The organism is Paractinoplanes ovalisporus (assembly GCF_016834655.1).
Lineage (GTDB): Bacteria > Actinomycetota > Actinomycetes > Mycobacteriales > Micromonosporaceae > Actinoplanes > Actinoplanes ovalisporus.
Map to the genome: position 1 here is coordinate 1 of NZ_JAENHP010000027.1, position 56,213 is coordinate 56,213.

Consider the following 56,213-nt stretch of genomic DNA (forward strand, 5'->3'; position numbering starts at 1 on the left):
GCAGGCGGAACTGGCCGTGGACGAGGCCGAGGCGGCGGTCGCGGGCACGGTGCTCAAGGCGCCGATGGCGGGCACGGTCACCGCGGTCAACGGCACGCTCGGGAGCAGCAGCAGCAGCAGCAGCAGCAGCGGTTCGTCGAGCAGCAGCGGGAGCCAGGCCGGGGGTGGCCAGACCGGCGGAGGCCAGAGCAGCAGCTCCAGCAGCACAAGCAGCAGCAGCGGCTTCATGGAGATCCAGGACCTGACGAAGATGCAGGTCACCGCCGCCTTCGCCGAGGCCGACGCGACCAAGCTCAAGGAGAAGCAGACCGCGACGGTGACGTGGAACGCGCTGAGCGGCACCACGGCGACGGCCAAGGTGGCGGCGGTCGACCCCTCGGCGACGACGTCCAACAACGTGGTGACGTACGGGGTGACGCTCTCGCTGGACAAGGTGCCGACCGGCGCCAAGGCGGGGCAGACGGTCAGCGTCGCCGTGACCACGGGCAGCGTCGAGAACGCGGTCATGGTCAACGCGGCCGCGATCACCACGGTCGGCAACCGGCACTCGGTCACGGTCGTGGCGAACGGGGCCCAGGAGGTACGCCAGGTCGAGATCGGTCTCGAGGGCGACAGCGCCACCCAGATCACCTCCGGGGTCGAGGCGGGCGAACAGGTCCAGCTCACCGCCACGTCGAGCACCACCACCGGCGGCGGCACCCAGGGCGGCTTCCCGGGCGGCGGGGCCGGCTTCCCGGGCGGCGGCAACCTCGGTGGCGGCGGCGCTCCGGGCGGCGGCAACTTCGGCGGGGGCGGGCGATGAGCCGGCCGGTCCTCGACGTCCGCGACCTCAAGAAGATCTACGGCGAGGGCGAGGCCACCGTGCACGCGCTGCGCGGGGTGTCGCTGACCGTCGAGCGCGGCGACTACCTGGCCATCATGGGTTCGTCCGGCTCCGGCAAGTCGACCCTGATGAACATCCTGGGCGCGCTCGACATCCCCACCTCGGGCACCTACCGGCTCGACGGCGTCGACGTCAGCAAGCTCGCCGATCGGCAGCTCGCGCTGGCCCGCAACCGGCTCATCGGGTTCATCTTCCAGGCCTTCAACCTCATTCCCCGTACGTCGGCCGTGGCGAACGTGGAGCTTCCGCTGGCCTACGCCGGGGTGAAACCCAAGGAGCGCCGCCGCCGGGCGATGGCCGCGCTCGAGGTGGTCGGGCTGGCCGACCGCGCCCGGCACGAGCCCAACCAGCTCTCCGGCGGGCAGCAGCAGCGGGTCGCCGTGGCCCGCGCGCTGGTCACCGAGCCGGCCCTGCTGCTGGCCGACGAACCCACCGGCAACCTGGACAGCCGCTCGACCGCGGACGTGCTCAGCGTGTTCGACGAGCTCAACGCGGCCGGCCGGACCATCGTGCTGATCACGCACGAGACCGAGGTCGGCGACCGCGCCAAGCGGCTGATCCGGCTGGTCGACGGTCAGATCGTCCACGACGTCCGTCAGGCCCCGGTCGGGGCTCTCGCCGGAAGGCATGCCCGGTGACTTTCTACGAGGTGGTCCGGTTCGCCCTGCGCGGGCTGTCGGCCAACAAACTGCGCTCGTCGCTCACCATGCTCGGCATCCTCATCGGGGTGGCCGCGGTGATCCTGCTGGTCGCGGTCGGCAACGGCTCGGCCCAGGCGATCAGCGACCGGATCGAGGCGCTGGGCACCAACACGATCACGGTGATGAGCACCGGCCGCGGCGGCTCGAGCAGCACGGCGCTGACCAAGGACATGGCCGACGCGCTGGTCGACCCCGTTCTGGCGCCGGACGTGAAGTCGGTGTCGCCGGTGGTGAGCTCGTCGGCCACGGTCACGTACGAGGGCACCGACCACGACGTCAGCTCGTTCGTCGGCACCACGCCCGGCTGGTTCACCGCCTCGAACACCCCGGTCGGCAGCGGCTCGGCGTTCACCGCGGACGACGAGGCCCAGGGCCGGCGGGTGGTGGTGATCGGGCAGACCGTGGCCGAGGAGCTGTTCCCCGGCGTCGACCCGATCGACAAGCAGGTCACTGTCGGCGGCGCGTTGTTCACCGTGATCGGGGTGCTCGACGAGAAGAGCTCCACCGGCTTCCAGGACGCCAACGACACCGCGGTGGCGCCGCTGAGCGCCGTCCGGCAGGTGCTCACCGGCTACGGCTCGCTCAACTCGATCCTGGTCGAGGCGGTCACGCCCGACAAGGTCGACGCCGTGCAGTCCGAGGTGTCGGCCGTGCTGAACCAGAAGATGGACGTCGCCGACGGCGCGACCAGCACCCCGTACCGGATCCAGAACGCGTCCCAGCTGCTCGAGACGCAGACCGAGACCGCCGACACCTTCACCACGCTGCTGGGCGCGGTGGCCGCGATCAGCCTGCTCGTCGGCGGCATCGGCATCACCAACATCATGCTGGTCACGGTCACCGAGCGGACCCGCGAGATCGGTATCCGCAAGGCCCTCGGCGCGCCCCGCCGCACGATCCTGACCCAGTTCCTGATCGAGGCCACGCTGCTCAGCGTGATCGGCGGCGCCCTCGGGGTCGCGGCCGCGCTGATCGGCAGCAGTTTCGAGATCGTCGGGGTCAAACCGGTGATCGTGCCCAGCTCGGTCGGGCTCGCCCTGGGCGTGTCCATCGCGATCGGACTGTTCTTCGGCGGCCTGCCCGCCAGCCGCGCCGCCCGCCTGCGTCCCATCGACGCGCTGCGCTACGAGTGAGGACCCCGCTGTGACCCGAATGAACGACGACACCGCCGTGATCGAGACCGTGCCCGCCGACGGCCGGCCCGCCGACGACCAGCGCGACGACGGTCTCGCCGCCGAGCTGGCCCGGGCGGCGCCCCGGCGCTGGTGGAACAAGGGCACGGTGGTGCTCGGCGCGATCGTGCTGCTGGTCGGCGGTTTCGCCGGCGGCCTGCAGGCGCAGAAACAGTGGGGGACGGCCGACACGCCGGCCGGCGCCGGGGCCCGAGCGTTCGGCGGCGGCGGGCAGAACCGGGCCGGCTACGGCGCCGCGGGCGGCATGCCGAACTTCGGCGGGCAGGCTCCGGGCGCGGCCACCACCAGCGCGGCGGCGGCCGCCACGACCGGCAAGGTCAAGCTGGTCAACGGCACGACGATCTATGTGGAGACATCGGACGGCTCGGTGGTGACGGTCAAGACCGACGGCAAGACGTCGGTGTCGACGGCCACCAAGGGCAAGGTCTCCGACGTCAAGGCCGGCCAGTCGGTGACGATCCAGGGCAGCACCGGCGCGGACGGCACGGTCACCGCGACTTCGGTGACAGCGGCGAAGTAGCCGGGACGGTCACTGCTGCGTCGGTGGCGGCGGAGAAGTAGCCGGGACGGTCACTGCTGCGTCGGTGGCGGTGGCGAAGTAGTCGGGACGGTCACTGCTGCGTCGGTGGCGGTGGCGAAGTAGCCGGGACGGTCACTGCTGCGTCGGTGGCGGTGGCGAAGTAGTCGGGACGGTCACTGCTGCGTCGGTGGCGGTGGCGAAGTAGTCGGGACGGTTATCGCTGCGTCGGTGGCGGCGGCGTGAGGCGGACGGGGGACGCGGAAGCGAGGCCGCGTCCCCCGTTCCGGGCTCACTGCGGGACGGCGGCCAGGGCGGCCTTCATCTGCGCGACCGAGGAGGCGACCCGGCCCATGCCGTCGGCGAGGTCGGGGACCTGGCGGTTGGCCAGGGTGCCGGCCCGCACGTTGGCGGTGATCAGGGCGCCCTGCGCGCTGAGGTCGGCGCCGCCGGTGGCGCGGCCGATGTTGTGCTCCCAGATGTCGTTGACGCAGCCCCGCACCTGCTTGGCGATCTCGGCGGAGAGCCACTTCTTGTCGTCGTCGGTCAGTGCCACGGGAATGTCCTCCAGGTGCCAGGAGGCCGTCGAGGCCTCGAGTTCGGTCTTGTAGGAAGCGGAGAAGTGCGCGTGGTTGGTGTGCGGGTCGTCGCCGTCGTAGTCGGCGCGCTTCCAGTCGTTCGACGCCTCCCAGATGCGCTCGTTGAAGATGATGTAGCGCAGCCGCCGCTCGGCGCCGGAGCGGCAGCGGCCCAGCAGGAACTGCACGACGGTCTCCATGCTCACGGCGGGCAGCCGTAGCTCGCTGTCGACGTCGAGGGCGTGCACCTCGTTGACGTCGTCGGCGTCGCGGTGCCGCAGGAACTTGGAGTCCTCGTCCGGGGTGTGGTCCGACGTCGAGTCGTGGTTCTCGTCGCCGATCGTTCCTTCCGCGCCCTTCCGCCGCCGCGGCGCGAGCTCGTTGAACTCGGCGCGCAGCCGGAGCAGACAGGGCACCACGATCCATTCCGACATGGTCACCTCGCGTGTGTGTCTGTTGCGGTCTGCGCGGAAGGGCGGTGACAGACCTCCCCGGATACGTCGGCTCGCTGACACAATGCGGGGCATGGACGAAGCGACTCGTGAACGGGACGACACCGGCGGGGCCGGGATCAACCGGCGTGCCTTCTTCGGCCGGGCGCTGCTGCTGGCGGGCGGCGCGGCCACCGTGCTGACTCTCTCGGGCTGCCCGGGCGGGGACGGCGACGACGATGACGACGACGGTGACGACGACGACTGAGCCGGCACGCCGGTCGCGGTGAGGCGACGTGGGTGACGACGACTGACCCGCCGCGCCTGCCGCGGTGACGCGACGACGACGAGGGTGACGACGACTGATCCGTGCGCCTATCGCGGTGATAGGTGACGACTGATATGGCGTTGTCATATGTGAATCCATTGATGCATCGCCCCGCCGCTTCTTAGTCTGAGTCGGGCTCGGACCTGGGGAGGGGCAAGCGTGCAGTCCGACGTGAGTGCCCTGCGAGGCCGAGGCGAGATTCTCGCGACGATCGAGAACCGCCTCGGCGTGGGCGGTGGGGTCGCCCTGCACGGACCGGCCGGGATCGGCCGGACGGCGCTGCTCGACGCGGTCGCCACGGCGGCCGGCGCCCGGGGTGAGCTGGTCGTCCGCTTGCGCCCGGTGCGTTCCGAGCGCCGCATTCCGTACGCGGGAATCGCCGACCTGATGGCGCAGCTCCCGCAGTCGGCGGGATTCGATCTGCCACCCGCCCAACGGGCCGCGCTCGCCGCCCTGAGGCAGGGTCTGCCGCCGCGCGCCGGTGCCGCCGCGCTCGCCCGGCGCCTCGTCCTGCCGCTGCTGCTGGCCCGCTGCGCCCGCAGCCGGCCGGTTCTGATCGTGGTCGACGACTGCCAGTGGCTTGACGCCGAGTCGGCCGAGCTGATCGCGTTCGCCATGCGCCGCCGTCCCGGCCCCCGCGTCCGGGTGATCGCCGCCGAGCGCCGCCCCGAGCCGTACGAAGGCCGCCCCGAGCCGTACAAAGCCCGCACCGAGCCATACGAAGGCCGCACCGAGCCATACGACGGCCGCCCCGAGCCGTACAAAGCCCGCACCGAGCCATACGAAGGCCGCCCCGAGCTGCACAAAGGCCACCCCGAGCCGTACGAACGCCACCCCGAGCCGTACAAAGGCCGCACCGGACCGTCCGAGCGCCGCACCGGACCGTCCGGGCATCGCCCCGAGTCGACCGGGCGCCGCCGTGCCGTCCGGCTCTGCCCGGCGCCTGCCCTCGAACTGGCCGTGCCCCCGCTCGACGCCGACGACCTGACCGAACTGCTGGAGGCCCACGGCCTGGGCTGCCGCACGGCGAGCCGCCTGCACGAGGCCAGCGCGGGCAACCCGTTCCTGGCCCTCGCCCTCGCCGCGGCCCAGCCGTCGGGCGAGGCATGGCGCCCGGCGCCGCTGCCCGAGGCCGTCCGTGACCTGCTGCGCGACCGGCTTGCGGCCCTGCCCGCCGAGGCCCTGCGCACCCTGCTGGTGGCCGCGCTCGCGACCGACCCCACGGTCACCGTGCTGCTGCGGGCGGGCTGCGAGGACGCCGTACGGGACCTGCGCCTGGCCACCGCGGCCGGAGTCGTCGCCGTCGACCGTGAGTCCGTCCGTTTCACCCCGCCCCTGCTCGCCACCGTGATCGCCGAGGACGCCCCGGCCGGGCTGCGCACCGAGGCCCACACCGCGCTCGCGGCCGGCGCCGTCGACCCCGTCCAGGCCCTGCGGCACCGGGCGATGCGCAGCTCGGTGCCGGACGCGTCGGTCGCCCGCTCGCTGGCCGAGGCGGCCGCCCGCGCCCCCGGCCGCCGGGCCGCCGAGCTCTATCTGCTCGCCGCCGACCGGTGCCCGCACACCCATGCCGCCCGCCGCGTCGACTGGCTGGTCGAGGCCGCCCGCAGCGGGCTCGCCGGCGGAGCGGCCGACCTGGCCGGCCGGGCCGCCGAGGCGGTGCTGGCCGCCGACGCCCCGGCCCGGCACCGGGTGTGCGCCCGGCTGGTGCTGATCGACCTGGCCGGGCAGGGGCTGGCCGAGATGGGGGAGATGTTCGCGGCCGCGCAGGCCGAGGCCGGGGACGACCCGGCCCTGCGCGCCCCGGTGCTGCTGCGGCTCACCTGGGCCTCGCTGCTGCGCGGCGACCCGGACCGCGCCGCCGACGAGGCCGCCCGCACAGCCCTGGCCGCCCGCCGGGCCGGCGACCCGACCACCGAGGCCATGGCGCTGAGTGTGCTGGCCCAGATCGAACGTCTGCGCGGCGAGCCCGGCTGGTCCGACACCCTCACCCAGGCCCTCGTGCTGCCGGCCAACCCGGCGCCGGACTGGCTGCACTACGGCCCGCGCTATGTGGCGGCCCGGTTCGCCATGATGGACGACCGGCTCGACGAGGCCCGGGCCGCCCTGCTCGGCCTGCTGGCGGTGGCCGAGCGCGACCGCATCGGCGAGGCCCGGGTCGAGGTGCTGCGCAGCCTGTCCGAGGTGGCCACCCGGGCCGGGCGCTGCCGGGAGGCGTTGAACTACGCCCACCGCGCCGTCCGGGCCGCCCAGCGGGCCGGTCTGAGCCCCGGTCCGACCTGGTTCACGGCCGCCATCGCCGAGCTGGCGGGCGGCAGCCTGGCCGCGGCCACCGGTTTCGCCCGCCGGGGGGTGCGCGCCTCCGAACAGGAGGGCGACACCCTCTATCTGCGCCGCAACCTGCACGCCCTGGGCCAGGCCGAACTGAGGGCGGGGGAGACCCGGGCCGGGGTGGCGGCGCTGCGCCGGCTGCGTGACCTCGAGGCCGGTTCCGGCGGGGCCGACCCGATGATCGTGCGCTGGCACGCCGACCTGGCCGGTGGCCTGGCCGCGCTCGGCGAGCACGACGAGGCGGTGGCGACGCTGGCCGCGGCGAGGGCGGCGGCCGACCGGCTGGGCGACAACCCGGGGCTGGCCAGCTATCTGGACCGGGCCGCGGCGGTGGTGCTCAGCGAGAGCGGGCAGGTCGACTCGGCCGTGCTGCTGTCGGCCTCGGCGGCCCAGCATTTCGAGCAGCTGCACCAGCCGCTCGAACAGGCCCATTCGCTGCTCGTGCAGGGCAGCGCCGAGCGGCGGCGCCGCCGGTACGCGGCCGCCCGCCTCGCGATCGGGGCCGCGCTGACCATCTTCCTGGCCGCCGACGCCAAGCCGTGGGCCGAGCAGACCGAGCGGGCCCTGGCCGGCACCTCGGCCGCGGGCACGCCGATCGATCTCGGACTGACCTCGACCGAGCTGCGCATCGCCGGGCTGGTGCGCGACGGCGCGAGCAACCGGGAGATCGCCGGGCGGCTCTATCTGAGCGTGAAGACGGTGGAGGCGACGCTGACCCGCATCTACCGCAAACTGGGCGTGCGGTCGCGGACCCAGCTGTCGTCCCGTCTGCCCACAGTGGTGGCCGAAGTCACCACGAGTGTCTGACCAGCCACTTCGGCACTCAGAGTGACCCCGGCAACAGGATTTCCGTGGCCGCCATCACTTCCGTCTTCCAAGTTTTACCTGCTCGATTTGGGTATGAAGCGCCGCCCGCGGATCGTTGTACAGGAAGGCGACGAGGCCTATCGCCATCACTATCCGTTAAGGAGACGGCCATGCAGTTCACGACCACGCTTCGCGACGCGCGTACGGCGTTGGCGAACCGGCGCACGATGCGCGTCGCTCACCGCCGGCTCGCCGAGGAGCTGGCGTCGTTCCGTACCACCGCCGAGCGCGCCGAGATCGACGAGCTCCTCAGCCGGCACAGCGCCGAGGAGACCGAGCAGATCCGCGCGATCCTCTACCGCCAGGACGTCGAGCGTCAGCAGAGCAGCGGACGCCAGACCGCCGGTCTGGGCGGCTACCGGGGCTGACCCAGCCCACCGGGCCGGTTCGCCGGCCCGCCAGACTTCGACGCGGCCCCCGGGGGAAATCCCTCCGGGGGCCGTTCGCTGCCTCAGCGGTGTTCTTGCCGTGCGCTCTGACGTCGGGCCGGCTGTGAAGCCGTCAGTGGCGTTCCCTTGGCGTGCGCCCTGACGTCGGCCGGCCGGCGCGAAGCCGTCAGTGGCGTTCCTTGTCGTGGGCGCGCAGGCTGCCCGCGTGGGCCTTGACGTCGGGGTCCTTGCGCGACTTCATCAGGCTGGCCACCGTGGTGACGGCCAGGACGCCGATGATGACGATGAGCGACAGCGACGTCGGGATCTCGGGCGCCGACTTGGTGATGTCTTCGTGCAGCCAGTGCAGGATCAGCTTGACGCCGATGAAGGCCAGGATGACCGACAGGCCCGCCGAGAGGTAGACCAGGCGGTCGAGCAGCCCCTTGACGAGGAAGAACAGGGCGCGCAGGCCGAGCAGGGCGAACGCGTTGGCGACGAAGACGATGAACGCCTCGTTGGTCACGCCGAACACGGCCGGGATCGAGTCGAGCGCGAACAGCAGGTCGGAGCTGCCGATCGCGATCAGCACGATGAACATCGGGGTGACGACCCGGCGGCCGTCGACCCGGGTGATCATCTTGCCGCCGATGTAGTCGTCGGTGACCGGCAGGAACCGCTTGCTGGCCTTGACCAGGGCGTTGTCCTCGACGTCGGGGTCTTCGTCGCGGTGCCGGAACAGCTGGACCGCGGTGAAGATCAGCAGCAGGCCGAAGAGCAGGAACATGAACGAGAACGCGTTGAGCAGCGTCGCGCCGAGGGCGATGAAGATGACCCGCAGGATCAGCGCGATGATGATGCCGAAGGTCAGCACCTCCTGCTGATACTTCTCGGGCACCGCGAACGTGGTCATGATGATCACGAAGACGAAGAGGTTGTCGACCGACAGGCTCTTCTCGACGATGTAGCCCGCGAAATACTGCGCGCCGAAGTCCCAGCCGGCGATCGAGCCGAAGACGACACCGAACGCGACTGCGACCGCGATGTAGAAGACGGACCAGGCGGCCGCCTCGCGGAAGCCGACGGCGTGCGGCCTGAGCACACCGAGTGTCAGGTCGAGGGCGAGCAGGGCGACGATGACCCCGATGGTCAGCGTCCAGCCGAGCGCGGTGACCTCAAGCATGGGGAAGGAACCTCCGGGCGGATAAGCGGGGCGGCAACCTGTTGATCGTCCCCGGTTGAGCTGGGAGATTGCTGAACGGAACCCTGCCTTACCAGGGAGTTTAGTCGGCGTCCCCGATCGCGCGACCGTTTCCCAGGATGCCCGCCGCCGAAGCGGTCCGCAGTTACTCTCCGTGCACTAGCGATCTTGCGCGCACTGTCCGTCATCGCGATGCACGTGCATTCGCACACCACGTCGGGGGTACGCCAAATGCATCGAAAGACGTGCATCAAACTGTGAATTCTAGTGTGCTCAATAATCGTTTGGACCCTAAAGGGCCTGGTAGGAGAATTGCTGCAGAATGCATTCTGCGTCCGGCCACATCGGACGAAAATTCGGTCCCAAGAGGACGTTGCGCAAAGATGACCTCGCTGGCATGCTACGCGATGTCGTTCTGGGGGGCGCAGACCGTAACGAAGGCAACGAGCCGCGAGCATCACTTTGGGTAATCACGGGGCGAGGCATCCGCGCGTCACCCCCTGTGCATACCGAAGTGGAGAGGAGACGTGCCGTGACGGCATCGGCTCAGCTACCCCTCGCCGATGATCTGTTCCTCACCGCGCACGATTCGGTCAAGGGCAAGTGCCTGCTCTCTCCGGCGACACTCGGCCTCGGCATGGCCGCCGCCCTGATCGGCGAGCTGGTGCTCTGGCGCCGCCTCGACATCGTGGACGGCAAGATCCAGATCATCGACGACCGGCCGACGGGTGATCCCGCCGCCAACGCCGTCCTCGACCAGCTGCTGCGCGAGGGCCACCATCGGGCCGTACGGGACTGGATCTCGTTCCTCGCCACCGGTGTGGCCACCGACCTGGTCGAGCGCCGCCTCGCCCGCGCCGCCCTCGTGCAGCGCCAGGAGAAGCGTGGCCTGTTCGGCAGCAACAAGGTCTCGTTCGTTCCCTCCGACTCGATGATCGCCGGGTGGCCCGCCACCCGGATCCGCACGTTCGTCGGCCGGGGCGAATACCTCGACATCCCCGACCTGGTCCTCACCGGACTGATCCTGGCCACCGGTCTCGACCAGCACGTCTTTCTGACCCTCGACGTCCGCGACCGCACGGCGCTGTTCGAGCAGCTCCGGCGCCGGCTTCCCGCCATGCTGCTCGAGCTGGTGGGCCAGGCCGAGGCCGCGGTGGGCGACGCCGTCATGGCCCGGCGCGCCTGACACCCCCGACTCTCAACACACCCCCTTCTCAACCCCCTCCTGGAGACCGCGTGTCCGCCACCGCAACAAAACCACCCCAGAGCCAGCTGTCGACAGCCCTGGCTCGTGACCGCCTCGGCGTCGCCGCGGTGGTCTTCTTCGTCATGTCGGCCGCCGCGCCCCTCACCGTGGTCGCCGGCGTCGTGCCCACCGGCCTCGCCGTCACCGAGCTGACCAGCATCTCCATCGCCTTCGTGGCGGTCGCCGTGGTGCTCGCGATCTTCGCCGTCGGCTACGTCGCCATGGCCCGGCACATCGCGAACGCCGGCGCCTTCTACGCCTACATCTCGCAGGGCATCGGCCGACCGCTCGGCGTCGGCGCGTCCTGGGTGGCGCTGCTGGCCTACAACATGTTCCAGATCGCCGCGTACGGCGGTTTCGGCGCCATCGCCTCCCCGCTGTTCGACAAGTGGTTCGGCCTGGACATCCAGTGGTGGATCCTGGCGCTGGTGGTGTGGGCGCTGACCGCCGTCCTCGGCGTCCGCGACGTGGCCGTGAACGGCAAGGTCCTGGCCACCCTGCTGGTCGCCGAGATCATCGTGGTGTTCGCGTTCAGCATCGCCGACCTCTTCTCGCCCAACTTCCAGGCCTCCTCGGCCCCGGTCGACGTGAGCAGCCTGGTCGGCCCGGGCGCCGGCGCCCTGCTGGCCATGGCCATCACCGGCTTCGTCGGCTTCGAGCAGTCCGTGGTGTTCAGCGAGGAGTCGCGCGACCCGCGCCGCACGGTGCCCCGCGCCACGTACATCGCCATCGCCCTGATCGCCGTGCTCTACGGCTTCGCCGCCTGGTCGATGATCTCGGCCGCCGGTCCCGACGTCGTCGGCCGGGCCGGGCAGGAAGGCCCCGACCTGTTCTTCAACGTCGCCTCCGACCAGCTCGGCGGGCGCGCCGTCGACCTCGGCTACGCGCTGTTCCTGACGTCGCTGATCGCCGCGATGATCTCGTTCCACAACATCATCGCCCGCTACATGTTCTCGCTCGGCCGCGAAGGGGTGCTGCCGCGCGCCTTCGGCCGTACGGTCCCCGGCACCGGCGCCCCCAAGAACGGCTCGCTGATCCAGAGCGCGCTCGGCCTGACCGTCATCGTCGTCTACGCCGTGGCCGGCTGGGACCCGCTGGTCAACCTGTTCTTCTGGGGCGGCAGCGGCGGCGGTATCGGCGTGCTCCTGCTGATCACCCTGACCTCGATCGCCGTCATCGGCTACTTCGTGCGGCACCCGGAGGGCGAGGACTTCTGGCACCGCCTCGGCGCGCCCGTGCTCGGCACGGTCCTGCTGCTGATCATGTCGTACCTGGCCCTCAGCAACATCGCCACGCTGTTCGGCGTCGACCCCGGCAGCAAGCCGACCTGGGTGGTGCCGCTCGCGTTCGCCGTGCTGCTCGTGGCGGGCGTCATCTGGGCGCTGATCCTGCGCGGCAGCCGCCCGCAGGTGTACGCCGGCATCGGCCTGGGCGCCCGCAGCGCCACCTCGACGGGCGGTTTCTCCGCCGCTCTCGCCTCCACCGAACCGAAGGACCACCAGTGACGTCGTACCCCGAGATCCGCTCCGCCCGTGACGAGGAGATCCCTGCGATCGGGCACCTCATCAGCCACTCCTTCTTCAACCTCGACGCGAACGCCTATCTGGTGCCGCCGCTCGACGACCGCCTGAAGGTGATGGCCGACTTCTTCACGCTGCTCACCGAGCACGCCCAGAAGTACGGCCGGGTCGACGTGATCGACCTGCCGGAGGGGGGCGGTCACGCGGCGACCGCGGTCTGGTTCGACTACACCAAGGAGTCGCCCGACCCGGAGGCGTACGAGGAGCGTCTGAACGCCCTGGCCGGGGAGTACATCGACCGGTTCGTCGCGCTGGACGTGCTGTTCGAGAAGCACCACCCGCACGACGCGCACTGGCACCTGGCGTTCCTGGCCGTGCACCCCGACCACCAGGAGCACGGGCTGGGCAGCCTGCTGATGGCCCGCACGCACGAGGAGCTCGACAAGGCCGGCGTCCCGGCCTACCTCGAGGCGACGAACGCCAACAACGTGCGGCTCTACCACCGGGTCGGTTACGCCGACATGGACCCGTTCGAGATGCTGCTCCCCGACGGCACGCCGTTCTTCCGGATGTGGCGGGCCTGACAGCTTCCGTACGAGAGGGCGCGGCCACCGTCCGGCCGCGCCCTCTGTTCACTGCTTTTCACCAGCTGAACTCGGGTCCCCGTGCGGTACCGCCGGGCAGCAGCGGGCGCTGGGTGTACTCCCACGTCTCGACCAGCACCAGCCGGCGCCCGCGCGGGGGCTTCAGGTCGACCGGGCCGCACGCGTGCTTCAGCGCGAAGTCCGTGAACATCAGACCCTTGCAGGTGTACGGGCCGGAGACCACCTCGTCGCTGGAGGCGTCCCGCAGCGTCAGCGAGATGTCGGCCTGCACACCGGGCATCGCCTCCATCTGGCCGATCACCCGCACGTCGCCGCCCACGGAATGACACGGGCGTGCCAGCACGGGGTGGCCGAGATCCCAGTCGTACTCGTCGCCGCACTGCCATGGACCGAACGTGGCCTCGGCCCGGGCGCCACCCGGTCCCGCCGACACTCCGACGCCGACCGGGGCTTCCGGGTTGCGGCCGTCGCCGGCCGGCCCCGGCTGTTGCGCGGGCAATGCGCCGCCGGGGCCGCTGGGCAACGCGCCGGCGGGCAGGCCGGGAACACTGGGCGGGGGCGCGCTCAGGGCCGGCGGGGCCGAGGTGGCGACGGCCCGGCTCGGGCCCAGCATGCTCTGCGCACCGGGCCCGGCCGACGACTGCGGCGGTGACGCGGCGGCCGGTCGGTCACCCGATCTGATCAGCTTCCACGCGTTGAAGCCGCTCACCCCGGACACGGCCACCACGCCCGCCATCAGCGCGATCATCGCCCAGGGTCGGCGCCACATCCACGAGCGGGGACCGTTGCGCGGGCGTTTGCGCGACGTCGGCCGGCGTACGGAGGGATGCGCCACGGCCCGGATGCCCAGATGCGGGGTGGCGGTGTCTTCGGGCTCCTCCTCGGGGGCGGCCATGGCGGGGACACCGGCGGTCCGGCGGGCGAGTTCGCGCAGGGCGGCGCCCAGTTCGGCGGCGGCCGGTCGGCGCTCCGGGTCCTTCGCCAGGCACCAGGTGATCAGCTCCCACACCGGCTGGGGCATGCCGTCGGGGCGGACCGGCGTCTCGTCCAGGTGACCCCGCAGCACCGCCAACGGCTCTCCCGCGTACGGGGGAGCCCCGGTCATGAGTTCGAAGAGGACGACGCCGGCCGAGTACACGTCGGAGGCGGGGACGGCCTCGCCCTGGATCGCCTCCGGAGCCATGTAATGGGGTGTGCCGACGATGGCCTGCGGGGTGGTCAGGCCGGCGGTGTCGAGCACCCGGGCGATGCCGAAGTCGGTCAGGCGGACCTCGAGGCGGCCCTCGTTCTCCTGCAGCAGGATGTTGTCCGGCTTCACGTCGCGGTGCACCACGCCCAGCTCGTGGGCCTGGGTGAGCGCGGCCGCGACCTGGGCCAGCAGGTCGGCGGCGTCGGCCGGGGCCAGGGTGCCCTCGGCGCGCAGATGGTTGCGCAGGCTGCCGCCGGACACGTAGTCCATGACGAGCGCGAGCGACCCGCCGACGCTGAACAGGTCGCGGACGCCCACGATGTTCTCGTGGCGCATCATGCTCAGGATCGTGCGCTCCTGCACGAAGCGGATGACCAGCTTGGGCTGGCGTAGCAGGCCCTCGTGCAGCAGCTTGACCGCCACGTCGGCGCCGGAGGACCGGTCGATGCCGCGCCAGACCGTGCCGGTGGCGCCGTGCCCGACCGGGCAGACCAGGACGTACGAGTTGCCGACGCAGCGGCCGCTGAGATCGGCGGTGGCCGCCTCGCCGGGGACACTGCCGGTCAGGGACGGGGATGACTGCACGTGACGTCGGGTCCTTCCGATCGGGGGCGTATCGACGCCGATCGTCCGGATCGATCCCGATAAGGGCAACCGTTCGCCGCCCGATCTCTCATGAACGGCGAGTCACGGCGTCACCCCGTCACCGTCATCCCCGGTGACTCGTTCGGCCTATTCAGCCGTCTCTTTCATCTGGATGATCTGGATCAGATTGCCGCAGGTGTCGTCGAAGACGGCCGTCCAGAGCGTGCCCATGTCGGCCGGCTCCTGGGTGAACCGGACGCCGAGGCCGCTCATGCGCTCGTATTCGGCCTGCACGTCGGCGACGGTGAACTGGGTGAACGGGATGCCGTCGGCGACCAGCCCGGCCTTCCACGGCTTGGCGCCCGGGTGGCCCTCGGGCTCGAGCAGCAGCTCGCACCCCTGCGGGTCTTCCGGGGAGACGACAGTCAGCCAGCGCGACTCGCCGAGCGGGACGTCGTGCTTCTTCACGAAACCCAGCACGTCGACGTAGAAGCGCTCGGCCTTGGCCTGGTCGTCGACGATGACGCTGGTGATGGTGATGCGCATCAGGTCTCCTTGGTCTCCGGCCGGCGCCAGCGTTCGGTGAGGCGCCGCAGGGGTGTGGTGTCGAGGTAGTGGAACTTGTAGCGCCCGTCGCGCCGGCTGGTGACCAGCCCCGCGGCGGCGAGCGTGTCGAGGTGTTGCGAGACCGACTGGCGTGAGGCCGTGTGCTGGTGTTTCATGGCCAGCCGGGCGCAGATCTCGAACAGGGTCTGGCCGTCGCGCTCGGTCAGCTCGTCGAGGATCTTCCGCCGGGTCGGGTCGGCCAGCGCGCGGAAGACGTTCTCGTCCTCCGGGCTCTCGGTCATGCTCCCCACCATAGGCAAGTGTTCACTTGCCTATCAACCCCGACCAGCCGTTTTCTTCCGTACGGGGTAAGGCCGTGCCGCTGGCTGTCGGTCGCCGGTCGGGGTCGTCCTGGTCGTCCGAACGGGGACGGGGCCACGCGCGCGCGGGCTGGGGCAGCTACGGTAGCGGCTGCCGAGGGCGGGGGATTGACGTGAGTGATCCGATCTGGCCGGCGGTCGACGCCGCGCGCAAGTGGCTCGACCTGTCGAACGGGACCCTGCCGCTCGAACTGACCTGCCGCATCCTCAAGGTCACGGAGGAGGCGGGCGAGGCGGCCCAGGCGTGGATCGGCCTGCTGGGGCAGAACCCGCGCAAGGGCGTCACCCACACCCGCGAGGAGGTGGCGGCCGAGCTGGCCGACGTGGCGTTCACCGCCCTGGTCGCGATCGCCAGCCTCGACGTCAGCCCGCACGACGCCCTGACCGCATGCGCGACCAAGGTCCGGGCCCGGTTCCCGGCCGCCCACGAGCCCGTGGACGCGCCGTATCCCGCCTACCCGTCGTCCCCCTCGGCCGCGCCCGGTCGGGCCGGGCCCGGCGGTCCGGCCCCGGCGGACGATCCCGTTTCCCCCGCGCCCCCGATGACGTGGCCGCCTACGTCGCCCGGTCGCGGCCTCTGAGCGCGTCCGCCCGCCGGATGTTTTCCACAGCTGGGGGCGGGCCCGGAAACCCGCCCCCCGGATCAGAAGTGGGCGTTACCGGCCGCAGTAGGCCTTGGGGGTGGTCACCCAGCCCGAGGTGCCACCGTTGGCGTGCAGGCGCCACTGGGTGATGCCGTAGCCGTAGTTGTACTCCCAATATCCGTCCTGCTTGGTCGGGTAGGTGATGTTGCCACCGGCCCGGACCGGGTCGATCTCGACGCGCATCTGCTGGCCGCCGGGCTGCTGGTCGGTGGCGTTGAGGTGGTTGACGTGCGCCTGGTCGGTCTCGTCCCACCACATGTAGGCGAAGCCGACGTTCGGGCTGGTGGTGATCCGGACCCCGCAGTAGGCGCCGGAGTAGTTGAGGTACTGGACGCCGAACTTCTGGTTGGGGGCCGCGGCCTGGGCCGGTGCGGCGGCGGTGGCCGTCAGGAGTCCGGCCACCAGAGCGGTTTGCATGGTTTTACGCATGGTGCCGACGCTAGGGAAGCGATGTGTCGGCGAGAACGGTCAACTGTCCCCTGAGCTGGGTCGGGGACAGATAGCGGAGCGTGGGGGTGCGGCGCGGAGCGCCGCGAGGGTGAGTGGTTCCGCCGAATGAAGGGTGCGGACGACAGGAGCGCAGCGAGCGGCGGCCGCGCCCGGCCTCCGCGGGAGCGACGGTCTGTACTCCCCACCTCGATGGGACATCCGGATCTTGATCTTCTAACCGGCGCTGAGGTTGATCTCGAAGCTGTAGCGGCTGGCCCGGTAGACGTGGCTGCCGTATTCGAGCGCGCGCCCGCCGGCGTCCCAGGCGGTGCGGGTCATGGTGAGCAACGACGCGCCGCGCTTCTCCTCGAGGACCTTGGCCTCGGCCGGCGTGGCCGAACGGGCGCCGATGACCTGGGTGGCGATGCGCGGGGTGAGGCCGTTGCGGCGCAGCAGCTCGTAGAGGCCGTGGGACGCGAGGTCGTCGTGGGTGAGCGGCAGCACGTCGACCGGGATGGCGTTGTGCATGAGGGCCAGGGGCTCCCCGCCGGCGTACCGGAGACGTTCGATCCAGGTGACGGCGGTGCCGGGGGCGATCTCGAGGGCCGTCGCGACGGTGTCGGAGGCGGGCATGACCTCGAGGCGCAGCACCTCGGTGCGCGGGGCCCGGTCGCCGGCCACCAGGTCGTCGTAGAGACTGGACAGTTCGACCGGGCGGCGGACCTTGGGGTGCACGACCTGGGTGCCGACGCCGCGCTTGCGGACGAGCATGCCGCGCTCGACCAGATATTGGATGGCGCGCCGGGTGGTGGGGCGGGACACCCCGAGGCGTTCGGCGAGATCGACCTCGTTCTCGATCCGGGCGCCGACACCGATCTCGCCCTTCTCGATCAGCTCCTGCAATCGGGTGGCCACCTGGAAATACAGCGGTACGGGAGAGGTCCGGTCCACTTCGACTGGACGGACCCGCGCCTGTGGGGAAGTCACCGCGAAACCCTCGCTCCCTGAGTTTGTCATGACAAGCGAACTCAGTTTGTCGTTACAAAGTATTGACGTACGCGGCTCCAAGTTATTACATCGAAGGCAGCAAACCTAGAGTCGCCGGTCGGCTACCGGCGGCAATCACCCTCTTTTCACTGCGCCGTAATCAGCACGGCATCCGGTGCGCGTCAGCGTGCCCACATCTCGCGATCTCAGGCGAATCCAGGGGTTCCGGAGGCTTACGCATGCCCGCCGATGAGGTACTGACGATGGGACGTATAGGTGTCGACCTGTACCCGCAGCAGGCCGGGGTGTCGTTGCGGGAGGTTCGGACCTTCGAGAAGTTCCTCGGTGGCAGCGCCTCGAATGTCGCGGTGGCCGCGGCCCGATACGGCCGGCGGTCGGCGGTGATCACGCGGACCGGTGACGACCCGTTCGGCGAGTTCCTGCACGACGCGTTGCGCGGGTTCGGTGTGGACGACCGCTTCGTCACGCCGGTGTCCTCGCTGCCGACGCCGGTGACGTTCTGCGAGATCTTCCCGCCGGACGACTTCCCGCTCTACTTCTACCGGTTCCCCAAGGCGCCCGACCTCGAGATCCACCCGTCCGAACTGGACTACGACGCGATCCGCGACGCCGACATCTTCTGGGTCACCGGTACGGGGCTTTCTCAAGAGCCTTCTCGTACGGCCACCCTGACCGCCCTGAGGCATCGCGCCAAATCCGGCATCACCGTGTTCGACCTCGACTACCGGCCCATGTTCTGGCAGTCGCGGGAGGAGGCGCGGCACTGGTACGCCCACGCGCTTCCCTACGCGACCGTTGCCGTGGGCAACCTGGACGAAGCGGACACTGCGGTCGGCGCCCGCAAGCCGGACGAGGCCGCGCAGAAGCTGCATGAGGCCGGGATCGGGCTGGCCGTGGTGAAGCAGGGGCCCGCCGGCGTCCTCGCCTCGGACGGAACAAATCGGACAGAGGTGCCCCCGGTGCCGGTCGAGGTGGTCAACGGCCTCGGTGCCGGTGACGCGTTCGGGGGCGCCCTCTGCCACGGCCTGCTGGCCGGATGGGAGCTCGAGGCGACGATGCGCTTCGCCAACGCCGCCGGAGCCATCGTCGCCTCGCGACTGTCCTGCGCCGACGCCATGCCCACCGAAGCCGAAGTCCGCGCCCTGATCCGGGAGGCCTCCGATGCCTGACCTCGACGACCTCCTGGACATCCGCACCCGGCGCCCGGCGGCGATCGCGGCCGCCGCCTCGGCCCGCCGCCGGCCGTCCTCGCTGTTCGGCCCGCACGGCAAGCTGATGATCATCGCGGCCGACCACCCGGCGCGGGGCGCGCTGCGGGCCGGCGACGACCCCCTGGCGATGGCCAACCGGGTCGACCTGCTCGACCGTCTCCGCACGGCGCTGTCGCGGCCGGGTGTCAACGGCGTGCTCGGCACTCCCGACATCCTGGAAGACCTGTTGCTGCTGGGCGCGCTCGACGACAAGGTCGTGATCGGGTCGATGAACCGCGGCGGGCTGGCCGGCACGTCGTTCGAGATCGACGACCGGTTCACCGCCTACGACGCGCCGAGCATCGCCGCGGCCGGGTTCGAGGGCGGCAAGATGCTGCTGCGCATCGACCCGGACGACCCGGGCACGGTGGCGACCCTGCAGTCCTGCGGGGCGGCGGTCAGCGACCTGGCCGCACACCGGCGGATGGCCATGGTCGAGCCGTTCATCTCGCACCGCGTCGACGGGCGGGTGCGCAACGAGCTGACGGCCGAGGCGATGATCCGCGCGATGACGGTGGCCGCCGGGCTGGGCACGACCTCGGCCTACACCTGGCTCAAGGTTCCGGTGGTGCGGGACATGGAACGGGTCATGGCGTCGACCACGCTGCCCGCGCTGATCCTGGGCGGGGAGGGCGAGGCCGCGTACGCGGAATGGCGCAAGGCTCTTGACCTGCCGACCGTGCAGGGGCTGGTGATCGGGCGGTCGCTGCTCTATCCGGCGAGCGGCTCGGTGGGCGACGCCGTGGATCGGGCGGTGAGCCTGCTGTGATGGCCCGAGTGAACCCGCTGATGCCCAGCGGCAGCACCGCCGACAAGCCGTTCGACGTCGTCGTGACCCCCGAGAACGCCGGGTGGGGTTACAGCGGCCTGCGCGTGCTCGACCTGCCGGTGGGCGCACGCGCCACGTTCCTGACCGGCGACGACGAGATGCTGGTGCTGCCGCTGAGCGGTGGCTGCGACGTGACCTGCGACGACGAGCGGATGACGCTGACCGGGCGGCGTTCGGTCTTCACCCGGGTGACCGATTTCGCATATGTGCCGCGCGACTCGACGGTGACGGTGCGGGCGCCCAACGGCGGGCGTTTCGCGTTGCCGTCGGCGCGGGCCGGACGGCGCCTGCCGTTCCGCTACGGAGCGGCCGACGACGTCGCGGTCGAGCTGCGCGGTGCCGGGCAGGCCAGCCGACAGGTCAACAACTTCTGCACGCCGGAGCGGTTCGACGCCGACCGGCTGATCGCCTGCGAGGTGCTGACCCCGGGCGGCAACTGGTCGTCCTATCCGCCGCACAAGCACGACGAGCCGGGCGAGGGGGAGTCCTGCCTGGAGGAGATCTACTACTTCGAGGTCGCCGGCTCGCCGTCGGGCACGGCGGGCTCGGCCTACCAGCGGGTGTACGGGCATCCCGACCGGCCCATCGACGTGTGCGCCGAGGTGCGTACGGGCGATGTCGTGCTCATCCCGTACGGCTGGCACGGGCCGTCGATGGCGGCGCCCGGTTACGACCTCTACTACCTCAACGTGATGGCCGGTCCCGGCGAGCGCGAATGGCTCGTGCGCGACGACCCGGCCCACGGCTGGGTGCGGGCCTCGTGGAACGGCGTCGACGTCGATCCGCGCCTGCCGATGACCTCCAGCAAGGAAAGGACGCGTTCGTGAGACTCACCGTAGGGCAGGCCGTGGTGCGGTTCCTGGCCAACCAGTGGACCGAACGGGACGGAGTCGAGCAGCGGGCGATCGCGGGCTGCTTCGGGATCTTCGGGCACGGCAACGTCGCCGGTCTCGGTCAGGCCCTGTTGCAGGCCCAGCGCACCGGCGAGGCCGATCTGCCGTACCGGCTGGCCCGCAACGAGCAGGCCATGGTGCACGCCGCCGCCGGGTTCGCCCGGATGAGCAACCGGCTGCGCGCGATGGCGTGCACCGCCTCGATCGGGCCGGGCTCGACGAACATGCTGACCGGGGCCGCGCTGGCCACCGTCAACCGGCTGCCGGTGCTGCTGCTGCCCTCCGACGTGTTCGCCACCCGGGTGGCGTCGCCGGTGCTGCAGGAGTTGGAGAGCCCGGCCGGCTACGACGTGTCGGTCAACGACGCGTTCCGCCCGCTGTCGGCCTTCTTCGACCGGGTGTGGCGTCCCGAGCAGCTGCCGCAGTCCCTGCTCGGCGCGATGCGGGTGCTCACCGACCCGGCCCAGACGGGCGCGGTCACCATCTGTCTTCCCCAGGACCTTCAGGCCGAGGCGTACGACTTCCCCGACGCGTTGTTCGCCAAGCGTGTCTGGCACGTCGCCCGCCCGGCGGCCGAACCGGCCTTTGTGGAACGGGCCGCCGCTGTCCTTCGCGGGGCGCGGAAGCCGCTGCTCATCGCGGGTGGTGGCGTCATCTACTCGGAGGCGTCGGCCGAGCTCGACCGGTTCGCCCGCGGGACCGGCATCCCGGTGGCCGACACCCAGGCCGGCAAGGGCGCGATCAGTTGGGACCACCCGAACGCCGTGGGCGGGGTCGGCTCGACCGGCACCCCGGTCGCCAACCGGCTGGCGGCCGAGGCCGACGTGGTCATCGGGGTCGGCACCCGGTACAGCGACTTCACCACCGCTTCCCGTACGGCGTTCCAGAACCCGGACGTGACGTTCGTGAACATCAACGTGGCCTCGTTCGACGCGTCGAAACAGGCGGCGTACCCGATCGTGGCCGACGCCCGGGCCGGCCTCTCCGCTTTGCTGGCCGCCCTGGACGGTTCAACCTGGGCCTCTGAACATGCCGAGGAGGTCGCGTCCTGGCAGGCCACGGTCGATCGGGCCTACCACCTGGGGCACGGGCCGCTGCCGTCGCAGACCGAGGTGATCGGCGCGGTCAACGAGGCCTGCGGCGCCCGCGACGTGGTGGTGCAGGCGGCCGGCAGCCTGCCCGGTGACCTGCAGATGCTGTGGCGGGCCCGCGACCCGAAGCAGTACCACGTCGAGTACGGCTACTCGTGCATGGGCTTCGAGATCGCCGGGGCGCTCGGCATCAAACTGGCCGACCCGACCCGCGAGGTGTTCGCGATGGTCGGCGACGGCTCCTACCTGATGATGGCCCAGGAGATCGTCACGGCCGTCGCCGAGGGCATCAAACTGGTCGTCGTCCTGGTGCAGAACCACGGGTTCGCCTCGATCGGGGCGCTGTCCGAGTCGCTCGGCTCGCAGCGGTTCGGCACCAGCTACCGCTACCGCGGGGAGAGCGGCGACTACGACGGCGGACACCTGCCGGTCGACCTGGCCGCGAACGCCGAGAGCCTGGGCGCCACCGTGATCCGCTGCCGCACGATCGCCGACCTGGCCGACGGCCTCAAACGCGCCCGGGAGGCCGACCGCCTCACCGTCGTGCACATCGAGACCGACCCGCTCGCCCCGGTGCCGTCCTCCGAATCCTGGTGGGACGTGCCGGTTCCCGAGGTCTCGTCCCTGTCCTCCTCCCAGGACGCGCGGGCGGTCTACGACGCCGCCAAGCGCCGCCAACGCCTCTATCTGTAAGGACTGTCATGGTTACCATCGAGCACTGGATCGGCGGGGAGTTCACCGCCGGGTCCGGCAACCGCAGAGGGCCGGTGTTCAACCCGGCCACCGGCCGGCAGCAGCACGATGTCGTGCTCGCCACCGACGCCGATGTCGACGCGGCCGTCACCGCGGCCCGGATCGCCTTCGAGACGTGGGGCCAGGCCTCGCTGAGCAAGCGCACCAAGACCCTGTTCAACTTCCGCGAGCTGGTCAACGCCCGGGTCAAGGAGCTGGCCGGGATCATCTCGGACGAGCACGGCAAGGTGCTCTCGGACGCGGCCGGCGAGGTGCAGCGCGGCCTCGAAGTGATCGAGTTCGCGTGCGGGATCCCGCAGCTGCTCAAGGGCGACTACAGCGACCAGGCGTCCACCGGCGTCGACGTGTTCAGCTTCCGCGAGCCGCTCGGGGTGTGCGCCGGGATCACGCCGTTCAACTTCCCGGCCATGGTGCCGATGTGGATGCACCCGGTCGCGATCGCCTGCGGCAACACGTTCGTGCTCAAGCCCAGCGAGCGGGACCCGTCGGCGTCGAACTACGTGGCCGAGCTGTGGAAGGAGGCCGGGCTGCCGGACGGCGTGTTCAACGTGCTGCACGGTGACAAGGCCGCGGTGGACGGTCTGCTGCAGCACCCGGACGTCGCGGCGGTCTCGTTCGTCGGCTCGACCCCGATCGCCCGCTACATCCACGACGAGGCGAGCAAGCGGGGCAAGCGGGTGCAGGCCCTGGGCGGCGCCAAGAACCACGCGATCATCCTGCCCGACGCCGACCTCGAGTTCGCGGCCGGTCACCTGACCGCGGCCGCGTTCGGCTCGGCCGGCGAGCGGTGCATGGCGATCTCGGCCGCGGTGGCCGTCGGCGGCGCCGGGGACGCGCTGCTCGACCTGGTCAACCGCAAGGCGGGCGAGGTGGTGGTCGGCAACGGGCGTGATCCGTCGAGCGAGATGGGTCCGGTGGTCACGGCCGCGGCCAAGCAGCGCATCGAGGGACTGATCGACAGCGGCGAACGGGCCGGGGCCAAGGTCACGGTGGACGGGCGCGGGCTGAGGGTGCCCGGCTTCGAGGAGGGCTTCTTCGTCGGGCCGACCGTCATCGACCAGGTGGAGCCGTCGATGGAGGTGTACACCGAGGAGATCTTCGGACCGGTGCTGTCGGTGGTGCGGACCGACACGGTCGACGCCGCCATCGATCTGATCAACCGGAATCCGTACGGGAACGGGACTGCGATCTTCACGTCGAGCGGCGAGGCGGCCCGGCGGTTCCAGCGCGGCGTGCGCGTCGGCATGATCGGCATCAACGTGCCCATCCCGGTCCCGATGGCCTACTACTCCTTCGGCGGCTGGAAGGACTCCCTGTTCGGGGACAAGCACATCCACGGTCCCGAGGGCGTCTCGTTCTACACGCGCGGCAAGGTCGTTACCTCGCGATGGCCGCACGTTTCCCACGCGTACGACGCGTCCCTGCACTTCCCCACCTCTTCGTAAAGGGCTGCTCATGGAAATCCGTCACCTGCAACTCGGTAGCTGCCCCGATTCGTGGGGGGTGTGGTTCGCGAACGATCCTCTGCAGACTCCCTGGTCGCGCTTCCTGGACGAGATGGTCGCTTCCGGCTACTCCTGGCTCGAACTCGGTCCGTACGGATATCTGCCGACCGACCCGGCCCGGTTGTCGGACGAGCTCGCCGCGCGTGGCCTCTCGGTCGCCGGCGGAACGGTGGCCGGCGCCGGTGGGCCGCACAAGGACTTCGATGCCGTGGTCGCGGCCGCTCGTGACGTCGCCTCTCTCACGGCCGCGGTCGGCGGGCAGAACGTCGTGTTCGTGCCGGTGCCGGGCTATCGCGACGACGTGACCAACGCCTATCTGGAGCCGGCCGAGCTCGACCCGGACGCCTGGCGGGCGCTGGTGCGCAACTCCAACACGCTCGGGAAGATCCTGCTCGAGGAGTACGGCGTCCACATGCGGTTCCACCCGCACGCCGACTACCAGGTCGAGACCCAGGCCCAGACCGAGCGCTTCCTCGACGACACCGACCCCCGGTACGTCTCGCTGTGCCTGGACACCGGGCATCTGGCGTACCGGAAGGCCGACGTGCCCGGGATCATCCGCAAGTACCCGGACCGGATCGGCTACGTGCACATCAAGCAGATGGACCCGGTCATCGCCGAGCGCGCCGTCAAGGAGGACCTCGCGTTCGGCAAGGCCGTGGCCCAGGGCGCGAGCGTCGAGCCGCCGGCCGGAGAGCCGAACGTGCCCGCCGTGCTCGACGCACTGAGCGAACTCGACGCCGAACTGTTCGTCGTCGTCGAGCAGGACATGTACCCGGTCGAGTTCGACGTGCCGCTGCCGATCGCGCAGCGGACCCGCACCTATCTCAACTCGGTCGGCCTCCACTCCCGGGCCGCCGACAAACCCCGTCCCGATACAGGAGAAACGATATGACCGCTCGGACACGCACCTTCCGGATGCTCGCCGCCGGCACGGCGGTGATGCTGGCCGCCGCCGCGTGCAGCAGTGGCGGCCGTGAGAAGACCGAGGACACCGGGACCGCCGGCGGCAACGCGGCCGGCAGCTCCGGCTACACGATCGCCTTCATCACGCACGAGACGCCCGGCGACACGTTCTGGGACAAGGTCAAGAACGGCGCCAACCAGGCCGCGAAGGATACCGGCGTCACACTGAAGTACTCCAACGATCCGGAAGCGCCCAAGCAGGCCGTGCTGATCCAGAACGCGGTCGACTCCAAGGTGAACGGCATCGCCACCACGCTGGTCACCCCTGACGCGCTGGCCGGTTCGGTCAAGGCGGCCACCGACGCCGGCATCCCGGTCGTCGGGTTCAACTCCGGCATCAACGAGTACCAGAAGCTCGGCGCGCTGATGTACTTCGGCTCCGATGAGACCCTGGCCGGCACCACCGCCGGCAAGCGCCTCGCCGACCAGGGCGCCAAGCACCCACTGTGCGTGATCCAGCAGACCGGCTCGGTCGCTCTCGAGGCGCGCTGCGCGGGTGTGAAGAGCTCCGTCCCCGGCACCGAGAACATCCAGGTCAACGGCGCCGACGACGCGGCCGTGACGACCACGCTGCAGACGAAGCTGACCCAGGACAAGTCGATCGACGCGATCGTGACGCTGGGCGCACCGCAGGCGCTGGACGCCATCAAGGCCAAGGAACAGGCCAACAGCCAGGCCAAGCTGGTCACGTTCGACCTCAACGAGCAGGCCGCCCAGGAGATCAAGAACGGCAATATCGTGTTCTCGATCGACCAGCAGCCGTACGTGCAGGGCTACATGGCCGTCACGTCGCTCTATCTGAACCTCAAGAACGGCAACGACATCGGCGGCGGCAAGGCCGTGCTGACCGGTCCGTCGTTCGTCGACTCGACGAACATCGACAAGATCATCCCGTTCACGAAGAACAACACGCGGTAGGCGGGGTGCCCTCATGAGTCAGACGCTCGAGGCGCCCGCTCCGGCGCCGTCGGAACCGACCAACCGCGTACGCATGGGCCTGGCCCAGCGGCTGCTCTCGCGGCCGGAGGTCGGCGCCCTGGTGGCGGCGATCATCATCTTCATCTTCTTCCTGGTGCTCGCGCCCTCCTTCCGGTCGGCCGAGTCGTTCTTCACGGTGCTCTACCAGTCCTCGGTGATCGGCATCGTCGCCGTCGGCGTCGGGCTGCTGATGATCGGCGGCGAGTTCGACCTGTCGGCCGGTGTCATCGTCTACACCGCCGGCCTGTTCACCTCGATGTTCTGCTGGTACTACGGCGTGAACCTGTGGCTCGGCGCCGCCCTGTCACTGGTCTTCTGCCTGCTGATCGGCTTCCTCAACGGCTATCTGGTGATGCGCACCGGCATCCCCAGCTTCCTGATCACCCTGGGCACGTTCTTCGTGCTGCAGGGGGCCAACCTCGGCGTCACCAAGCTGGTCACCAACACGGTGTCCACGCCCGACATCAGCAACATCGACGGGTTCGACTCGCTCGGCAAGATCTTCTCGTCGAGCTTCAAGATCGGATCGGTGACGGTCTGGACCTCGGTGCTGTGGTGGATCTTCTTTGTGCTGCTGGCGGCCTGGATCCTGCAACGCACCCGGATCGGCAACTGGATCTTCGCGGTGGGCGGCAACCCCGACAGCGCCCGTGCGGTCGGGGTGCCGGTGGTCCGTACGAAGATCGGGCTGTTCATGGCGGTGTCGTTCCTGGGCTGGTTCGTCGGCATGCACCAGCTGTTCCGGTTCAACACGCTGCAGGCCGGCGGCGGCGTCGGCAACGAGTTCCTCTACATCATCGCCGCGGTCGTGGGCGGCACGCTGCTCACCGGCGGCTTCGGCAACGCGATCGGCGTCGCGATCGGCGCCTTCATCTTCGGCATGACCAGCCTCGGCATCATCTACGCGGGCTGGGACCCGAACTGGTTCAAGGCCTTCCTCGGCGTCATGCTGCTGCTCGCCGTGCTGGTCAACCTCTATGTCAAACGGATGGCCACCGCCCGGAAGGTGGGCTAGTCATGACCGACACCCTGGCCTCGCACGCCGATCAGACACTGCACAAGGGCGAGCCGCTCATCGAGATGGAGAACGTCGGGAAGGCGTACGGGGCCATTCGCGCTCTTCGCGGCATCAACCTGCGCGTCGGTGCGGGCGAGGTGACCTGCGTGCTCGGTGACAACGGCGCCGGCAAGTCCACCCTCATCAAGATCATGTCAGGCCTGCACCCGCACAACGAGGGCACGGTGCGCGTCGACGGCAAGGAAGTCAGCTTCTCGTCACCGCGCGAGGCGCTCGGTCACGGCATCGCCACGGTCTATCAGGACCTCGCGGTGGTGTCGCTGATGGAGGTCTGGCGCAACTTCTTCCTCGGCTCCGAGCTGACCGCCGGCAAGTACCCCCTGGCCGGGCTCAAGGTCAAACAGATGAAGGAGATCGCCGACGCCGAGCTGCGCAAGATGGGCATCGTCGTCAAGGACATCAACCAGCCCATCGGTACGCTCTCCGGCGGTCAACGACAGTGTGTGGCGATCGCCCGCGCGGTCTACTTCGGCGCGCGCGTGCTCATCCTCGACGAACCGACGGCGGCCCTGGGCGTCAAGCAGTCCGGCGTCGTGCTCAAGTACGTGGCGGCGGCCCGCGACGCCGGTCTGGGCGTCGTCTTCATCACGCACAACCCGCACCACGCCTACATGGTCGGCGACCACTTCGTGATCCTGAAGCTGGGCTCGATGGCGCTCGACAAGACGCGCAAGCAGGTCGGGCTGGACGAGCTCACCCAGCAGATGGCGGGCGGCGACGAACTGGCCGAACTGTCCCACGAGTTGAAGCGGTGATGCGGATGCTGAGAGTCGGAGTCATCGGCACCGGCATGATCGGGCAGGACCACATCCGGCGGATGACCTCGGTGCTGGCCGGGGTTACGGTCACGGCCGTCGCCGATGTGAATGTCGATACCGCCGCCGCGGTTGGCTCCTCGGTCGGCGCTCGCGTTCACGAATCGGGCGAATCGCTTATCTTGGATCCGTCGGTGGACGCCGTGGTGGTCTGCTCCTGGGGGCCGACCCATGAGCAGTACGTGCTGGCCTCGATCGCGGCCGGGAAACCGGTCTTCTGCGAGAAGCCCCTCGCCACCACGGCCGAGGCGTGTCTGCGGATCGTCGAGGCCGAGACCGCGCACGGCCGCCGGCTCGTGCAGGTCGGCTATATGCGGCGCTACGACACGTCGTACCGGGCGTTGAAGGCCGTGCTCGACACCGGGCAGCTGGGCGCGCCGCTGATGATGCACTGCGCCCACCGCAACCCCAGCGTGCCCGGCTTCTACGAGAAGGAGATGGCGATCACCGACACCGCCGTCCACGAGATCGACATGGTCCGGTGGATGTTCGGGGAGGAGATCACCGCGGTCCGGGTGCTCACGCCGCGCCGCAGCGGCAACGGCGGCGACCTGCAGGACCCGTTGCTGCTGCTGTTCGAGATGGCCGACGGGGTGCTGGTCGACGTCGAGACCTCGGTCAACATCCGGTACGGGTACGACATCCGCGGCGAGATCGTGGGCGAGAACGGGACGGCGGCCCTCGGGTCGCTGAGCCCCGTGCGCGTCCGGCTCGGCGGGCAGGCGGCCGACCCGGTGCCGGTCGACTGGCGGGAGCGTTTCCTCGGCGCGTACGACGTGGAGTTCCAGGAGTGGATCGACGCGCTGCGCCTGGACGGGCGGCCGGTCGGGCCGAGCGCCTGGGACGGCTACGCGGCGGCCGTGGTCTCCGACGCCGGGGTGGCCGCCCTGCGCACCGGCGAGCGGGTCGAGGTCGCGCTGGCCGAGAAGCCCAAGCTGTACGACGTGGAGGTTCCGGCATGATTCCTCCCCGCCCTCGTTCGGCCCGTTTCCTCCTTTGCGGGGGTGGGGCGGCGTGAAGATCGCGCTTGATCCGTACATGTTGCGGCGGGTGCCGTTGCTGGAGCTGCCGCGGGTGGTGGCCGACCTCGGATATCACCACATCGAGCTGTCACCCCGGGACGACTTCCTGCCGTTCTTCCTGCACCCCCGCGTGGACAAAGCGGGCGTCGCGGCGTTCCGCAAGGCGCTGGCCGACGCGGAGGTGTCGGTGGCGTCGGTGCTGCCGCTGTACAAGTGGTCCGGGCCGGACGAGGACGAACGGCAGGCGGCCGTACGGTACTGGAAGCGCGCCATCCAGATCACCGTCGATCTGGGCGTGGACGTGATGAACTCCGAGTTCAACGGCCGCCCGTCGCACGCGGCCGAGTCGGAGGCCCAGTTCTGGCGGTCGATGGAGGAGCTGCTGCCCATCTTCGAGCGGGAGGGCGTGCGGCTGGTGCTCGAACCGCACCCCGACGACTTCCTCGAGGACGGCATCGGCGCGGTCAACCTGATCCGGGGCATCAACTCGGACCTGGTCAGCTTCCTCTACTGCTGCCCCCACACGTTCCACCAGGGCGGCAACCTGGCCGAGATCATCCGCTACGCCGGCCCGCTGCTGACCCAGGTGCACATCGCCGACTCGTTCGACTTCCGGGCCTCGTCCGGCTTGCGCTACATCGTCAACCCGCCCGGTTCGACGGCCCGCATCCACCAGCACCTCGACATCGGCCAGGGTGAGGTCGACTGGGACCTGTTCTTCGGCAGCCTGAACGAGGTGGGTTTCGACGGCATCGCGACGGTGTGCGTGTTCGCGTGGGAGGAGAGGGCGGAGGACAGTGCCCGCTACAACCTGAGCCAGATCCACCAGTACACCCAGAAACACACCAACGACTGACCGTTCGCCACGGTGGGCCGCCTCGTGCGGGCGGTCCACCGTGTCATTCCGATTCCGTACGTCTCTCCCGGGTCGTTCCGCTTGCCAGCGCGTCTCCCGGGTCGTTCCGCTTGCCAGCGCGTCTCCCGGGCCGTTCCGCTTACCAGCGCGTCTCCCGGGTCGTTCTGCTTACCAGCGCGGCGATGTCGACCGGGCCGTCGGTGACGACTCGCAGCACGGGTCCGAAGGCCAGCGGTTCCGCCTCGGTGATCCACGTCGGCCACGACTCGGACAGATGCCTTTTGTCCTCGTAATAGTCCGGCCTCGTTCGCCTGATGTATCGGTCTCGGGCTGTCTCGCCCGGCACGTCGCACCATACCTCGATCACCGTGCCGGCCCCGGCGCGACGCAGACCCTCCTCGGCGAAGCCGCGGTCACGCGGCCGGAACCACCACGACTCGAGAATGACGCCGCCCCGGATGCCCGCCGCGAGGGTCCACATCAGCTCGGCGGCGGCGCGGCCCAGGGCGGGCGCCGGAACGTCCGGTGCCGCGCCCGCGATCGCCTCCTTGAGCGCGTCCTTCGAAATGAGCGGAAGCCCCGTGGCCCGGGCGAGCGCGCCCGCGAGGGTGCTCTTGCCCGAGCCCGGAAGCCCGTTGATCAGGATGACGCTCTCCGCCATGCCGCGTTCACGCCGATCCGCTGGTCAGCCGTTGGTCAGCCGTTGGCCGTTCCGTCGGATTCGGCCACGGTGACTTTGTCGGATTCGGTCCGGGTGACTTCGTCGGATTCGACCACGGTGACGAAGCGCTCCAGGTAGAGCGGCCAGCCCTGGTCGTTGCCGATGGCGTCACGCAGCGACTCCCAGCCGGGACCGTGGCGGTCGAGTTTGCGGTGTTCAAGCTCCACTCGGGTGCGGTCCGGAGCCTCACTGATGAAGCGGATCTCGACCTCGCTGGTGTTCTCCAGGTCGGTCTCGAGTGTCCACTCAACCCCGATGTCCCAGCTGAAGACGACCCGGTTCGGCGGCTCGTAGGCCAGCACCCGCGCCCACGCGAACACGCTGCCGTCCTCGGCCCGGTCGTAGATGCGGCCGCCGACGTGCCGCTCGAACACGGTTTCGGCCAGCGGTGAGCTCATCAGATAGTGATCTCGGGGCTTGATGTCCCCGAACCGCGTCGTGAACAGCTCGAACGCCCGCTCGAGCGGCGCCTTGACGACGACCTGCCGCAGAACCACCTGCGCCGGTGCCTCGGTCATGATTTCCCCTCGTCTTCAACGATCTCTTCGAAACCCTGCAGAGTCCGCTTCCAGAACATGTCGAGCTGATCGCGCAGGGCGGAGACACCCGCCGGGTTGAGCCGATAGACCCGGCGCGTGCCCGCCGCCTCGTCGTCCACCAGTCCCGCGTCCTTGAGCACTTTGAGGTGCTGCGACACGGCCGGCCGGCTGATCGGCAACGTCTCGGCCAGTTCCCCGACGGCCCGCGGCCGCTCAGCCAGACACTCCACAATGGCGCGCCGGCTCGGATCCCCGAGAATCTCCCACCCGTCGGGCCTTTGGTAAGTACCCACGAACGGTAAGCTACGACTTACCAATAGGCTTCGTCAACCCCGGTCCGCCGGGTCGCCCGCGAGGTTGAGCTGTGAGTCGCCGTGACGCCTGGTCGTGAGCCGCCCCGCGAGGCCGGGTCGGTGCCGGTCGTGACGTCGGGCCGTGTGCCGGTCGTGACGTCGGGCCGTGTGCCGGTCGTGACGTCGGGCCGTGTGCCGATCGTGGTGCTGGGCCGTGTGCCGATCGTGGTGCTGGGCCGTATGCCGATCTTGGTGCTGGGCCGTGTGCCAGCCGTGGTGCTGGGCCGTGTGCCGGTCGTGGTGCTGGGTCGTGTCGGTCGTGGTGCTGGGGCGGGATCGACAGCGATCTTCGACTCGGGCAGCATGCCCCACATGGCGGGAGAGATGGTGACGGCGTTGACGTCGCTGGGCGGGGTGGCCCTGGGCGGCGGATTGTCATATCTGGTGCAGCGGACCACCCAGCAGACAACACTGCGCCTGGAGCAGTCCAAACAGGATCGCGCCCAGCTGGAGGCCCGCCGCGCGGAACGCCTGGCGTTGCTGGAACGCTTCATCACCGTGGCCGCCGACGCGGAACGCTGCGCCTTCTCCCGCCCGTCGGAGTGGGAGGAGGGCGACGACTGGCACGCCCCCACCCAGGTCGTGATGAATCGTTTCTGGGTCGAGGAACGCATGATCCGCGTCCTGTTCCCGCCCGTCGTCCACGACGCCGCCCGCGCCTACTTCCTGGTGCTCAACGGCGCCGTCTGGGAGGGCCTGCCACCCGGCCAGACCGTGGCCGACGCCATCGAACGGCCCCACGCGGCGTTCCTCGACGCTGCCCGGGCCGCCCTGTGACGCTGCCCGGGCCGCCCTGTGACGCTGCCCGGGCCGCCCTGTGACGCTGCCCGAGCCGCTCTCTGACACCCGTCTGTCGCCGATGCCGCCGTCCCGCTTCAGCAGCTCAGCGCAGCCGCCGAGCTGCTGCACGCCTTCCTGGCCACGCCCGCCGACGTCGAGGCCGCTGCCCGACCGCTCCATCCAACGCCGGCGACCGGCTCCGGTGACAGTCATCTCTCGACGGGGCGCCCGTTCAAGCCCTGAGCGAGGGAGGGCCAGAAGCGCTGAGCCCACTCGAGCCAGCTCTCATCCCCGGGCGGCGGGGAGCGGTGAGCCGAACCAGAGAGCTCGTCGGCGTCAGGGACCTGGAACTGCTCCCTCCAGGGGTCGAGCTCCGCTTCGGCCATCGGGAAGGTCAGCTCCGGCGTGTGTTCCCAGCGGCTCTGAATCCGGCTCCACTGCACATCGCGTTCCACTGGCAGGTACACGATCTCGCATGACGCTCCCACCGAAGCGGCTATCGAGCGCAGGGCGGAGCGCTCATCACGCGACCACAACCCGAAATCAAGTACGACGCTGAGCCGAAGGCGCAAGGCATCGACGGCCAGGGCGATGAGCCGGCCCTCCAGCAGCCACCGCATGCCGCCGGGCTCCTGGTGACGGTCCTGCTGGCCGAAGATGGCGAGCGCCCAGTCGTCGGGAGTGAGCCGCAGGGCTCCACGCTCGGCCGCCAGCTCCCGCGCTCGATAGGTCTTTCCCGACCCGGGAAGGCCCACCATCAGGAACAGGGTGGGGTCGTTGGCCGCGCGCGTATCCGTCACCACGTCATTCACGCGCTCCATGGTGCACGGCACTCACCGACGAGCATTCGTGACCAACCGCAAGGCCGGTCGGTCAGACGCCTGCCTTGCGGGCGGCGGCGATCAAATTTTCGGCGGCCAGGCGCAGGCCCTCGATCTGGTCGAGTTCGGTGTCCTCGTGTTCGATGTTGACGGCCATGTCGGGGTCGATGCGGTGCAACGCCTGCAGGAATGGCACCCAGAACTCGTCGCCGTGACCGCGGCCCACGGCGACGAACTGCCAGGACGGCTCGGACGGCCACTGGTTCAGCGTGTTACGGCCACCCAGGTTGAGCGGGTTCTGGTTGTACGGCGTACGGGAGAAACGGTCGTCGAGGACCCCGAAGCGGCGCGCGTTGGGCTCGTTGATGCGCGTGTCTTTGGCGGCGGCGTGGAAGACGTGGTCGCCCAGGTATTCGATGGCGGCCACCGGGTCCATGCCCTGCCAGAACAGGTGGCTCGGGTCCATCTCGGCGCCGACGTGGGTGGCGCCGGTCTGCTCGATCAGGCGCAACAGGGTGGGCGGGTTGAACACGATGTTGTGCGGGTGCATCTCGATGCAGACCCTGACATCGGCGTCGGCCGCACGGGCCTGAACGTCGCGCCAGAACGGGACGGCGACCTCGTTCCACTGGTAGTCGAGGACGTCGAGCCACTGGCTGTCCCATGGGTTCACCACCCAGTTCGCCACCGTGGCGCCGGGCTCGCCGCCGGGCAGGCCCGACATGGTGACCACGCGCTTGACCCCGAGCAGGGCGGCCAGTTCGATGCTGCGGCGCAGGTCGTCGGCGTGCCGGGGGCCGACCAGCGGGTCGGGGTTGAGCGGGTTGCCGTTGCAGTTGAGCCCGGTCAGCGTGATGCCGGCCTGGGCGTAGCGGCCCAGGTATTCCTCGCGGGCCCCGGCGCTGGCGAGCAGGTCGTCGATCGGGATGTGCGGCGCGGCGATGAAGCCGCCGGTATTGATCTCGGCGCTGGTCAGTCCCATCTCACCGAGGATCTTGAGGGTTTCGTCGAGGGGGCGGTCGTGCAGGCAGGCGGTGTACGCACCGAGGCGCATGGAGGCTCCTAGAGCTGGACGGGTTTGTCGGTGGCGGCGACGACCGCCTCGAGGACACGCAGGTTGTGCAGGCCGTGGGCCAGGCCGGGGCACGGCGGCAGCTCCTTGACCCCGGCGATCTGGTCGAGGAGGGCGCGGGCCTGGTAGACGAAGAAGTCGTTCTGCCCGTGGCCGACGGTGGGGAAATCCATCGGCAGGCCACGCGCCACATATGGGTGCCAGGGGCCGATGAAGACGGTGCGGGCGCCGTTGACCGCGGCGCCGGGGGTGGCGTCGACGATGCTGAACTCGGCGGGCCGGGTCATCTCGAACGAGGCGCTGCCGTTCTCGCAGAACAGGTCGATCTTCAGGGTGTTCGCATGCCCGAACGCGACCCGCGAGAGCGAGAACGTGCCGACGGCACCGCTCGCGTAGCCCGTGGTGAACGTGCAGACGTCTTCGTTCTCGACCGGCGCCAGCTCGTCGCTGAGCTGGACACCGCCGGCGTGACCGACCGCGACCCCGAGCGGTTTCGGCCTCTGCTCGACGAGGGTGGCCATCGTCGTGCCCTGGACCCCGGAGGTGGGGCCGCAGAAGAACTCGGCCAGGTCGGTCATGTGGCTGCCGATGTCGGCCAGCACCCCCGAGCCGGGGCCGCCCTGATAGCGCCAGCTCATCGGCCGTCGGGGGTCGAAACCGTAATCGCACCAGTAGTTGCCGACGAAGTGGCGCACCGGGCCGAGGGCGCCCTCGACCTGTTCCTTGATGGCGTTGATGGCGGGGGAGCGGCGGAACGTGAAGCCGGTCGCGTTGACCAGGCCGGGCGCGGCGGCGGCCGCGGCCACCATGGCCTCGCCGTCGGCCACGCTCGGGGCCAGCGGTTTTTCGCACAGCACGTGTTTGCCGGCGGCCAGGGCGGCCTCGACGATCTCGCGGTGCAGGTTGTTGGCGACGGCGACGCTGACCACGTCGACGTCGGGGGCGTCGATGACGGCCCGCCAGTCGGTCTCGGCGCGTGCGTAGCCGTAGCGGGTGGCGGCGTCGGTGGCGAACGGCTCGTGCAGGTCGGCGATCGCGACCAGGCGAGGGGCGGGCAGGTCGAGGCCGAAGACGGTGCCGGCCTGGCGGTAGGCGTTGGCGTGGGCGCGGCCGACCATGCCCGCGCCGATGACTGCGACTCCGAGTGACATCTGGCCGACCTCCTTTTAAAGCGCTTTAAGAACCCCTGTAATATCGACGTTGATCTCGCACGGTGTCAAGGGCATGACGGGGAGTGAAAAAGTGGATCAACGACCGCGGCTGTCCGACGTGGCCGCCCGTGTCGGTGTCTCACCCGCGTCGGTCTCGCTGGTGCTGCGCGGCGCGCCCGGTCCGAGCGCCGAGACCCGCGAGCGTGTCCTCGCGGCCGCCGCCGAGCTGGGCTATCGCGCCGACCGCACGGCCAGCCTGCTCGCCCGTCGCCGGCGTCACCTGCTCGGCGTGCTGCTCGATGTCCGCAACCCGTTCCACGCCGAGCTGGTGGAAGAGATTCAGGTCGAGGCCGACGCGGCGGGCTACGAGGTGGTGCTCTCGACCCTCACGCGCGCCCGCGACGAGGCCCGCGCCGTCGAGACCCTGCTCGACTTCCGCTCCGAGGCCCTCATCCTGCTCGGCCCCGACGCCTCCGAGGGCGAGCTGGCAAAACTGGCCGCCCAGGTGCCCTGCGTCGTGGTGGGCCGCATGGCGCGCGGCGTCGACGTCGACGTGGTGCGCCCGGCCGACGACGTGGGTGTCGACGCGGCTCTCGACCACCTGATCGGTCTCGGACACACCCGCATCGCGTTCGTCGACGGTGGCCGGGGCGTGGTGGCGTCGAGCCGGCGCCGGGGCTACCGCCGGGCCATGCGCCGGGCCGGCCTGGCCGCCCAGGTCCTGCCCGGCGACCACACCGAGGAGGGCGGCATCCGCGCCGGCCGGGTCATCGCCGCCGATCCGGCCCGCCCCAGCGCCGTGGTCGCCTCGAACGACCGCCTGGCCGTCGGCCTGATGGACGCCCTGCTCCGCGCCGGCGTCGACGTTCCCGGCCAGGTCTCGGTGGTCGGCTACGACGACAGCAGCCTGGCCCGCCTCGCCCACATCGACCTCACCTCGGTCAACCAGAACGCCCACGGCCAGGCGCGCAACGCGGTGCTGGCCGCGGTCTCCCGTCTCGACGGCGGCCGCACGACCGCGAGCGAGATGGTGCTCGTGCCGCGTCTGGTGGTGAGAGGCAGCACAGCACCGCCGGTGAGAACTGCGGAAAACCACATGGCGGGCCGCGACGAGGGGCCGGTAGCATCGTCGGCGCAGGGCACTGATGGGGACGAGTAGGACAGCACGCAGCCAGGAGAGACCCGGGGACGGTGGAAGCCCGGGGGTGTGCGCAGCCCGAATATCACCCCGGAGCCGCCGGAGGAAAGGCCCAGGAGAGGGGCCCAGTAGAACCGGCCGCACCCCACTTCGAGTGGGCCGCGGGCACCACGCCGCGGTCAAAGAGGGTGGTACCGCGGGGTAAGCCTCGTCCCTCTGTCGCGAACCGTTCGACGGAGGAGCAAGCCTTGTACAGCCAGGTGCCCGCGCAGGTCGACCTGCCCGCGCTCGACCACGACGTCCTGCGTTTCTGGCAGGAGAACAAGATCTTCGCGCGCAGCCTCGAACAGTCCGAGGGCCGCCCCGAATGGGTCTTCTACGAGGGGCCGCCCACGGCCAACGGCATGCCCGGCGCCCACCACATCGAGGCGCGCGTCTTCAAAGACGTCTTCCCGCGCTACCGCACGATGAAGGGCTACCACGTCGCCCGCAAGGCCGGGTGGGACTGCCATGGGCTCCCGGTCGAGCTCGCGGTCGAGAAGGAGCTCGGGTTCAGCGGCAAGCAGGACATCGAGGCGTACGGCATAGCGCGGTTCAACGAACGGTGCCGCGCCTCGGTCACCCGGCACACCGACGCCTTCGCCGAGCTCACCGAGCGCATGGGCTACTGGGTCGACATGGCCGACGCCTACCGCACGATGGACCCGGAATACATCGAGTCGGTCTGGTGGTCGCTCCAGCAGATCTTCGACAAGGGCCTGCTGGTCGAAGACTTCCGCGTCGCGCCGTGGTGCCCGCGCGACCAGACCACGCTCTCCGACCACGAGCTGGCGCAGGGCTACGAGACCGACGTCGACCCCGCCGTCTACGTCCGGTTCCCGCTCACCTCCGGCCCGCTCGCCGGCACCACGTCGCTGCTGGTCTGGACCACCACGCCGTGGACCCTGGTCTCCAACACGGCCGTCGCGGTCAACCCCGGGGTTCCGTACGTGGTGATGACCGATGGAACCGAGCGGCTGGTGCTCGCCGAGTCGCTCGCGAGTTCGGTGCTGGGTGAGGGATGGACGCCGACCGGCGAGACGTTCGCCGGCAAGGAGCTCGAGCGGTGGACCTACCAGCCGCCGTTCGAGCTGGTCGACGTGCCCGACTCACACATCGTGATCCTCGCGAACTACGTGACGACCGACAGCGGCACCGGCCTGGTGCACCAGTCACCCGCGTTCGGCGCCGACGACCTCGCGAGCTGCCGCGCCTACGGGCTCCCGATGGTCAACCCGGTGCTGCGCAACGGCACGTTCGATCCCGAGGTCCCGATGGTGGGCGGTCTTTTCTTCCGGGAGGCCAACGAGCCGCTGGTCGAGGAGCTGCGGCGCACCGGTCTGCTGTTCCGCCTCGACCCCTACGAGCACCAATATCCGCACTGCTGGCGCTGCCACACGGCGCTGATCTACTACGCCCAGCCCTCCTGGTATGTGCGGACCACCGCCGTACGGGATGCGCTGTTGCGTGAGAACGAGAAGACCACCTGGCAGCCCGAGACGGTCAAACACGGCCGCTACGGCGACTGGCTGACCAACAACGTCGACTGGGCGTTGTCGCGCAACCGCTACTGGGGCACGCCCCTGCCCATCTGGCGCTGCGACGAGGGCCATCTGACCTGCATCGGGTCGCTGGCCGAGCTGGGCGAGCGGGCCGGGCGCGACCTGTCCACGCTCGACCCGCACCGCCCGTTCATCGACGAGGTGACCTTCGCCTGCCCGCAGTGCGCGGCGACGGCCACGCGCGTGCCCGAGGTCATCGACGCCTGGTACGACTCGGGTTCGATGCCGTTCGCGCAGTTCGGATACCCGTACCGCAACAAGGAGCTCTTCGAGCAGCGCTTCCCGGCGCAGTTCATCTCCGAGGCGATCGACCAGACCCGCGGCTGGTTCTACACGTTGATGGCCGTGAGCACGCTCGTGTTCGACCGCTCGTCCTACGAGACCGTCGTCTGCCTCGGCCACATCCTGGCCGAGGACGGCCGCAAGATGTCCAAGCACCTCGGCAACATCCTCGAGCCGATCCCGCTGATGGACACCCACGGCGCCGACGCGGTCCGCTGGTTCATGGCCTGCGTCGGGTCGCCCTGGTCGGCGCGCCGCGTCGGCAACAACACGTTGCAGGAGGTCGTCCGCAAGACCCTGCTGACCTACTGGAACACGGTGGCGTTCCAGGCTCTGTACGGGCGGTCGTCGGGCTGGACGCCGTCCGCCGACGACCCGGCTCCGGCCGAGCGTCCGCTGCTCGACCGCTGGGTGCTGTCCGAGCTGAACGAGCTGGTCCGCAAGGTCGACGGAGCATACGCGGCGTTCGACACCCAGGAGGCGGGCCGGCTGCTCGCCGCGTTCGTCGACGACCTGTCCAACTGGTACGTGCGCCGCAGCCGCCGCCGGTTCTGGCGAGGCGACCCGGCCGCGCTGGCCACCCTGCACGAGGCGCTGCGCACGGTGACGCTGCTGATGGCGCCGCTGACCCCGTTCGTCACCGAGCGGGTCTGGCGTGACCTCGTCGTCGCCGTCGATCCCGGGGCGGCCGAGTCGGTGCACCTGGCCGCGTTCCCCGAGCCCGACGAGTCGCTGATCGACCCAGCCCTGTCGGCGCGGATGGCGCTGGTGCGGCGGCTGGTCGAGCTGGGCCGGGCGGCACGCGCCGAGTCGGGCATGAAGGTGCGGCAGCCGTTGTCCCGCGCGCTGGCCTCGGCGTCCGGCTTCGACGACCTGCCGGCCGACCTGCTCGCCGAGATCGCGTCGGAGCTCAACGTGGGCGAGGTGAGCGGCGTCGCGGGCTCGTTCGTCGACACCACCGCCAAGGCCAATTTCCGTACGCTCGGCCGGCGCTTCGGCAAGAAGGTGCAACTGGTCGCCCAGGCGATCGCGGCCGCCGACGCCGCCGAGCTCAAAGACGCCCTCCGCACGTCGGGGGAGGCGTCGCTGGTGGTCGACGGCGAGCCGGTCACGCTGGGCCCCGACGAGGTCGTCATCACCGAGACACCGCGCCAGGGCTGGGCCGTCGCCTCCGACTCCGGCGCGACGGTGGCGCTCGACCTGTCGCTCACCCCGGAACTGCGCCGGGCCGGCATCGCCCGTGACGCCGTGCGCCAGATCCAGGAGGCGCGCAAGAGCAGCGGGCTCGAGGTCTCCGACCGCATCGAGCTGCGCTGGTCGGCCGAGGGCGAGACCGCCGAGGCCATGACCGAACACGCGGCCCTGGTCGCCGACGAGGTGCTCGCCACCTCGTACGAGCCCGGAGAGTCCTCGTGGTCCGGCGCGGAGGCGTTCACCGACGAGTCGATCGCTCTCACGTTCTGGCTGCGGAAGGCGTGACCTAAGTGCCCCACCCGGTTCATCCGCAGCGGAGGATGCCCGCCTTCTGCTTCGCTTGCAGGACGTGGCGGGCGGCGTCGTCGACCCGGGCCCGGAAAGCCTGATCACTTTCGGCCTTACTGATGAGCGCGCCGGCCATCGGGGCCGCGTCGGAGGGGACGATGGTGAGGACCATGTCGCCGCCCGCGGCCACGAACCGGGTGGCCCGCGTGGCCGGGGAGACCGTGGTGACCGCGCGGGCGGCCCCGAGGTCGTCCGAGAACTCCAGGCCGTCGAAGCCGATCTTCTCGCGCAGCAGGCCGGTGATGACCGGCTTGGAGAAGGCGGCCAGCGCGGCCGGATCGATGCGCGGGTAACGCGCCGACGAGATCATCACGGCCGCCGTGCCCGCCTCGATGCCGGCCTTGAAGGGGGCCAGGTAGGGGTCGTTCACTGTCGCCGTGTTGTCGGTCGCGCCGGTCGACGTGTCGGTGTTGACCCGCACCCGCCCGAGGCCGGGGAAGTGTTTCAGCGTGGTCAGGACGCCGGCCTGCTGCGAGGCGGGCACGACCGTGCGGATGGCCGTGGCGACCTTGGCCGGATCGGAGCCGAACTGCCGGTGGAACGCGCCGATGGGTGGGTTGTCCTCGCCGATGCTTGCCGGAACAGTGTCGGCGACCGGCGCCAGGTTGAGGTTCACGCCGATGCCGGTCAGTCGCCGGGCACTGCCGCGGGTAGTGTCGCGCAGTGTCGCGTTCGGACCCGCACCCAGGCGCAGGGCGGACGGCAGGCGCGGGAAGTCGGGGCCCTTGAGGGTCTGCACGCTGCCGCCCTCCTGATCGACGGCCACGAGCATCGGCAGGGCGGCGCGTTTCTGCAGGGCGGCGATGTCGGACTTGAGCTGGGCGGCGCGGTGGGTGCTGCGGCCGCGCAGGAACGTGCCACCGACGTGATAGCGGCGCAGGGTGTCGCCGGCGCCGCTGGGCGCGTTCACCGAGACGCCGATCATCAGCAGCTGGCCGACGCGCTCGGCCAGGTCGAGACCGTCGAGCGTGGTGGTCACGCAGTCGGCCGGCGGCGCCGAGGACGGTGCGGCCGAGGAGGATGCCGGTGCGGACGAGGGCGGCAGCGCGGAGGACGGCGGCGCGGCGGCCGGAGGATCACCGGGGGAGCAGGCGCTCAGGAGGACGACCGCGGCGACGGCCAGGCTTCGCTTCATCGCCGCTCACGCTAGCCAATCGGGTCACTCCCGCAACCCGGCGTGCACGGTCGGGGGAGGAGTTGTGAAGATCAGGTGCGCAGGCCCTCGAAGGCCAGGGTGGTCACCGCGTCGGCGATCGATCCGGCGCTGCCGGGGCGCGGGCGGTACCACTCCGTCAGCGAGTTGACCATGCCGAGGAGCAGGCGCGCGGCCGTGGCGGGTTCGACATCGGGGCGTACGCCGCCCTCGGCCTGGGCCTGTTTGACCAGCTCGGTGACCAGGCCGTCGAACTCGCGCCGCCGGGCCAGCGCGTGCTGCTCGACCTCGGTGTTGCCGCGGACGCGCAGCAGCACCGTCACGTATTCGAAGCGGTCGGAGAGCACCAGCACGCTGCGCCGGATCAGTTGCTCGAGCCGCTCGAGGGCGGGGACGTCGAGCGCGCGGACCTCGTCGGCCGCCTCGAACAGGCCGTCGAGGGCCCGGTCCATCGCCATCTGGAGAAGTTGTTCCTTGCCGCTGATGTGGTGGTAGACGCTCGACTTGGTGATGCCGAGGGACACGGCGATGTCGTACATGCTCGTGTAGTCGTAGCCCCGCTCGTTGAACAGCCGCACGGCGGCGGCGAGCACGGCATCCTGGTCATGCCCGGGTCGTCCGCGTCGACGGGGTTCCGGAGGAGGTGCCATTATCGCTCCCGGGGTTGATTACCGACCGACCGGACGGTAGATAATGATGGCACGCGAGCGCAAGGGAGCGCAGGATGACCACCCCCGCCGGGTTCTACGAAACGCATGCCGAGCTGCTCGACCAGGCCGTCCGGGCGACCACCGTCCGCGACTACTGGTCGGCCTTCCCCGAGTCGCCCAGCAAGTCGGTCTACGGCGAGACGGCCGCCCCCGCGGGCGAGAGCGCGTTCCGGGCCCTGCTCGGCCAGCCGTTCCCGATTGAGGTTCCCGGCGCCGAGGGCGTGGTCTCCACCGAGCGCTCACCGTGGGGCCTGGAACTGGGCGTCAGCTACCCCAAGGCCGACCCGCTGGCCCTCGTCGCCGCTGCCCGCGTCGCCACTCCGGCCTGGCGCGCCGTCGGCCCCCAGGGTCGCGCCGGCGTCGCTGCCGAGATCATCAAGAGGATCAACGCGCGCAGCTTCGAGCTGGCCCACGCCGTGCAGCACACCACCGGCCAGGCCTTCGTGATGGCGTTCCAGGCCGGCGGCCCCCACGCGCAAGACCGCGCGCTCGAAGCCGTGGCCTACGCCCTGGCCGCCACCAGCAGCATCCCGGGCACTTCGGAGTGGAGCAAGCCGCAGCGCGGTGGCGACCCCCTGCGCCTCACCAAGACCAGCACGGTCGTCGGGCGCGGGGTCAGCCTGGTCATCGGCTGCACCACGTTCCCCACCTGGAACAGCTATCCCGGCCTGTTCGCCAGCCTCGTCACGGGCAACCCGGTGATCGTCAAGCCGCACCCGGGCGCCGTGCTGCCGCTCGCCATCACCGTGCAGATCTGCCGTGAGGTGCTGGCCGAGGCGGGGCAGAACCCCGACCTGGTCACCCTGGCCGTCGAGGAGCCCGGCGACGGCATCGCGGCGACGCTGGCCACCCACCCCGACGTCCGCATCGTCGACTTCACCGGTTCCAGCGAGTTCGGCAACTGGCTCGAGGCCAACGCCCGCCAGGCCGTGGTCTACACCGAGAAGGCCGGCCTCAACACGGTCGTCGTCGACTCCACCGACGACTACAAGGGACTGCTGCGCAACCTGTCCTTCTCGCTCTCGCTCTACAGCGGCCAGATGTGCACCACCCCGCAGAACATCCTGGTGCCGTCGGGTGGCATCGAGACCGACGCCGGTCACCGCAGCGTCGACGAGTTCGGCGCCGACCTGACCGCCGCGCTCGACAAGCTTCTCGGCGACCCGGCGCGCGCGGCCGGCACCCTCGGTGCGATCGTCAACGACGGTGTTCTGGCCCGGGTGACCGAGGCCGACGGCGCGGCCACCGTGATCCGCTCGACGGCGGCGGTCACCGACGAGCAGAACCCCGGAGCCACCATCCGTACGCCCGTGGTCGTCCGCCTCGATGCCGCGGACGACAAGGCGTACACCCGGGAATGGTTCGGCCCGGTCTCGTTCGTGATCGCCACCGAGTCGACCGACCACAGCCTGCGCATCCTGGTCGAGACCGTTCGCGCGCACGGTGCGCTCACCGCCCTGGTCCACTCGACCAGCCCCGAGGTGCTGTCCGCGGCCCGCGAGGCCGCGCTCGACGCCGGGGTGCACCTCGCCGAGAACCTCACGGGTGGCGTGTTCGTAAACCAGACCGCCGCGTTCAGCGACCTGCACGGCTCCGGCGCCAACCCGGCGGCCACGGCCTCGCTGAGCGACGACCACTTCGTCACCGGCCGGTTCTTCACCCTCCAGTCCCGTCACCACGTCTGAGCTGGGAGTTTCACATGGCCGAGGCCTTTCTTGTCGGCGGCGTCCGAACCCCTCAGGGCAAGTACGGCGGTGCGCTCGCCGGCGTGCGCCCCGACGACCTCGCCGGGCTGGTCGTCCGTGAGGCCGTCGCGCGGGCCGGTGTGCCCGCCGACGAGATCGACGAGGTGATCCTCGGCGCGGCGAACCAGGCCGGGGAGGACAACCGCAACGTGGCCCGCATGGCCGCGCTGCTCGCGGGCCTGCCCGACAACGTCCCGGGCTATACGGTCAACCGGCTCTGCGCGAGCGGCCTGACCGCGATCGTGTCGGCCGCCAACCAGGTGCGGGCCGGCGAGGCCGACCTGGTCGTGGCCGGTGGGGTCGAGTCGATGACCCGCGCGCCGTGGGTGATGCAGAAGCCGGGGACCCCGTGGGCGCGGCCCGGCGAGGTGGTCGACACGTCGCTGGGCTGGCGGTTCACCAACCCGGTGTTCAAGGCGCACGACAAAGAGGCGGGCCACGGCCCGGAAGACCGCCGGATCACGCTGAGCATGGGTGAGACGGCCGAGGAGGTCGCCGCGCTCGACGGCATCACCCGGGCCGAGAGCGACGCGTTCGCGTTGCGCAGCCACGAGCGGGCGATCGCCGCGACCGACGCCGGCCGCTTCTCCGGCGAGATCGTCCCGGTCGGTGACGTGACCACCGACGAGATCCCGCGCCGCGGGTCCACGCTCGAGAAACTCGGCGGGCTGCGACCCGTCTTCCGGGCCGGTGGCGTCGTCACGGCCGGCTCGTCCTCGCCGCTGAGCGACGGTGCGGCGGCGGTTCTGGTGGCGAGCCGGGCCGCGGTCGAGCGCTATGGTCTGACCCCGCGCGCCCGCATCGTCACCGCGGCCAGCGCGGGTGTGCCGCCCCAGCTCATGGGTCTGGGCCCGGTGCCCGCCACCGAGAAGGCGCTCGACCGGGTGGGTTGGTCGACCAACGACGTCGACGCGGTGGAGCTCAACGAGGCGTTCGCGGTGCAGTCGCTCGCGGTGATCCGACGGCTCAAACTCGACGAGGAACGCGTCAACGCCGACGGCGGTGCGATCGCGCTCGGGCATCCGCTGGGCTGCTCGGGGGCGCGTCTCACGGTGACGCTGCTCGGCCGCATGGAGCGCGAGAACGCCCGGCGGGCCCTCGAAACCCTGTGCGTCGGCGTGGGCCAGGGCGTGGCGATGTTGGTGGAGCGGCCGTGACCACCATGTCGGCCCGGGGTTCCGTGGTGTCCGCCGGCTGGTGCGAGTCAGCTCGGCCGGGCCCGAGCGGGTGGCTGCCGTGAGTGTGCTTGTGGTTGAGGAGCTGGACGACCGCGTTGTGGTGACGTTGCGGCGGCCCGAGGCTCGGAACGCGATCAACGCGGCCATGGTCCGCGAGCTGCATGACGTCTGCGCGCGGCTGGAGGAACGGCCCCGGCTGCTGCTGATCACCGGGGAGGGCGGCACGTTCGCGGCGGGAGCCGACATCGCGGAGCTGCGGGAACGTGGCCGCGACGAGGCGTTGCAGGGGATCAACCGGGCGGTCTTCGACCGGATCGCGCGGCTGCCGCTGCCGACGGTCGCCGCGGTCGACGGATACGCGCTGGGCGGGGGTGCCGAACTGGCGTACGCGTGTGACGTGCGCCTGGCGTCGCCGGCCGCGGTGTTCGGCAATCCGGAGCCCGGGCTCGGCATCCTGGCCGCGGCCGGCGCCAGCTGGCGGCTACGCGAGCTGGTCGGGGCCTCGGTGGCCAAGCAGGTGCTGCTCGCGGGGCGACGGCTCGACGCCGACGACGCGCTGCGGTTCGGGCTGGTCGCCGACATCGTGCCGGCCGACGAGCTGCTCAAACGTGCACACGCGCTCATCGACCGGATGGCGCGTTCGGGTGCGCTGGCCCTGCGGCTGACCAAGCTGGTTGCCGACGGGGGCGGTCATCCGCTCACCGACGACCTCGCCCAGGCGATCCTCTTCGAATCCGAGGAGAAGCGCGTACGGATGGACGCCTTCCTCGCCGGAGGCCGGCCGTGACCGGGCCGCTGACGCCGGGTGGCCCGGACGGCCACACGTCGGGCGTGTCTGGATCCGCGTCGGGCGTGTCCGGGCCAGCGTCGGGCGTGTCTGGGCCAGCGTCGGGCGTGTCTGGGGTCGCGCCGGGCGTGTCCGGGCTGCTGCCTGCTGCGTCTGTTCCCAAGCTTGTCGCCGTGGTGGGTGGCGGGCGGATGGGGGCCGGCATCGCGCAGGTCTTCGCGGTGGCCGGGGCGATGGTCTGCCTCGTCGAGCGTGACCCGGCGACCGCGGCGGCGGCCCGTGACCGGGTGGCGATGGGTCTGCACCGGGCGGCCGAGAAGGGGCGGCTCACCGAGCTGGCCGACGCGGTGCTCGAACGGCTGAGGCTCGTCGACGACGTGAGCGGGCTCAGCCCCGACACCGACCTGGTGGTCGAGGCCGTGCCCGAGGAAGCCCCGCTCAAGGTGCGGGTGCTCGCCGCCGCCGAACGTGCGGTCGGCGAACAGACCGTGCTGGCCAGCAACACCAGCTCGTTGTCGATCACGGGACTGGCCGACGGGCTGCGACGGCCCGAACGGTTCCTCGGCATGCACTTCTTCAACCCGGTTCCGGCCAGCAAGCTGGTCGAGCTCGTCACCAGCTCGCTCACCGGAGACGCCGCCCGCGAGGCGGCCCGGTCGTGGGTGGCCGGGCTCGGCAAGAGCGACGTGGTCGTCCGTGACTCGCCCGGCTTCGCCACCAGCCGGCTCGGCGTACTGCTGGGGCTCGAGGCGATGCGCATGCTCGAAGAGGGCGTGGCCGACGCGGCCGCCATCGACCGCGCCATGGAACTGGGCTACCGCCATCCGATGGGCCCGCTGCGCTCGACCGACCTCGTCGGGCTCGATGTGCGGCTGGCCATCGCCGAACACCTCCACCATGAGCTGGGCGATCGTTTCGCCCCGCCGCGGCTGCTGCGCGACAAGGTGGCCCGCGGCGAACTGGGCCGCAAGGCCGGGCAGGGCTTCTTCACCTGGGAGGCATCATGAGCGATCAACTTGTCGGCGCCACCGGCGAGCGCGTCTTCACGGCGACGATCGAGAAGGACCAGCGGATCGAGCCGCGGGACTGGATGCCCGACGCCTACCGCAAGACGATGATCCGGCAGATCGCCCAGCACGCACACTCCGAGATCATCGGGATGCAGCCGGAGGGGGCCTGGATCACCCGGGCGCCTTCGTTGCGGCGCAAGGCGATTCTGCTGGCCAAGGTGCAGGACGAGGCCGGGCACGGGCTCTATCTCTACTCGGCGGCCGAGACCCTGGGCGCCGACCGGGGCGACCTGACCCGCCGGCTCATCGAGGGGCGGCAGAAATACTCGTCGATCTTCAACTATCCGACGCTGACCTTCGCCGACGTCGGGGTGATCGGCTGGCTGGTCGACGGCGCCGCGATCTGTAATCAGGTGCCGCTCTGCCGCAGCTCCTACGGGCCGTACGCGCGGGCGATGATCCGGATCTGCAAGGAGGAGTCGTTCCATCAGCGGCAGGGGTACGAGTTGCTGATGACGATGATGCGCGGCACCGAGGGGCAGCGCGAGATGGTGCAGGACGCCGTGAACCGCTGGTGGTGGCCGTCGCTGATGATGTTCGGGCCGCCCGACACCGAGTCGCCCAACACGGCGCAGTCGATGGCCTGGAAGATCAAGCGGCACACCAACGACGAGCTGCGGCAGCGCTTCGTCGACATGAGCGTGCCCCAGGCCGAGGCGCTCGGCGTGACGCTGCCCGATCCGGATCTGCGGTGGAACGGCGTACGGGAGCATTACGACTTCGGTGAGATCGACTGGTCCGAGCTGAAACGGGTGATCTCCGGAGACGGGCCGATGAACGCGGAGCGGATCGCCCACCGGCGCCGGGCCGACGAGGAAGGCGCCTGGGTGCGCGACGCGGCGGCGGCTCACGCGGCCAAGAAGCGGCGCGACGGCGGGGCGGTCGACGCGCCCGAGGACGTACGAGGTCCGGCGGCGGAAACCATGGCCGAGAAACGTCATGGCGGCGTGGCGCACTCCGCGGGCGGAGAACGTCATGGCGGCGCGGTGTTCTCCGCGGGCGAGGAACGGGAGGGCGCATGAGCGGCGAGATCAAGCACGAGTGGCCGTTGTTCGAGGTGTTCGTGCGGGCCAAGCGCGGCCTCAACCACGTACATGTGGGATCTCTGCGCGCCGCCGACCACGAGATGGCGCTGCACCACGCGCGTGATCTCTACACGCGACGCAACGAGGGCGTGAGCATCTGGGTCGTCCGCTCCGACGACGTGGTCGCTTCGGGGCCGGACGAGAAGGACGCGTTCTTCGCCCCCAGCGGCGACAAGGTGTACCGGCACCCGACGTACTACGCCATCCCCGACTCGGTTCCGCACATCTGAGGCCGCCATGTCCTTCGACGACGCCTACCAGTCCCTCACCGATCACGACGACGACGCGCGCTGGGCGTACGGGACGGGGTTCTCCGATCCGCTCGCCGGCGTGCCGACCGCGCTGCCCGACGGTGTGGACGGGGCCGCGCTGGCCGCGTACTGCCTGATGATCGGCGACGACGCGCTGATCATGTCGCACCGGCTGCAGCAGTGGGTGACCCGCGCGCCCGAGCTCGAGGACGAGATGGCGCTCGCGAACATCGGTCTCGACCTGCTCGGCCAGGCCCGGCTGCTGCTGACCCGCGCGGGCGAGGCCGAGGGCGCCGGGCGCGACGAGGACGCCCTGGCCTATCTCCGCGACGCTTCGGACTTCCGGCACGTACGCCTCGTCGAGCGCGCCGACGCCGACTTCGCGCACCTGATCGCGCGGTTGCTCGTGTTCGCGACGTGGCGGCTGGCCCTGCTCGACCGGTTGTCCGCGAGCCGCGACCCGGTGCTGGCCGCGATCGGCGCCAAGGGGGTGAAGGAGGTCGCCTACCACCGCGACTACGCGGCCGGCTGGACCGTACGCCTCGGCGACGGCACCGACCTCTCCCACCAGCGCATGCAGGCCGCGGTCGACGAGGTGTGGCCGCTGCTGGGCGAGTTGTTCGAGCCGCACGCGACCGAGCTGGCCCTGGCCGGCGTGGCTGTCGACCCGTCCACGGTGCGCGCCGAGTGCGACGCCGTCTTCAGCCAGGTCCTGCACGCGGCAACCCTCGACACGCCGGCCGCTCCGCCGGCTTCGGGCGTGTCGACGACGGTCAGTGCGGTGACCGGTGGCGCGGTGCTCTCCGAGGGGGCGGTGCTCGTTCCGGCGCCGACCGGCGGGGCTGCGTCGGGCGACGCGAGTGCTCGTCTGGGAGGGCGCGGTCGTGATGGCGTCCACGGTGCTGAGCTGGGCGAAATCCTCGAGGAGCTGCAAGGGCTGGCGCGGGCGAACCCCGGCGGTGTGTGGTGAGGGCGGCTGAGGTGGCGGCGACGGTCACCGACCCGGAGTTGCCGATGGTCACGCTGGCCGAGCTGGGGATCCTGCGCGACGTGCGGGAGACCGACGACGGGGTTGAGGTCACCATCACGCCGACCTACTCGGGGTGTCCGGCCATGGAAGCGATCCAGGCCGACGTTCTGACGGCGTTGCGCCGGGCCGGATACGAGCGGGCCCACGTACGGACGTTGCTCGCGCCGGCCTGGACCACCGACTGGATCTCGGCCGAGGGTAAAGCCAAGCTCGCCGCGGCCGGGATCGCTCCGCCCGGGCCCGCGCCTCGTCGTGGTTCCGGGCCGGTGCCACTCACCCTCGGCGTTCGCGACGAGAAGATCGCCTGCCCGCGCTGCGGTGAGGAGAGCACCGAGAGGCTGGCCGCGTTCGGTGCGACCGCGTGTCGTGAGTTGCGGCGGTGCCCGGCGTGCCGGGAGCCGTTCGAGCACGTGAAGGAGATCTGACGTGCGGGACTTTCATGCGCTGCGGGTGGCCGGGGTGGAACGGCTCTGTTCGGATGCGGTGGCGGTGACCTTCGAGGTTCCCGATGATCTGGCCGGGGTCTACGCGTTCCGGCCGGGGCAGTCGCTGACCGTGCGGCGGCCCGGGGACGCGCGGGACGAGCGGCGGTCGTACTCGATCTGTGCGCCGGCCGGCGGGCGGCCGCGGATCGGGGTTCGGGAGGTGCCCGGCGGGCTCGTTTCCAGCTGGCTGGTGCACGAGCTCCGGGCGGGGGACGCGGTCGAGGTGGCGCCGCCGTCGGGGACGTTCACGCCTGACCTCGAAGCGGGCGGTCGGCACGTCATGATCGCGGCGGGCTCGGGGATCACGCCGGTGCTGTCGATCGCGGCGTCGCTGTTGCGGAATCCGCGGGCTCAGGTTGCGGTGCTGTACGGCAACCGGCGCGCCGACACGGTGATGTTCGCCGAGGAGCTGGCCGATCTGAAGGACCGGCACCCGTCCCGGCTCGAGCTGGTGCATCTGCTCTCGCGGGAGGCGCGGGAGGTCGACCTGCTCAGCGGGCGGCTCGACGGGGCGAAGTTGCGGGAGCTGCTTCCGGTCCTGCTCGACGTGCCGGCGGTCGAGCACTGGTGGTTGTGCGGACCGTACGGGATGGTCGTCGACGCCACCGAAGTGCTCGGCGAGGCGGGAGTCGCACCGGAACGGATCCACCGCGAGTTGTTCTGGGTGGATGAGGCGCCGCCGGAGCCCGTACGGGAGGAAGGGTTTGCCGTTGAAGGTAGCGAGGTGACTGTGCTGCTCGACGGCCGCTCGACGACGGTGACCATGACCAAGGCCGACACCGTGCTCGATGGCGCTCAGCGGTCGCGGCCCGATCTGCCGTTCGCGTGCAAGGGCGGGGTGTGTGGCACGTGCCGGGCGCGGGTGGTCGAGGGCGAGGTGACCATGCGGCGCAACTTCGCCCTGGAACCGGCCGAGGTCGAGGCCGGGTTTGTGCTCACGTGCCAGTCGACGCCTGCGACGGAGAAGGTGACCGTCAGCTTCGACGACTGAAGCCGTAGAGCGCGACGCCGGTGAAACGGCTGATCCCGTGCTGAACGACGCCTTTGAAGCGGCTGCTCCCGTGGTGGACGACGCTGGTGAAGTGATGGTCGTGCATGGGCGGTCTCATCGGAGGACCTGGGTGACGCGTTCGTCCGCTATGCGCTTGTCCAGGCGCGACTCGTCGAGGTGGGCGCAGAGCACGATCGACGCCCCGACCGCCAGCGGGCCGAGCAACCAGATCAGCGGCTGCTCCTGCGTCGCGGTGTCGATCAGCACCCGGTCGCCGGGACCGATGCCGTTGCGGTCGGCGATCGCCACGGCCGTACGCGCGTACTCGGCATAGGTCGTACCGTCGGTGACCGCGGGCAGGTGGTCGGCGATCGCGTGCCGCGGGGGATGGGCGCCCAGATAGGGCCGCAGCGAACTGGTGTAGTCGCGATAACCGTCGGGCACCCCGGCGGTCGCCTCGCCGTGCGGGGCCAGACCGAGCACGAACTGGTGCCGCCCGGCCGGAATCTCGTCGAGCCAGTGGCCGATCCGGCGGCGCTCCACGAACGTCACGTCGAGGGCATCACCCGCGGGTGTGAGCCCGGCGGTGGCCCATCCGCGGATCGACAGTTCGAGGCCGGCCGACCAGGCGCCCAGCAGCACGGCCGCGGTCTGCCAGTGCGGGGGCAGCAGCACCGCGGCGGTGGAACCCGGGCCGAGCCGGCAACCGTCGGTGAGCAGCGCCGCCGTGGCGGCCGTCCAGCCGCCCAGTTCGCCCGCGGTGAGACCGAACCGTTCGCCGGTCTGGTCGTCGTAGTACGTGATCAGGTCGCCCTGCGTCATGCGACCAACTTAGGGGGTCACGCCGCCAGGTCGAGGCGGTAGGCGCGGCGGTCCATCACGTAGCGGGACAGGAAATGCACCGTACGCGGGCCCGCGACACCGTCGGTGAGCAGCCCGGCGCGAGCCTGGAACGTGCGCACCGTCTCGGTCAGTTCCTCGGCGGTCTCGCCGGCCGGCATGCCGATCTCGGCGAGCAACTCGCGGACGCAGTCCGGGTCGGGCGGCGGGGGAGTGGCCAGACCGATCACGCCGCCGACCGCGGTGCCGACCACTGAGAGCAAACCTCGTGCGGACATCTGTGCCTCCTGCTGGTTTCGAGGGGTGATTCCAGCATCGGGCGGCGGCCTGTGCGCGACATCGGACCGGCGTCTCGGAAGCCTGTGTCCCGATCCGACTTTCGGCCGACCCCGCGATGGGGCCCAGGTCGGGGCGACGGTCGGGGCCGGCGATGGGGCCCAGGCCGGGGCGGCGGTCGGGGCCGGCGGTGGGCCTAGGCCGGGGGCAACGGCGGGGCCGGCGGTGGGGGCCTCCGGGGGCTCAGGTCGGGCAGGCCGCGCGTCTGGCCAGCGCCAACAGGGTCCGGGCATCCGCTGTGGTCACTCCCTCGTCGTGCATGACGGCGACCACGGCGGCGTCCCGGCGTCCCTGCTGCAGCGCGGCGCACGTCTGCTCGCCGAGCGCGGCGACCTCGTCGTCCCGGCGGTCGATCACGAACTCCGGCAGCCGCTCCCGCACCAGCGCGACGAACTGGTTCAGGTCGCCGGCCGGGGGCGTCGTCCGAGCGGGCTCCGGCGTTGGCGGCGCGGGCGCCTGCGTGGTCCGGGTGGGTGCCGCGGCCGGCGGCGGCGAGGTCGTTTCCGTCCGTACGGCGGTGACGGCCGTGCTGGGCGCCGCCACCGGCCCGGGTTCGGGGTCGGAACACCCGGTCAACGCTCCGAGCAGCAGGAACCCCGCCCCGGCGGCGGTCCGCGCCGTCACCGCGCCTCGACGACGGCCGGGCCGAACGGCTTCCGCTCGACGATCACCGGAACCCGCCCGATCAGGCGCCGGTTTGTGCGGGGGCGCTGTCGCTCTGCGAACGGCTCGGCGGGCTCGGGCCGGACCGCGCGCTCATAGGGGGACAAATCAATTACCGGCCGACCCTAGGCGGGGCCGGGTGCCGAGTGCGCCGCCTCGCCCACCGACGGGTGGCGACCCGACCCGCACGAGTGACCCAGGGCATACAGGCAACCCACAGACGCCTCACCGGTTGCCGACAAGATGCGGGGTCACTGTTGGCGCATCAGCCAACGAAGCGAGGCGTCGCCATGACCGACCTGATGACCCGGCCCAACCACCCCGACCACAACCGCGGGGACGACCAGCCGTACACCGGCGACGGGCGGACCTACGGCGGCTACCACGACTACGTGACACCGCCTCCGCCGCCCGGGCCTCCGTTCGTACCGTCGGAACCCGCGTCACCCGGTGACCGCCGGTGGCCGCGTCGCCTGGCCGGTGGGGCCGCCGTGCTCGCGTTGATCGCCGCCGGAGGCACCGCGGGCGGCGTAGTCGCCGAGCGTTACCTCATCGACCACGACACGACGACCACCACCGCCGCCACCTCGACCACGGCGAGCAGCACGGCGACCGTGACTGAGGGCGACGACCTGGCCGCCGTCGTCAAGCAGGTGCAGCCCAGCGTGGTCACCGTGCTGGTCGACGGCAACCGTTCCTCGTCGCTCGGCTCGGGCGTGGTGATCAGCTCGGACGGCCTGATCCTGACCAACAACCACGTCATCGAGAGCGACGGCACGGTCAGCGTCCGCCTGTCGACCGGCCAGACCGTGCCGGCCCGGGTGGTCGCCACCGACACCTCGCACGACCTGGCCCTGGTGCAGGCGACCGGTCTGTCCGGGCTGACCCCGGTCACGTTCGGTTCCAGCGACAGCGTCGCCGTCGGTGACACCGTGCTGGCCTTCGGCGCGCCGCTGGGTCTCGAGAACACGGTCACCTCCGGCATCGTCTCGGCCCTCGACCGCAGCATCAGCACCGCGACCGAGTCGGCCACCGGCTCCGGCAGCGAGCAGCTGACCGGTCTCATCCAGACGGACGCCGCCATCAACCAGGGCAACTCGGGCGGCGCGCTGGTCGACCTGTCCGGCCACGTGATCGGCATCAACGTGGCGATCGCGACCGCGAGCGACTCGTCGACCGGCAGCATCGGAGTCGGGTTCGCCATCCCGGCCGACACCGTCACCGCGGCCGTCAAGCAGATGCAGTCCCAGATCAACTGACCGCCTGACCTGAGCGCCCGAGCGCCTCTCGCTCCATTGATCAAAATATGGCCGTCCGGGTCTGCCGAGCCGGGCGGCCGCACCGTACCGTGCGCTCGTGACTTCGGCCGAGACCATCGATCCCATCCCCGTACGCCCCGGGGTCGTCACCATCGCCTTCTGGTTCCAGGTGGCCCTCGTCGCGCTCATGCTGATCGTGGTCGGGGTGTCGATCGCCGACGCGGTGCACTACTCGGGGCTGATCGACGAGGCCGTCCGCACCACGACGGCCGACACGACGTCGGTGAGCTGGGAGCGCGAGGACAACGTCATCGGCACGCTGTTCCTGGCCGTGCCGCTGACCGTGCTCGCGATCTGGCTCGGCGTCACGGCGGTCTGGGTGCGCCGGGGCAGCAACGTCGCCCGCATCCTGACCTGGGTCGGCCTCGGCCTGCCGGCGCTGTTCGTGGTGATCTCCTGCTTCTTCGGGTTCATGGCCGTCTTCGCGTTCGCCGCCCTCGCGGCCCCGTTCTCGGAACCGCTGCCCGAAGACGATCCGACCACCTGGGAGGACGACCCGGGCTTCGGCGACGACGGGTTCGCCGAGAGCGTCTGGGACCTCGACAGCGGCACCTGGTCGGTCGTCTCCGACGCGATCATCGCCACGTCCCTCGTGCTGATCCTCCTGCTCGCCGTCGCCACCGTGGTCCTGCTGCTCACCGGCCCGGCCAACCGCTGGTTCCGCCGCGGCGAGCCGACCCGTCGCCCGCCGACGCCGCAGCAGTTCGCTTTCCCGTACGGATATCAGCCCGTCCCCACCTACCCGGCGCCCTACGGCTACGCCGCCCCACCGCCCCACGGCTACGCCGCCCCGCCGACCTGGCCCACGCCGTACCCACCCGCCGGAGCGCCGTTCCCACCGGCCGGTTTCGCGCCGCCCGCGCCCCCGTTCCCACCCGCTGCGGCAGCGCCGTTTCCCCAGGCCACGCCCCCGTTCACGCCGTACGGGTCAACGCCGTTCCCGCCATCCTGGCCCGCTCAGGCGCCCACGCCCGCGCCGCCGGCCCAGGAACCCACACCCGCCCCGGTCCCGTTCCCGGATCCCGCGCCCGGGCAAGCCAACTCGCCCGCGCCCGCCTCGACCCCGTTCCCGGATCCTTCACCCGGGCATGCCGAGCGGCCCGCCCCGGCCTCGTCACCGGATCCCGCGCCTGGGCCCTCCCCGGAGCCAGGCCCAGGTTCGACACCCGAGCCCGGCCCGACACCGCCCCCGTCCGACCCGACCACCTAGGCCGCCCCGAACCACTGGGTCAGGGCGGCCTCCAGCGCCGCGACGTCCGGCTCCCCGCCCGTGGCGGTGGCCCACGCCACATAGCCGTCCGGCCGCACCAGCATCGCCGCCACCCCATCCACCGGAGCGCCGGCCAACTAGGCCGCCCCGAACCACCGGGTCAGGGCGGTCTCCAGCGCCGCGACGTCCGGCTCCCCGCCCGTGGCGGCGGCCCACGCCACATAGCCGTCCGGCCGCACCAGCATCGCCGCCACCCCGTCCACCGGCACGCCGACCACGTCCACCCGGTCACTCCACGGCGCCGCCACGCCGGCCAGCCTCCCGGTGTTGTCCACCAACACCGCCCGTCCCTGCCGCTGCACGTCCCCCAGGTCCGGCGAGAAGCGCCCGACCCACGGCCCCGGCGCCCCCATGTCGTAGCGGAAATCGGCCCCCGCGATCAGATCGGCCACCCGTTGCAGCACGGCCGGCTCCTCCAGCAACTCCCCGAACAGGACCCGCAGCGCGGTCACCTCCGGGCCCGGCCCCACCAGCACCGACTGCGCCTGCGTCTGCATGGTCACCCGTTCGGCCGCGGGCCGCCGCTCGATCTCGTACGTGTCGAGCAGCCCGTCCGGGGCCCACCCCCGCACGGTGGCCGCCAGCTTCCACGCCAGGTTGACCGCGTCCTGCAGTCCCAGGTTGAGCCCGGGCCCGCCGATCGCCGAGTGCACGTGCGCCGCGTCCCCGACCAGCAGCACGCGCCCGTCGCGATACCGGTCGGCGATCCGCGTGTTGCCACCCACCGTGCGCCGCAACATGTGTGGTCCGTCGCCGGCCGGCGGCCCGATCGGCACCGGAACCCCGAGCACGTACTCCAGCACGTCCCGCAGCTCGTCCACCGAGAACGGCTCCTCACCCGCGGGCCGCGACGTCGTTGACGCGCTGATCAGCGTCCGGCCGTCCGGGAACGGCGCGAACGAGACCAGTCCCCGCTCGGTCCGGTGGTGCAGGAACGGCGGAATGACCCCGTACGCGGGAATCCGCAGTCCGCCCGAGATCGGATCCCGCAGCGAATCGGGCACGCTCACATGGGCCGCCCGCGAAACTGTCTTGTCCGTGGTCACTCCCGGAAAATCAATTCCGGACAGTTTCCGGGTGACGCTGCGCCCGCCGTCGGCGCCGATCAGAAAGGCCGATTCGAGCGAATAGCTGCCGTCCGGCCCGTTGATTTCCGCCACGACCATGTCGTCCTTCTGTGCGAGCCCGGTCAGCGTATGCCCGCCCCGGATCTCGACGCCCAGTTCGCGGGCCCGCTCGGCCAGCATCGCCTCGATCCGCTGCTGCGGCACCAGGATCGTGTGGACCGGGTTGTGCTCCAGGCGCCCGAACGGCAGCGGGAAAGCGGCGAACATGAAGTGCTCGACCGGCGCCGGATGGGCTCCGCCGCTCAGCCTTTCGTAAAGTCCGCGCCGGTCGAGCAGCCGGACGACCTGCCCCACCATGCCGTTGGCGCGCTGCTCCGTGCTCGGCCCGGTCCGCGGTTCGATGACGACGGGCCGGACCCCGGCCAGAGCCAGTTCGCAGGCGGTCATCAAGCCATTCGGGCCGCCACCACAAATAACAACGTCAAATTCCATGACCAAGCCTTCCCCGTACGCAATGAATTGTCGTGAAAATGGGCGCACGCCACCCACCGGCCCGTGCAAAGCCGGCCGTTCCCGATGTCGTGCCGTCGTGCCTGATGTGGCGCCGCCATGAAACTGGGCTTGGCGTTCACGCCGCCGACGGCCGC

The 56,213-nt window shown here is 70.8% G+C and carries 56 protein-coding genes and 1 pseudogene; 36 read left to right on the forward strand and 21 right to left on the reverse strand.

Annotation, left to right across the window (positions count from 1 at the left end; translation table 11 throughout):
• Positions 1–228: hypothetical protein (locus tag JIG36_RS52860; protein WP_236049545.1), on the reverse strand; the 228-nt coding region annotated here is incomplete at its 3' end.
• On the opposite strand from JIG36_RS52860, the gene JIG36_RS44475 reads away from it, so the two are divergent.
• The 4 genes from JIG36_RS44475 to JIG36_RS44490 are packed head-to-tail and all read left to right on the forward strand — an operon-like array spanning position 227 to position 3,297.
• A complete protein-coding gene (locus tag JIG36_RS44475) occupies positions 227–802 on the forward strand; it encodes an efflux RND transporter periplasmic adaptor subunit (RefSeq protein ID WP_236049546.1) in 576 nt (191 codons plus the stop codon). The genes JIG36_RS52860 and JIG36_RS44475 overlap by 2 nt on opposite strands.
• Positions 799–1,521, forward strand: coding sequence for an ABC transporter ATP-binding protein (locus JIG36_RS44480; protein ID WP_203382943.1), 723 nt, complete (start codon positions 799–801; stop codon positions 1,519–1,521). The genes JIG36_RS44475 and JIG36_RS44480 overlap by 4 nt, the downstream gene beginning before the upstream one ends.
• A complete protein-coding gene (locus tag JIG36_RS44485) occupies positions 1,518–2,717 on the forward strand; it encodes an ABC transporter permease (RefSeq protein ID WP_203382944.1) in 1,200 nt (399 codons plus the stop codon). Before JIG36_RS44480 ends, JIG36_RS44485 begins: the two co-directional genes overlap by 4 nt.
• Before the next feature lie 19 nt (positions 2,718–2,736).
• Entirely contained in the window at positions 2,737–3,297 is a 561-nt protein-coding gene (locus tag JIG36_RS44490) for a hypothetical protein (RefSeq protein WP_203383052.1), read from the forward strand.
• A gap of 289 nt (positions 3,298–3,586) precedes the next feature.
• Here JIG36_RS44490 and JIG36_RS44495 read toward each other — a convergent pair whose 3' ends face one another.
• The gene (locus JIG36_RS44495) at positions 3,587–4,312 is read right to left on the reverse strand and encodes a hypothetical protein (RefSeq protein ID WP_236049547.1); all 726 of its coding nucleotides are present in this window, start codon (positions 4,310–4,312) and stop codon (positions 3,587–3,589) included.
• 85 nt (positions 4,313–4,397) lie between these two features.
• Here JIG36_RS44495 and JIG36_RS44500 point away from each other — a divergent pair, with 85 nt between their 5' ends.
• The 3 genes from JIG36_RS44500 to JIG36_RS44515 all read left to right on the forward strand — a co-directional run bounded on the left by JIG36_RS44500 (position 4,398) and on the right by JIG36_RS44515 (position 8,197).
• Positions 4,398–4,571: a hypothetical protein gene (locus tag JIG36_RS44500; RefSeq protein ID WP_203382946.1), complete on the forward strand. Its 174-nt coding sequence runs from the start codon at positions 4,398–4,400 to the stop codon at positions 4,569–4,571.
• Positions 4,572–4,790: 219 nt separating this feature from the next.
• The gene (locus JIG36_RS44510) at positions 4,791–7,769 is read left to right on the forward strand and encodes a helix-turn-helix transcriptional regulator (protein WP_307873160.1); all 2,979 of its coding nucleotides are present in this window, start codon (positions 4,791–4,793) and stop codon (positions 7,767–7,769) included.
• Between the two features lie 170 nt (positions 7,770–7,939).
• Positions 7,940–8,197 carry a hypothetical protein gene (locus JIG36_RS44515; RefSeq protein WP_203382947.1) on the forward strand — a complete coding sequence of 86 codons (258 nt, stop codon included), beginning with the start codon at positions 7,940–7,942 and terminating at the stop codon, positions 8,195–8,197.
• A 187-nt stretch (positions 8,198–8,384) separates the two neighbouring features.
• On the opposite strand, the gene JIG36_RS44520 is transcribed toward JIG36_RS44515, so the two are convergent.
• Positions 8,385–9,380, reverse strand: a complete 996-nt coding sequence (locus JIG36_RS44520) for a TerC family protein (protein WP_203382948.1) — start codon at positions 9,378–9,380, stop codon at positions 8,385–8,387.
• A gap of 550 nt (positions 9,381–9,930) precedes the next feature.
• Between JIG36_RS44520 and JIG36_RS44525 the strand changes: the two genes are divergently transcribed.
• Genes JIG36_RS44525 through JIG36_RS44535 form a run of 3 tightly spaced genes read left to right on the forward strand, consistent with a single transcriptional unit; the run spans position 9,931 to position 12,748 of the window.
• Positions 9,931–10,584, forward strand: coding sequence for a GOLPH3/VPS74 family protein (locus JIG36_RS44525; protein WP_203382949.1), 654 nt, complete (start codon positions 9,931–9,933; stop codon positions 10,582–10,584).
• Between the two features lie 50 nt (positions 10,585–10,634).
• Complete coding sequence (locus tag JIG36_RS44530) at positions 10,635–12,149, forward strand: APC family permease (protein ID WP_203382950.1); 1,515 nt, start codon at positions 10,635–10,637, stop codon at positions 12,147–12,149.
• Positions 12,146–12,748: a GNAT family N-acetyltransferase gene (locus JIG36_RS44535; RefSeq protein ID WP_203382951.1), complete on the forward strand. Its 603-nt coding sequence runs from the start codon at positions 12,146–12,148 to the stop codon at positions 12,746–12,748. Before JIG36_RS44530 ends, JIG36_RS44535 begins: the two co-directional genes overlap by 4 nt.
• A 58-nt stretch (positions 12,749–12,806) precedes the next feature.
• Here the strand turns inward: JIG36_RS44535 and JIG36_RS44540 are convergent, their stop codons facing one another.
• From JIG36_RS44540 to JIG36_RS44550, 3 genes are all read right to left on the reverse strand, one after another.
• A complete protein-coding gene (locus JIG36_RS44540; RefSeq protein ID WP_203382952.1) occupies positions 12,807–14,543 on the reverse strand; it encodes a serine/threonine-protein kinase in 1,737 nt (578 codons plus the stop codon).
• 147 nt (positions 14,544–14,690) lie between these two features.
• Positions 14,691–15,089: a VOC family protein gene (locus tag JIG36_RS44545; protein WP_203382953.1), complete on the reverse strand. Its 399-nt coding sequence runs from the start codon at positions 15,087–15,089 to the stop codon at positions 14,691–14,693.
• On the reverse strand, positions 15,089–15,391 hold the full coding sequence (locus JIG36_RS44550) for an ArsR/SmtB family transcription factor (protein WP_203382954.1): 303 nt from the start codon (positions 15,389–15,391) through the stop codon (positions 15,089–15,091). The genes JIG36_RS44545 and JIG36_RS44550 overlap by 1 nt, the downstream gene beginning before the upstream one ends.
• A gap of 191 nt (positions 15,392–15,582) precedes the next feature.
• Here JIG36_RS44550 and JIG36_RS52865 point away from each other — a divergent pair, with 191 nt between their 5' ends.
• The gene (locus JIG36_RS52865) at positions 15,583–16,050 is read left to right on the forward strand and encodes a MazG-like family protein (protein ID WP_236049550.1); all 468 of its coding nucleotides are present in this window, start codon (positions 15,583–15,585) and stop codon (positions 16,048–16,050) included.
• A 75-nt stretch (positions 16,051–16,125) separates the two neighbouring features.
• Here the strand turns inward: JIG36_RS52865 and JIG36_RS44560 are convergent, their stop codons facing one another.
• Both JIG36_RS44560 and JIG36_RS44565 read right to left on the reverse strand, forming a co-directional pair.
• A complete protein-coding gene (locus JIG36_RS44560) occupies positions 16,126–16,542 on the reverse strand; it encodes a hypothetical protein (RefSeq protein ID WP_203382955.1) in 417 nt (138 codons plus the stop codon).
• A 234-nt stretch (positions 16,543–16,776) separates the two neighbouring features.
• Entirely contained in the window at positions 16,777–17,529 is a 753-nt protein-coding gene (locus JIG36_RS44565) for a GntR family transcriptional regulator (RefSeq protein ID WP_307873161.1), read from the reverse strand.
• Positions 17,530–17,792: 263 nt separating this feature from the next.
• Here JIG36_RS44565 and iolC point away from each other — a divergent pair, with 263 nt between their 5' ends.
• The 11 genes from iolC to JIG36_RS44620 are packed head-to-tail and all read left to right on the forward strand — an operon-like array spanning position 17,793 to position 29,586.
• Positions 17,793–18,719: a 5-dehydro-2-deoxygluconokinase gene (iolC, locus tag JIG36_RS44570; RefSeq protein ID WP_236049551.1), complete on the forward strand. Its 927-nt coding sequence runs from the start codon at positions 17,793–17,795 to the stop codon at positions 18,717–18,719.
• Positions 18,712–19,569 carry a Cgl0159 family (beta/alpha)8-fold protein gene (locus JIG36_RS44575; protein WP_203382958.1) on the forward strand — a complete coding sequence of 286 codons (858 nt, stop codon included), beginning with the start codon at positions 18,712–18,714 and terminating at the stop codon, positions 19,567–19,569. Before iolC ends, JIG36_RS44575 begins: the two co-directional genes overlap by 8 nt.
• Positions 19,569–20,456, forward strand: a complete 888-nt coding sequence (gene iolB, locus JIG36_RS44580; protein WP_203382959.1) for a 5-deoxy-glucuronate isomerase — start codon at positions 19,569–19,571, stop codon at positions 20,454–20,456. Before JIG36_RS44575 ends, iolB begins: the two co-directional genes overlap by 1 nt.
• Positions 20,453–22,306, forward strand: coding sequence for a 3D-(3,5/4)-trihydroxycyclohexane-1,2-dione acylhydrolase (decyclizing) (gene iolD / locus JIG36_RS44585; RefSeq protein WP_203382960.1), 1,854 nt, complete (start codon positions 20,453–20,455; stop codon positions 22,304–22,306). The genes iolB and iolD overlap by 4 nt, the downstream gene beginning before the upstream one ends.
• A gap of 8 nt (positions 22,307–22,314) precedes the next feature.
• Positions 22,315–23,811: a CoA-acylating methylmalonate-semialdehyde dehydrogenase gene (locus JIG36_RS44590; protein WP_203382961.1), complete on the forward strand. Its 1,497-nt coding sequence runs from the start codon at positions 22,315–22,317 to the stop codon at positions 23,809–23,811.
• A 10-nt stretch (positions 23,812–23,821) separates the two neighbouring features.
• Complete coding sequence (locus tag JIG36_RS44595; RefSeq protein ID WP_203382962.1) at positions 23,822–24,766, forward strand: TIM barrel protein; 945 nt, start codon at positions 23,822–23,824, stop codon at positions 24,764–24,766.
• Positions 24,763–25,755 (forward strand): substrate-binding domain-containing protein, encoded by a 993-nt coding sequence (locus JIG36_RS44600; protein WP_203382963.1) that lies wholly within the window; start codon positions 24,763–24,765, stop codon positions 25,753–25,755. The genes JIG36_RS44595 and JIG36_RS44600 overlap by 4 nt, the downstream gene beginning before the upstream one ends.
• 13 nt (positions 25,756–25,768) lie before the next feature.
• Positions 25,769–26,830, forward strand: coding sequence for an ABC transporter permease (locus JIG36_RS44605; RefSeq protein WP_203382964.1), 1,062 nt, complete (start codon positions 25,769–25,771; stop codon positions 26,828–26,830).
• A 2-nt stretch (positions 26,831–26,832) separates the two neighbouring features.
• Entirely contained in the window at positions 26,833–27,648 is an 816-nt protein-coding gene (locus JIG36_RS44610) for an ATP-binding cassette domain-containing protein (RefSeq protein ID WP_203382965.1), read from the forward strand.
• A gap of 5 nt (positions 27,649–27,653) precedes the next feature.
• Positions 27,654–28,670: a Gfo/Idh/MocA family protein gene (locus JIG36_RS44615; RefSeq protein WP_203382966.1), complete on the forward strand. Its 1,017-nt coding sequence runs from the start codon at positions 27,654–27,656 to the stop codon at positions 28,668–28,670.
• A gap of 52 nt (positions 28,671–28,722) precedes the next feature.
• Positions 28,723–29,586, forward strand: coding sequence for a sugar phosphate isomerase/epimerase family protein (locus tag JIG36_RS44620; protein WP_203382967.1), 864 nt, complete (start codon positions 28,723–28,725; stop codon positions 29,584–29,586).
• 139 nt (positions 29,587–29,725) lie between these two features.
• Here JIG36_RS44620 and JIG36_RS44625 read toward each other — a convergent pair whose 3' ends face one another.
• The 3 genes from JIG36_RS44625 to JIG36_RS44635 are packed head-to-tail and all read right to left on the reverse strand — an operon-like array spanning position 29,726 to position 31,139.
• Entirely contained in the window at positions 29,726–30,247 is a 522-nt protein-coding gene (locus tag JIG36_RS44625; protein WP_203382968.1) for a P-loop nucleotide/nucleoside kinase family protein, read from the reverse strand.
• A gap of 35 nt (positions 30,248–30,282) precedes the next feature.
• A complete protein-coding gene (locus JIG36_RS44630) occupies positions 30,283–30,825 on the reverse strand; it encodes an SRPBCC family protein (protein ID WP_203382969.1) in 543 nt (180 codons plus the stop codon).
• The gene (locus JIG36_RS44635; protein ID WP_203382970.1) at positions 30,822–31,139 is read right to left on the reverse strand and encodes an ArsR/SmtB family transcription factor; all 318 of its coding nucleotides are present in this window, start codon (positions 31,137–31,139) and stop codon (positions 30,822–30,824) included. The genes JIG36_RS44630 and JIG36_RS44635 overlap by 4 nt, the downstream gene beginning before the upstream one ends.
• Before the next feature lie 81 nt (positions 31,140–31,220).
• Between JIG36_RS44635 and JIG36_RS44640 the strand changes: the two genes are divergently transcribed.
• Positions 31,221–31,976, forward strand: coding sequence for a hypothetical protein (locus JIG36_RS44640; protein ID WP_203382971.1), 756 nt, complete (start codon positions 31,221–31,223; stop codon positions 31,974–31,976).
• A 212-nt stretch (positions 31,977–32,188) separates the two neighbouring features.
• Here JIG36_RS44640 and JIG36_RS44645 read toward each other — a convergent pair whose 3' ends face one another.
• The 3 genes from JIG36_RS44645 to JIG36_RS44655 all read right to left on the reverse strand — a co-directional run bounded on the left by JIG36_RS44645 (position 32,189) and on the right by JIG36_RS44655 (position 35,023).
• Positions 32,189–32,791 carry a P-loop nucleotide/nucleoside kinase family protein gene (locus JIG36_RS44645; RefSeq protein ID WP_307873162.1) on the reverse strand — a complete coding sequence of 201 codons (603 nt, stop codon included), beginning with the start codon at positions 32,789–32,791 and terminating at the stop codon, positions 32,189–32,191.
• Between the two features lie 61 nt (positions 32,792–32,852).
• Positions 32,853–33,854, reverse strand: coding sequence for a sugar phosphate isomerase/epimerase family protein (locus JIG36_RS44650; RefSeq protein WP_203382973.1), 1,002 nt, complete (start codon positions 33,852–33,854; stop codon positions 32,853–32,855).
• A gap of 8 nt (positions 33,855–33,862) precedes the next feature.
• Positions 33,863–35,023 (reverse strand): Gfo/Idh/MocA family protein, encoded by a 1,161-nt coding sequence (locus JIG36_RS44655; protein WP_203382974.1) that lies wholly within the window; start codon positions 35,021–35,023, stop codon positions 33,863–33,865.
• 91 nt (positions 35,024–35,114) lie between these two features.
• Between JIG36_RS44655 and JIG36_RS44660 the strand changes: the two genes are divergently transcribed.
• Positions 35,115–36,182: a LacI family DNA-binding transcriptional regulator gene (locus JIG36_RS44660; RefSeq protein WP_203382975.1), complete on the forward strand. Its 1,068-nt coding sequence runs from the start codon at positions 35,115–35,117 to the stop codon at positions 36,180–36,182.
• Positions 36,183–36,409: 227 nt separating this feature from the next.
• Complete coding sequence (gene ileS / locus JIG36_RS44665) at positions 36,410–39,523, forward strand: isoleucine--tRNA ligase (protein WP_203382976.1); 3,114 nt, start codon at positions 36,410–36,412, stop codon at positions 39,521–39,523.
• Positions 39,524–39,542: 19 nt separating this feature from the next.
• On the opposite strand, the gene JIG36_RS44670 is transcribed toward ileS, so the two are convergent.
• A complete protein-coding gene (locus tag JIG36_RS44670; protein WP_236049554.1) occupies positions 39,543–40,721 on the reverse strand; it encodes a glycoside hydrolase family 3 N-terminal domain-containing protein in 1,179 nt (392 codons plus the stop codon).
• A gap of 71 nt (positions 40,722–40,792) precedes the next feature.
• Positions 40,793–41,332, reverse strand: coding sequence for a TetR/AcrR family transcriptional regulator (locus JIG36_RS44675; RefSeq protein WP_307873163.1), 540 nt, complete (start codon positions 41,330–41,332; stop codon positions 40,793–40,795).
• A 131-nt stretch (positions 41,333–41,463) separates the two neighbouring features.
• On the opposite strand from JIG36_RS44675, the gene paaN reads away from it, so the two are divergent.
• The 9 genes and pseudogenes from paaN to paaE all read left to right on the forward strand — a co-directional run bounded on the left by paaN (position 41,464) and on the right by paaE (position 50,071).
• A complete protein-coding gene (gene paaN / locus JIG36_RS44680) occupies positions 41,464–43,134 on the forward strand; it encodes a phenylacetic acid degradation protein PaaN (RefSeq protein ID WP_203382978.1) in 1,671 nt (556 codons plus the stop codon).
• A 14-nt stretch (positions 43,135–43,148) separates the two neighbouring features.
• On the forward strand, positions 43,149–44,351 hold the full coding sequence (locus JIG36_RS44685) for a thiolase family protein (RefSeq protein WP_203382979.1): 1,203 nt from the start codon (positions 43,149–43,151) through the stop codon (positions 44,349–44,351).
• 79 nt (positions 44,352–44,430) lie between these two features.
• Positions 44,431–45,159: an enoyl-CoA hydratase/isomerase family protein gene (locus JIG36_RS44690; protein WP_203382980.1), complete on the forward strand. Its 729-nt coding sequence runs from the start codon at positions 44,431–44,433 to the stop codon at positions 45,157–45,159.
• A 173-nt stretch (positions 45,160–45,332) separates the two neighbouring features.
• Complete coding sequence (locus JIG36_RS44695) at positions 45,333–46,166, forward strand: 3-hydroxyacyl-CoA dehydrogenase family protein (protein WP_307873170.1); 834 nt, start codon at positions 45,333–45,335, stop codon at positions 46,164–46,166.
• Positions 46,163–47,092 (forward strand): annotated as a pseudogene (gene paaA / locus JIG36_RS44700) (1,2-phenylacetyl-CoA epoxidase subunit PaaA); the annotation flags it as partial. The gene JIG36_RS44695 and the pseudogene paaA, both read left to right, overlap by 4 nt.
• Before the next feature lie 155 nt (positions 47,093–47,247).
• Entirely contained in the window at positions 47,248–47,544 is a 297-nt protein-coding gene (gene paaB, locus JIG36_RS44705; protein WP_203382982.1) for a 1,2-phenylacetyl-CoA epoxidase subunit PaaB, read from the forward strand.
• A 7-nt stretch (positions 47,545–47,551) separates the two neighbouring features.
• Entirely contained in the window at positions 47,552–48,535 is a 984-nt protein-coding gene (paaC, locus tag JIG36_RS44710; protein WP_203382983.1) for a 1,2-phenylacetyl-CoA epoxidase subunit PaaC, read from the forward strand.
• Positions 48,529–49,020, forward strand: coding sequence for a 1,2-phenylacetyl-CoA epoxidase subunit PaaD (gene paaD / locus JIG36_RS44715; RefSeq protein ID WP_203382984.1), 492 nt, complete (start codon positions 48,529–48,531; stop codon positions 49,018–49,020). Before paaC ends, paaD begins: the two co-directional genes overlap by 7 nt.
• Position 49,021: 1 nt before the next feature.
• Positions 49,022–50,071, forward strand: coding sequence for a 1,2-phenylacetyl-CoA epoxidase subunit PaaE (gene paaE, locus JIG36_RS44720; protein ID WP_203382985.1), 1,050 nt, complete (start codon positions 49,022–49,024; stop codon positions 50,069–50,071).
• Positions 50,072–50,185: 114 nt separating this feature from the next.
• Here paaE and JIG36_RS44725 read toward each other — a convergent pair whose 3' ends face one another.
• The 3 genes from JIG36_RS44725 to JIG36_RS44735 form a co-directional block, all read right to left on the reverse strand.
• Positions 50,186–50,893: a TIGR03089 family protein gene (locus tag JIG36_RS44725; RefSeq protein WP_203382986.1), complete on the reverse strand. Its 708-nt coding sequence runs from the start codon at positions 50,891–50,893 to the stop codon at positions 50,186–50,188.
• Between the two features lie 17 nt (positions 50,894–50,910).
• A complete protein-coding gene (locus JIG36_RS44730) occupies positions 50,911–51,189 on the reverse strand; it encodes a peptidoglycan-binding protein (RefSeq protein ID WP_203382987.1) in 279 nt (92 codons plus the stop codon).
• A gap of 241 nt (positions 51,190–51,430) precedes the next feature.
• Positions 51,431–51,871: a DUF732 domain-containing protein gene (locus JIG36_RS44735; RefSeq protein ID WP_203382988.1), complete on the reverse strand. Its 441-nt coding sequence runs from the start codon at positions 51,869–51,871 to the stop codon at positions 51,431–51,433.
• 329 nt (positions 51,872–52,200) lie between these two features.
• Between JIG36_RS44735 and JIG36_RS44740 the strand changes: the two genes are divergently transcribed.
• Together JIG36_RS44740 and JIG36_RS44745 are read left to right on the forward strand one after the other, a co-directional pair.
• Entirely contained in the window at positions 52,201–53,169 is a 969-nt protein-coding gene (locus JIG36_RS44740) for a S1C family serine protease (protein WP_236049555.1), read from the forward strand.
• A 97-nt stretch (positions 53,170–53,266) separates the two neighbouring features.
• The gene (locus JIG36_RS44745) at positions 53,267–54,439 is read left to right on the forward strand and encodes a hypothetical protein (protein WP_203382989.1); all 1,173 of its coding nucleotides are present in this window, start codon (positions 53,267–53,269) and stop codon (positions 54,437–54,439) included.
• On the opposite strand, the gene JIG36_RS54715 is transcribed toward JIG36_RS44745, so the two are convergent.
• Positions 54,436–54,561, reverse strand: a complete 126-nt coding sequence (locus tag JIG36_RS54715; protein WP_369076890.1) for an aromatic-ring hydroxylase C-terminal domain-containing protein — start codon at positions 54,559–54,561, stop codon at positions 54,436–54,438. The genes JIG36_RS44745 and JIG36_RS54715 overlap by 4 nt on opposite strands.
• A 15-nt stretch (positions 54,562–54,576) precedes the next feature.
• Positions 54,577–56,013, reverse strand: coding sequence for an FAD-dependent monooxygenase (locus JIG36_RS44750; RefSeq protein WP_236049556.1), 1,437 nt, complete (start codon positions 56,011–56,013; stop codon positions 54,577–54,579).
• Positions 56,014–56,213 lie beyond the last annotated feature (200 nt).

Coding starts and splice junctions, on each gene's coding strand:
- JIG36_RS44590 (WP_203382961.1), top strand. CDS start 22,315: ATGGTTACCATCGAGCACTGGATCGGCGGGGAGTTCACCGCCGGGTCC.
- paaB (WP_203382982.1), top strand. CDS start 47,248: ATGAGCGGCGAGATCAAGCACGAGTGGCCGTTGTTCGAGGTGTTCGTG.
- iolB (WP_203382959.1), top strand. CDS start 19,569: ATGGCCCGAGTGAACCCGCTGATGCCCAGCGGCAGCACCGCCGACAAG.
- JIG36_RS44490 (WP_203383052.1), top strand. CDS start 2,737: ATGAACGACGACACCGCCGTGATCGAGACCGTGCCCGCCGACGGCCGG.
- JIG36_RS44740 (WP_236049555.1), top strand. CDS start 52,201: ATGACCGACCTGATGACCCGGCCCAACCACCCCGACCACAACCGCGGG.
- JIG36_RS44625 (WP_203382968.1), bottom strand. CDS start 30,247: ATGGCGGAGAGCGTCATCCTGATCAACGGGCTTCCGGGCTCGGGCAAG.
- JIG36_RS44650 (WP_203382973.1), bottom strand. CDS start 33,854: ATGCGCCTCGGTGCGTACACCGCCTGCCTGCACGACCGCCCCCTCGAC.
- JIG36_RS44500 (WP_203382946.1), top strand. CDS start 4,398: ATGGACGAAGCGACTCGTGAACGGGACGACACCGGCGGGGCCGGGATC.
- JIG36_RS44670 (WP_236049554.1), bottom strand. CDS start 40,721: ATGAAGCGAAGCCTGGCCGTCGCCGCGGTCGTCCTCCTGAGCGCCTGC.
- JIG36_RS44545 (WP_203382953.1), bottom strand. CDS start 15,089: ATGCGCATCACCATCACCAGCGTCATCGTCGACGACCAGGCCAAGGCC.
- JIG36_RS44515 (WP_203382947.1), top strand. CDS start 7,940: ATGCAGTTCACGACCACGCTTCGCGACGCGCGTACGGCGTTGGCGAAC.
- JIG36_RS44750 (WP_236049556.1), bottom strand. CDS start 56,013: ATGACCGCCTGCGAACTGGCTCTGGCCGGGGTCCGGCCCGTCGTCATC.
- JIG36_RS44685 (WP_203382979.1), top strand. CDS start 43,149: ATGGCCGAGGCCTTTCTTGTCGGCGGCGTCCGAACCCCTCAGGGCAAG.
- JIG36_RS44595 (WP_203382962.1), top strand. CDS start 23,822: ATGGAAATCCGTCACCTGCAACTCGGTAGCTGCCCCGATTCGTGGGGG.
- JIG36_RS44610 (WP_203382965.1), top strand. CDS start 26,833: ATGACCGACACCCTGGCCTCGCACGCCGATCAGACACTGCACAAGGGC.
- paaN (WP_203382978.1), top strand. CDS start 41,464: ATGACCACCCCCGCCGGGTTCTACGAAACGCATGCCGAGCTGCTCGAC.
- JIG36_RS44575 (WP_203382958.1), top strand. CDS start 18,712: ATGCCTGACCTCGACGACCTCCTGGACATCCGCACCCGGCGCCCGGCG.
- JIG36_RS44605 (WP_203382964.1), top strand. CDS start 25,769: ATGAGTCAGACGCTCGAGGCGCCCGCTCCGGCGCCGTCGGAACCGACC.
- JIG36_RS44630 (WP_203382969.1), bottom strand. CDS start 30,825: ATGACCGAGGCACCGGCGCAGGTGGTTCTGCGGCAGGTCGTCGTCAAG.
- JIG36_RS44600 (WP_203382963.1), top strand. CDS start 24,763: ATGACCGCTCGGACACGCACCTTCCGGATGCTCGCCGCCGGCACGGCG.
- paaC (WP_203382983.1), top strand. CDS start 47,552: ATGTCCTTCGACGACGCCTACCAGTCCCTCACCGATCACGACGACGAC.
- JIG36_RS44725 (WP_203382986.1), bottom strand. CDS start 50,893: ATGACGCAGGGCGACCTGATCACGTACTACGACGACCAGACCGGCGAA.
- JIG36_RS44615 (WP_203382966.1), top strand. CDS start 27,654: ATGCTGAGAGTCGGAGTCATCGGCACCGGCATGATCGGGCAGGACCAC.
- JIG36_RS44520 (WP_203382948.1), bottom strand. CDS start 9,380: ATGCTTGAGGTCACCGCGCTCGGCTGGACGCTGACCATCGGGGTCATC.
- JIG36_RS44655 (WP_203382974.1), bottom strand. CDS start 35,023: ATGTCACTCGGAGTCGCAGTCATCGGCGCGGGCATGGTCGGCCGCGCC.
- iolC (WP_236049551.1), top strand. CDS start 17,793: ATGGGACGTATAGGTGTCGACCTGTACCCGCAGCAGGCCGGGGTGTCG.
- JIG36_RS44730 (WP_203382987.1), bottom strand. CDS start 51,189: ATGTCCGCACGAGGTTTGCTCTCAGTGGTCGGCACCGCGGTCGGCGGC.
- JIG36_RS44480 (WP_203382943.1), top strand. CDS start 799: ATGAGCCGGCCGGTCCTCGACGTCCGCGACCTCAAGAAGATCTACGGC.
- JIG36_RS44560 (WP_203382955.1), bottom strand. CDS start 16,542: ATGCGTAAAACCATGCAAACCGCTCTGGTGGCCGGACTCCTGACGGCC.
- JIG36_RS44550 (WP_203382954.1), bottom strand. CDS start 15,391: ATGACCGAGAGCCCGGAGGACGAGAACGTCTTCCGCGCGCTGGCCGAC.
- JIG36_RS44475 (WP_236049546.1), top strand. CDS start 227: ATGGAGATCCAGGACCTGACGAAGATGCAGGTCACCGCCGCCTTCGCC.